Annotated in this window: 57 protein-coding genes (2 of these 57 only partly in view); 30 read left to right on the top strand and 27 right to left on the bottom strand. The window is 71.2% G+C overall.

The genetic code is table 11. From position 1 onward, the window contains the following. From ACIP89_RS17110 to ACIP89_RS17055, 12 genes are all read right to left on the bottom strand, one after another. Positions 1–60, bottom strand: the start of a protein-coding gene (locus ACIP89_RS17110; protein WP_402115494.1) for a beta-ketoacyl synthase N-terminal-like domain-containing protein. The gene continues 1,080 nt to the left of window position 1, outside the view; the window shows 60 of its 1,140 coding nt (coding positions 1–60); its start codon is at positions 58–60; its stop codon lies beyond the left edge, outside the window. Further along, positions 57–1,280, bottom strand: coding sequence for a beta-ketoacyl-[acyl-carrier-protein] synthase family protein (locus ACIP89_RS17105; protein ID WP_401927430.1), 1,224 nt, complete (start codon positions 1,278–1,280; stop codon positions 57–59). The genes ACIP89_RS17110 and ACIP89_RS17105 overlap by 4 nt, the downstream gene beginning before the upstream one ends. Next, positions 1,273–1,539 (bottom strand): phosphopantetheine-binding protein, encoded by a 267-nt coding sequence (locus ACIP89_RS17100; protein ID WP_402115493.1) that lies wholly within the window; start codon positions 1,537–1,539, stop codon positions 1,273–1,275. The genes ACIP89_RS17105 and ACIP89_RS17100 overlap by 8 nt, the downstream gene beginning before the upstream one ends. A gap of 149 nt (positions 1,540–1,688) precedes the next feature. Next, positions 1,689–2,123 (bottom strand): ester cyclase, encoded by a 435-nt coding sequence (locus ACIP89_RS17095; RefSeq protein ID WP_401927427.1) that lies wholly within the window; start codon positions 2,121–2,123, stop codon positions 1,689–1,691. A 113-nt stretch (positions 2,124–2,236) separates the two neighbouring features. After that, on the bottom strand, positions 2,237–2,941 hold the full coding sequence (gene fabG / locus ACIP89_RS17090) for a 3-oxoacyl-ACP reductase FabG (protein ID WP_371772551.1): 705 nt from the start codon (positions 2,939–2,941) through the stop codon (positions 2,237–2,239). Further along, positions 2,938–3,606 (bottom strand): HAD family hydrolase, encoded by a 669-nt coding sequence (locus ACIP89_RS17085; RefSeq protein WP_401927424.1) that lies wholly within the window; start codon positions 3,604–3,606, stop codon positions 2,938–2,940. The genes fabG and ACIP89_RS17085 overlap by 4 nt, the downstream gene beginning before the upstream one ends. A gap of 9 nt (positions 3,607–3,615) precedes the next feature. Further along, complete coding sequence (locus ACIP89_RS17080) at positions 3,616–4,635, bottom strand: AfsA-related hotdog domain-containing protein (protein ID WP_402115491.1); 1,020 nt, start codon at positions 4,633–4,635, stop codon at positions 3,616–3,618. 97 nt (positions 4,636–4,732) lie between these two features. Then, entirely contained in the window at positions 4,733–6,187 is a 1,455-nt protein-coding gene (locus tag ACIP89_RS17075) for an MFS transporter (RefSeq protein ID WP_401927420.1), read from the bottom strand. Beyond that, positions 6,184–7,305, bottom strand: a complete 1,122-nt coding sequence (locus ACIP89_RS17070; protein WP_401927418.1) for an SMP-30/gluconolactonase/LRE family protein — start codon at positions 7,303–7,305, stop codon at positions 6,184–6,186. Before ACIP89_RS17070 ends, ACIP89_RS17075 begins: the two co-directional genes overlap by 4 nt. Positions 7,306–7,875: 570 nt before the next feature. After that, a complete protein-coding gene (locus tag ACIP89_RS17065) occupies positions 7,876–9,375 on the bottom strand; it encodes a DUF2637 domain-containing protein (protein WP_402115489.1) in 1,500 nt (499 codons plus the stop codon). Positions 9,376–9,594: 219 nt separating this feature from the next. Next, positions 9,595–10,401 carry a DUF3558 domain-containing protein gene (locus ACIP89_RS17060; protein WP_402115488.1) on the bottom strand — a complete coding sequence of 269 codons (807 nt, stop codon included), beginning with the start codon at positions 10,399–10,401 and terminating at the stop codon, positions 9,595–9,597. Between the two features lie 171 nt (positions 10,402–10,572). Beyond that, entirely contained in the window at positions 10,573–11,418 is an 846-nt protein-coding gene (locus ACIP89_RS17055) for a DUF3558 domain-containing protein (protein WP_401927598.1), read from the bottom strand. A 170-nt stretch (positions 11,419–11,588) separates the two neighbouring features. Here ACIP89_RS17055 and ACIP89_RS17050 point away from each other — a divergent pair, with 170 nt between their 5' ends. Further along, complete coding sequence (locus ACIP89_RS17050; protein ID WP_401927412.1) at positions 11,589–12,782, top strand: RtcB family protein; 1,194 nt, start codon at positions 11,589–11,591, stop codon at positions 12,780–12,782. Positions 12,783–12,887: 105 nt separating this feature from the next. On the opposite strand, the gene ACIP89_RS17045 is transcribed toward ACIP89_RS17050, so the two are convergent. Together ACIP89_RS17045 and ACIP89_RS17040 are read right to left on the bottom strand one after the other, a co-directional pair. Further along, positions 12,888–13,646 (bottom strand): SDR family NAD(P)-dependent oxidoreductase, encoded by a 759-nt coding sequence (locus tag ACIP89_RS17045; protein ID WP_401927409.1) that lies wholly within the window; start codon positions 13,644–13,646, stop codon positions 12,888–12,890. Positions 13,647–13,744: 98 nt separating this feature from the next. Next, positions 13,745–14,080, bottom strand: a complete 336-nt coding sequence (locus tag ACIP89_RS17040; protein ID WP_401927407.1) for a YnfA family protein — start codon at positions 14,078–14,080, stop codon at positions 13,745–13,747. A gap of 113 nt (positions 14,081–14,193) precedes the next feature. Between ACIP89_RS17040 and ACIP89_RS17035 the strand changes: the two genes are divergently transcribed. After that, the gene (locus ACIP89_RS17035; protein ID WP_402115486.1) at positions 14,194–14,709 is read left to right on the top strand and encodes a hypothetical protein; all 516 of its coding nucleotides are present in this window, start codon (positions 14,194–14,196) and stop codon (positions 14,707–14,709) included. A gap of 63 nt (positions 14,710–14,772) precedes the next feature. Then, positions 14,773–15,267 carry a MarR family winged helix-turn-helix transcriptional regulator gene (locus tag ACIP89_RS17030; protein WP_402115484.1) on the top strand — a complete coding sequence of 165 codons (495 nt, stop codon included), beginning with the start codon at positions 14,773–14,775 and terminating at the stop codon, positions 15,265–15,267. A gap of 28 nt (positions 15,268–15,295) precedes the next feature. Here the strand turns inward: ACIP89_RS17030 and ACIP89_RS17025 are convergent, their stop codons facing one another. The 4 genes from ACIP89_RS17025 to ACIP89_RS17010 all read right to left on the bottom strand — a co-directional run bounded on the left by ACIP89_RS17025 (position 15,296) and on the right by ACIP89_RS17010 (position 18,511). Further along, on the bottom strand, positions 15,296–16,054 hold the full coding sequence (locus ACIP89_RS17025; RefSeq protein WP_401927400.1) for a Mut7-C RNAse domain-containing protein: 759 nt from the start codon (positions 16,052–16,054) through the stop codon (positions 15,296–15,298). Between the two features lie 71 nt (positions 16,055–16,125). Beyond that, entirely contained in the window at positions 16,126–16,965 is an 840-nt protein-coding gene (locus ACIP89_RS17020; RefSeq protein ID WP_401927398.1) for an NAD(P)H-binding protein, read from the bottom strand. 143 nt (positions 16,966–17,108) lie between these two features. Then, positions 17,109–17,660 carry a GNAT family N-acetyltransferase gene (locus tag ACIP89_RS17015; RefSeq protein ID WP_401927395.1) on the bottom strand — a complete coding sequence of 184 codons (552 nt, stop codon included), beginning with the start codon at positions 17,658–17,660 and terminating at the stop codon, positions 17,109–17,111. A 29-nt stretch (positions 17,661–17,689) separates the two neighbouring features. Continuing rightward, positions 17,690–18,511 carry a DUF6597 domain-containing transcriptional factor gene (locus tag ACIP89_RS17010; RefSeq protein ID WP_402115482.1) on the bottom strand — a complete coding sequence of 274 codons (822 nt, stop codon included), beginning with the start codon at positions 18,509–18,511 and terminating at the stop codon, positions 17,690–17,692. A 104-nt stretch (positions 18,512–18,615) separates the two neighbouring features. On the opposite strand from ACIP89_RS17010, the gene ACIP89_RS17005 reads away from it, so the two are divergent. Beyond that, positions 18,616–19,188: a TIGR03086 family metal-binding protein gene (locus tag ACIP89_RS17005; RefSeq protein ID WP_402115480.1), complete on the top strand. Its 573-nt coding sequence runs from the start codon at positions 18,616–18,618 to the stop codon at positions 19,186–19,188. Here the strand turns inward: ACIP89_RS17005 and ACIP89_RS17000 are convergent. Next, a complete protein-coding gene (locus tag ACIP89_RS17000) occupies positions 19,121–19,438 on the bottom strand; it encodes a hypothetical protein (RefSeq protein WP_401927389.1) in 318 nt (105 codons plus the stop codon). The two genes, ACIP89_RS17005 and ACIP89_RS17000, sit on opposite strands and share 68 nt — an antisense overlap. 702 nt (positions 19,439–20,140) lie before the next feature. Then, positions 20,141–20,734, bottom strand: a complete 594-nt coding sequence (locus tag ACIP89_RS16995; protein WP_401927387.1) for a hypothetical protein — start codon at positions 20,732–20,734, stop codon at positions 20,141–20,143. Between the two features lie 130 nt (positions 20,735–20,864). On the opposite strand from ACIP89_RS16995, the gene hemL reads away from it, so the two are divergent. The 7 genes from hemL (at position 20,865) to ccsB (ending at position 28,830) form a co-directional block, all read left to right on the top strand. Beyond that, the gene (gene hemL, locus ACIP89_RS16990; RefSeq protein ID WP_401927385.1) at positions 20,865–22,181 is read left to right on the top strand and encodes a glutamate-1-semialdehyde 2,1-aminomutase; all 1,317 of its coding nucleotides are present in this window, start codon (positions 20,865–20,867) and stop codon (positions 22,179–22,181) included. Continuing rightward, positions 22,178–22,879: a histidine phosphatase family protein gene (locus ACIP89_RS16985; RefSeq protein ID WP_402115478.1), complete on the top strand. Its 702-nt coding sequence runs from the start codon at positions 22,178–22,180 to the stop codon at positions 22,877–22,879. Before hemL ends, ACIP89_RS16985 begins: the two co-directional genes overlap by 4 nt. Before the next feature lie 390 nt (positions 22,880–23,269). After that, positions 23,270–24,523, top strand: coding sequence for a hypothetical protein (locus ACIP89_RS16980; protein ID WP_401927381.1), 1,254 nt, complete (start codon positions 23,270–23,272; stop codon positions 24,521–24,523). Between the two features lie 67 nt (positions 24,524–24,590). Continuing rightward, positions 24,591–25,199, top strand: coding sequence for a TlpA family protein disulfide reductase (locus ACIP89_RS16975; protein ID WP_401927379.1), 609 nt, complete (start codon positions 24,591–24,593; stop codon positions 25,197–25,199). Positions 25,200–25,203: 4 nt separating this feature from the next. After that, positions 25,204–25,962, top strand: a complete 759-nt coding sequence (locus ACIP89_RS16970) for a cytochrome c biogenesis CcdA family protein (RefSeq protein ID WP_401927377.1) — start codon at positions 25,204–25,206, stop codon at positions 25,960–25,962. A 7-nt stretch (positions 25,963–25,969) separates the two neighbouring features. Continuing rightward, complete coding sequence (locus ACIP89_RS16965) at positions 25,970–27,751, top strand: cytochrome c biogenesis protein ResB (RefSeq protein WP_402115476.1); 1,782 nt, start codon at positions 25,970–25,972, stop codon at positions 27,749–27,751. Beyond that, positions 27,748–28,830, top strand: a complete 1,083-nt coding sequence (gene ccsB, locus ACIP89_RS16960) for a c-type cytochrome biogenesis protein CcsB (RefSeq protein ID WP_401927373.1) — start codon at positions 27,748–27,750, stop codon at positions 28,828–28,830. The genes ACIP89_RS16965 and ccsB overlap by 4 nt, the downstream gene beginning before the upstream one ends. Before the next feature lie 68 nt (positions 28,831–28,898). On the opposite strand, the gene ACIP89_RS16955 is transcribed toward ccsB, so the two are convergent. Next, the gene (locus ACIP89_RS16955) at positions 28,899–30,902 is read right to left on the bottom strand and encodes an aldehyde dehydrogenase family protein (RefSeq protein WP_401927370.1); all 2,004 of its coding nucleotides are present in this window, start codon (positions 30,900–30,902) and stop codon (positions 28,899–28,901) included. A 137-nt stretch (positions 30,903–31,039) separates the two neighbouring features. Here ACIP89_RS16955 and ACIP89_RS16950 point away from each other — a divergent pair, with 137 nt between their 5' ends. Beyond that, the gene (locus tag ACIP89_RS16950; RefSeq protein ID WP_401932233.1) at positions 31,040–31,504 is read left to right on the top strand and encodes a MarR family winged helix-turn-helix transcriptional regulator; all 465 of its coding nucleotides are present in this window, start codon (positions 31,040–31,042) and stop codon (positions 31,502–31,504) included. 15 nt (positions 31,505–31,519) lie between these two features. Here ACIP89_RS16950 and ACIP89_RS16945 read toward each other — a convergent pair whose 3' ends face one another. Continuing rightward, the gene (locus tag ACIP89_RS16945) at positions 31,520–31,924 is read right to left on the bottom strand and encodes a PLD nuclease N-terminal domain-containing protein (RefSeq protein ID WP_401927365.1); all 405 of its coding nucleotides are present in this window, start codon (positions 31,922–31,924) and stop codon (positions 31,520–31,522) included. Between the two features lie 73 nt (positions 31,925–31,997). Beyond that, complete coding sequence (locus ACIP89_RS16940; RefSeq protein ID WP_402115473.1) at positions 31,998–32,807, bottom strand: class I SAM-dependent methyltransferase; 810 nt, start codon at positions 32,805–32,807, stop codon at positions 31,998–32,000. An 89-nt stretch (positions 32,808–32,896) separates the two neighbouring features. Here ACIP89_RS16940 and ACIP89_RS16935 point away from each other — a divergent pair, with 89 nt between their 5' ends. From ACIP89_RS16935 to mqnP, 4 genes are all read left to right on the top strand, one after another. Next, a complete protein-coding gene (locus ACIP89_RS16935; RefSeq protein WP_401927361.1) occupies positions 32,897–33,631 on the top strand; it encodes a GntR family transcriptional regulator in 735 nt (244 codons plus the stop codon). A 37-nt stretch (positions 33,632–33,668) separates the two neighbouring features. Beyond that, entirely contained in the window at positions 33,669–34,013 is a 345-nt protein-coding gene (locus ACIP89_RS16930; RefSeq protein ID WP_401927359.1) for a hypothetical protein, read from the top strand. 109 nt (positions 34,014–34,122) lie between these two features. Beyond that, positions 34,123–35,580 carry a menaquinone biosynthesis decarboxylase gene (locus ACIP89_RS16925; RefSeq protein WP_401927356.1) on the top strand — a complete coding sequence of 486 codons (1,458 nt, stop codon included), beginning with the start codon at positions 34,123–34,125 and terminating at the stop codon, positions 35,578–35,580. After that, positions 35,577–36,482: a menaquinone biosynthesis prenyltransferase MqnP gene (gene mqnP / locus ACIP89_RS16920; protein WP_401927354.1), complete on the top strand. Its 906-nt coding sequence runs from the start codon at positions 35,577–35,579 to the stop codon at positions 36,480–36,482. Before ACIP89_RS16925 ends, mqnP begins: the two co-directional genes overlap by 4 nt. Here the strand turns inward: mqnP and ACIP89_RS16915 are convergent. Then, positions 36,418–37,059, bottom strand: a complete 642-nt coding sequence (locus ACIP89_RS16915; RefSeq protein WP_402115472.1) for a rhomboid family intramembrane serine protease — start codon at positions 37,057–37,059, stop codon at positions 36,418–36,420. The two genes, mqnP and ACIP89_RS16915, sit on opposite strands and share 65 nt — an antisense overlap. 117 nt (positions 37,060–37,176) lie before the next feature. Here ACIP89_RS16915 and ACIP89_RS16910 point away from each other — a divergent pair, with 117 nt between their 5' ends. After that, complete coding sequence (locus ACIP89_RS16910; RefSeq protein ID WP_123525385.1) at positions 37,177–37,842, top strand: UbiX family flavin prenyltransferase; 666 nt, start codon at positions 37,177–37,179, stop codon at positions 37,840–37,842. Positions 37,843–37,853: 11 nt separating this feature from the next. On the opposite strand, the gene ACIP89_RS16905 is transcribed toward ACIP89_RS16910, so the two are convergent. Further along, positions 37,854–37,988, bottom strand: coding sequence for a hypothetical protein (locus ACIP89_RS16905; protein ID WP_401927350.1), 135 nt, complete (start codon positions 37,986–37,988; stop codon positions 37,854–37,856). Positions 37,989–38,120: 132 nt separating this feature from the next. Between ACIP89_RS16905 and ACIP89_RS16900 the strand changes: the two genes are divergently transcribed. The 6 genes from ACIP89_RS16900 to ACIP89_RS16875 all read left to right on the top strand — a co-directional run bounded on the left by ACIP89_RS16900 (position 38,121) and on the right by ACIP89_RS16875 (position 43,479). Next, positions 38,121–38,576, top strand: a complete 456-nt coding sequence (locus ACIP89_RS16900) for an Lrp/AsnC family transcriptional regulator (RefSeq protein WP_073737182.1) — start codon at positions 38,121–38,123, stop codon at positions 38,574–38,576. A gap of 78 nt (positions 38,577–38,654) precedes the next feature. Further along, positions 38,655–39,818 (top strand): aminofutalosine synthase MqnE, encoded by a 1,164-nt coding sequence (gene mqnE / locus ACIP89_RS16895; RefSeq protein ID WP_073737183.1) that lies wholly within the window; start codon positions 38,655–38,657, stop codon positions 39,816–39,818. A 131-nt stretch (positions 39,819–39,949) separates the two neighbouring features. After that, on the top strand, positions 39,950–40,474 hold the full coding sequence (locus tag ACIP89_RS16890) for a GNAT family N-acetyltransferase (RefSeq protein ID WP_401927348.1): 525 nt from the start codon (positions 39,950–39,952) through the stop codon (positions 40,472–40,474). Between the two features lie 152 nt (positions 40,475–40,626). Beyond that, on the top strand, positions 40,627–40,881 hold the full coding sequence (locus tag ACIP89_RS16885; RefSeq protein WP_401927346.1) for a DUF4229 domain-containing protein: 255 nt from the start codon (positions 40,627–40,629) through the stop codon (positions 40,879–40,881). A gap of 472 nt (positions 40,882–41,353) precedes the next feature. Then, positions 41,354–42,712, top strand: a complete 1,359-nt coding sequence (locus ACIP89_RS16880) for a dicarboxylate/amino acid:cation symporter (RefSeq protein WP_401927344.1) — start codon at positions 41,354–41,356, stop codon at positions 42,710–42,712. A 122-nt stretch (positions 42,713–42,834) separates the two neighbouring features. Beyond that, complete coding sequence (locus tag ACIP89_RS16875) at positions 42,835–43,479, top strand: TetR/AcrR family transcriptional regulator (RefSeq protein ID WP_402115471.1); 645 nt, start codon at positions 42,835–42,837, stop codon at positions 43,477–43,479. Here ACIP89_RS16875 and ACIP89_RS16870 read toward each other — a convergent pair. Both ACIP89_RS16870 and ACIP89_RS16865 read right to left on the bottom strand, forming a co-directional pair. Beyond that, positions 43,442–44,281, bottom strand: a complete 840-nt coding sequence (locus tag ACIP89_RS16870; protein WP_402115469.1) for a MaoC/PaaZ C-terminal domain-containing protein — start codon at positions 44,279–44,281, stop codon at positions 43,442–43,444. The genes ACIP89_RS16875 and ACIP89_RS16870 overlap by 38 nt on opposite strands. A gap of 4 nt (positions 44,282–44,285) precedes the next feature. After that, entirely contained in the window at positions 44,286–45,605 is a 1,320-nt protein-coding gene (locus tag ACIP89_RS16865) for a 3-oxoacyl-ACP reductase (protein WP_402115467.1), read from the bottom strand. A gap of 76 nt (positions 45,606–45,681) precedes the next feature. On the opposite strand from ACIP89_RS16865, the gene ACIP89_RS16860 reads away from it, so the two are divergent. The 7 genes from ACIP89_RS16860 to ACIP89_RS16830 form a co-directional block, all read left to right on the top strand. Then, positions 45,682–46,959 carry an acetyl-CoA C-acetyltransferase gene (locus tag ACIP89_RS16860; RefSeq protein ID WP_402115465.1) on the top strand — a complete coding sequence of 426 codons (1,278 nt, stop codon included), beginning with the start codon at positions 45,682–45,684 and terminating at the stop codon, positions 46,957–46,959. 57 nt (positions 46,960–47,016) lie between these two features. Next, complete coding sequence (locus tag ACIP89_RS16855; protein WP_401927243.1) at positions 47,017–48,939, top strand: AMP-dependent synthetase/ligase; 1,923 nt, start codon at positions 47,017–47,019, stop codon at positions 48,937–48,939. A gap of 380 nt (positions 48,940–49,319) precedes the next feature. Further along, positions 49,320–50,372 (top strand): hypothetical protein, encoded by a 1,053-nt coding sequence (locus tag ACIP89_RS16850; RefSeq protein ID WP_402115464.1) that lies wholly within the window; start codon positions 49,320–49,322, stop codon positions 50,370–50,372. Positions 50,373–50,411: 39 nt separating this feature from the next. Next, positions 50,412–51,356: an LLM class F420-dependent oxidoreductase gene (locus ACIP89_RS16845; protein ID WP_402115462.1), complete on the top strand. Its 945-nt coding sequence runs from the start codon at positions 50,412–50,414 to the stop codon at positions 51,354–51,356. Between the two features lie 10 nt (positions 51,357–51,366). Further along, complete coding sequence (locus ACIP89_RS16840) at positions 51,367–52,152, top strand: SDR family NAD(P)-dependent oxidoreductase (RefSeq protein ID WP_402115461.1); 786 nt, start codon at positions 51,367–51,369, stop codon at positions 52,150–52,152. Between the two features lie 123 nt (positions 52,153–52,275). Beyond that, complete coding sequence (locus ACIP89_RS16835; protein WP_402115460.1) at positions 52,276–53,397, top strand: LLM class flavin-dependent oxidoreductase; 1,122 nt, start codon at positions 52,276–52,278, stop codon at positions 53,395–53,397. Between the two features lie 189 nt (positions 53,398–53,586). Beyond that, positions 53,587–55,011, top strand: the 5' portion of a protein-coding gene (locus ACIP89_RS16830; RefSeq protein WP_401927231.1) for an amidohydrolase family protein. It continues 315 nt past the right edge of the window; the window shows 1,425 of its 1,740 coding nt (coding positions 1–1,425); the start codon lies at positions 53,587–53,589; its stop codon lies beyond the right edge, outside the window.

The following is a 55,011-nucleotide window of genomic DNA, read 5'->3' as shown; positions in this document are numbered from 1 at the left end:
GCTGGAGACCACTCCGGCGCCGACGACCGGCAGGGGCTGCACGGGCGCGGCCGTGGTCACAGGTACCTCCCGAGGATGGTGATGACGTTGTTCCCGCCGAAGGCGAAACCGTGGTTCTGGACGATCTCCACCCGGGCGTCCCGGCCCTTTCCCGGCACGCAGTCCACGCCGGGCCCCAGCTCCGGGTCGGTCTCGACCAGGTTCGCGGTGGGCGGCAGGAACCCCTGCTCCAGGGCGGCGCAGCAGGCGATCGCGCCGAATCCGCTGGCCGCGCCCATGGTGTGGCCGAGCATCGACTTGATCGAGCTGATCGGCGGCAGCCGGTCCCCGAAGACCTGGCGGACCGCCCGCACCTCGGTCGCGTCGTTGGTCGGTGTGCCGGTGCCGTGGGCGCAGATGTAGTCGATCTGCTCCGGTACGACGCCGGCGTTGAGGTGGGCGGCCCTGATGCAGTCCGCGATGCTGGTGGCATCCGGGTGCACCATGTGGGACGCGTCGCAGTTGGCGGCGTACCCGAGCACCTCCGCGTAGATCCGGGCGCCGCGCTCCAGTGCGTGGTCGAGCGGTTCGAGCAGCAGCGCCGCCCCGCCCTCGCCGGTGATGATGCCCGAGCGGTTGGCGTCGAACGGCTGCGGCAGGTCCTCCGCCATGGCGCCCAGCGCGTAGAACCCGGCATGGGTCAGCCGGTTCACCGAGTCGGCGCCGCCGGCCAGCATGAAGTCGGCCTCGCCCAGGCGCACCATGTCGTAGGCGTACCCCAGCGCGTAGTTGCTGGCCGAGCAGGCGGTCGGGATGGTCTGGGCGTCGCCGCTCAGGCCGAGTTCGGCGTTGACGGCGCCGGCGATCTGACCGGCCGGCAACTGGCCGACCAGCCGGGGTTCCAGGCCCTTGAGGCCCTGGGTGACCCACTGGCCGCCCAGGCTCTGGGCGACCGCGGACTCGCCGCTGGTGGTGCCCATGATCGAGCCGGACCGGGCGGCGGAGAGCCGGCCGGGGTCGATACCGGAGTCCTCGACCGCCAGCCGGGAGGCGGCGGCCGCGAGGAGGGCGCTGCGGCCCCACCGCTCGGGGTCGAGGTGGTTCAGGAGGGCGGCCGGTTCGAAGTCCTCGACCTCTGCGGCCTTTCGGCTGGGGAACGGGGTGGCGTCGAAGCTGCGGGCCGGCCCGATGCCGACCCGGCCCGCCCGGAGGGAATCAGCGAAGAGCTCGACGCCGATTCCCACCGGGCTGACCGCTCCGAGTCCCGTGATGACGACTCGGCGCAAGGTCGACTCAGGCATTCCGTGCGCATCCCTCGACGGCGAGCAGCAGCGCCCTGAGCGTGGTGAGCGACTCCAGGTCCCCCTTGGGGAGGACGAAGCCGAGCTCCTTCTCTATGCGGGAGACGACGGTTATCAGCGTGAGCGAGTCACTGTCGTAGTCCTCGATGAAGTGGCCGTCCTCGGTGAGCTCGTCGTCGTCCAGCTCCAGTTCCTCGTTGACGATGTCGATGACACGGATCCGCAGCTCGGCATCCAGTTCCACGGTCTGCACGGTCATGATGGGTCCTTTCGTGAAGAGAAAACGTGAGTGGTTCGCGTCCACTGGTGGTGGGGGGTGCGGGTAGGGGCGCGGCTGTTGTGGGGGCGTGGGGCTGAGGGGGGAGTGGGGGTGAGGGTGAGGGTGAGGGGGGATCGGGGCGGGACGGGTCAGACAGCGGCCGGGGTCGGCGGCTTGAGGGTGATCGCGCCGATCTGGGTCAGCAGCAGGAGGTCCTGGCGGAAGCCCCAGTGCTCGACGACCTTGCCGTCCTCGATCCGGTAGATGTGGGTCTGCTCGACGTCCACGTCGGCGCCGGACGGCTCGAAGCCGAGGAAGTCACCGGTGTGCTTGCCGGTGAAGCGCAGCCGCAGGACCGCGCGGTCGCCCTCGGTGAAGCTGTCCAGCTCCTCCCACTTGGCGCCCGCGAAGGCACTGTGGACCCAACGGGCGGTACCGAGGTAGCCGTACGGGCCGCCCGGGACGCCGGGCTGCGCCTCGTGGTCGACGAAGGAGTCGGCGACGTACTTGAGGGCGGCCTCCTCGTTCAGGTCGTTGAAGATCAGGCCCATGTTGATGGAGAGTTCGAGTGCTTCGCTGCTCATCTGCTTGCTCCTCAATGGTGGGGAAAGATCCGGGGGTTCACCCCCCCGGAGGTCTGTGGGTGGCGGGGCCCGCGCGGGGCCCGCGCCTCAGCGGCCGGCGTCCGGGCCCTGGCTCAGTGGCCGGCGCCCAGGCCGCCGGTGACCGGGATGACTCCGGCGGTCACGTACGAGGCGTCCTCGCCGGCGAGGAAGCGCGCGGCGGCGGCGACTTCCTCGGGGGTCCCGGTACGGGCCAGCGCCGTCCTGGCGAGCGCGGCCTTCCGGCGCGCGTCGGTGACGTTCTCGACCATGTCGGTCTCGATCATTCCGGGAGCCACCACGTTGACCGTGATGTTGCGCCGGCCCAGCTCGATCGCGAGCGACCTGGCGAAACCGATCAACGCCGCTTTGGAGGACGCGTAGTTGGTCTGTCCCGGGGCGCCGGACATGCTGTTGATGGACGACATGTAGATCAGCCGGCCCCAGCGGGCCTTGATCATCGCGGGGACGACCGCCCGGGTGACGCTGACGGCCCCCTGGAAGTTGGTCTCCATCACGGCGCGGAAGTCGTCCTCCGGCATGCCGATCAGCAACTGGTCCCGGGTGATGCCCGCGTTGGAGACCAGGATCTCGATGTCACCCTGCTGGATCGACACCGCCTCGACCGCGGCCTTGACCTGCGCCGGGTCGGTCACGTCGCACCGTACGGCGAAGAAACCGGGCGGGGGCTCACCGTTGCGGTAGGTGATGGCCACCTTGTGGCCCTCGGCCGCCAGGGCGCGGGCGGTGGCGAGACCGATGCCCCGGTTTCCGCCGGTGACGAGTACGGAGCGGCTCATATGGACTTCCTCCTGGTGTCGTCCCACAGGGACGCGAGCTGGTCGCCGGCGCTCTCGGCGTCGGTGAAGAGCACCGCGTGCCAGCCGAGCGCCTCGGCACCGGCACAGTTCTGCGGGAGGTCGTCCACGAGCACACAGCGCTCCGGGGGTACGCCCGCCCGCCGCGCGGCGAGTTCGAACATGCCGGGGGACGGCTTGCGGTGACCCACCTCGAAGGAGAGGAGCACGTCGTCCCAGAGCCCGTCGGGCTCGATCATGCGGCGCCAGTACGGGTCCCAGGCGGGCACCATGTTGGAGAGCATCCCGACGAACGCGCCCCGCTCCCGCATCTTGCGCAGCTGGGCCAGCCAGGCGTGGTTGGTCTCCCGCCCGTCGAACCAGGCGTCCGCCATCGTGGTGAGCCGGAGGTGGACGCCGTGCTCGGCCTCCAGCACGTCACCGACCTCCTGGAGCCACTCCTCCTCGGTCACCAGCGGGGTGTCGATCGGCAGCATGATGTCGGTGGTGCCGTACCGGGCGGTGACCGTGGCCAGCGCCCGGCCCAGGACCACCTGGTCGAGGCCCATCGAGGCGCAGAACGTCTTCATGGTGTGGCCGAGCGGAGGGGTGAGCACCCCGCCGAAGTCCGACCAGACGGCCAGTGGGGGCGATGTGGTGTCAGACATGCCGGGTCCTCAGAATCCGTGGAGGTGGGAGACGTCGACGACGGTGACGGTGAGTTCGGCGATCTCCTGGTCGTCCTGGCGGAAGCCGACCCGCACCGTGTGGGTGCCCTCGCTCGCGGGAGTCCGCTCGGCGGTCGCGGTCAGGGGCACGTCCAGCTCCGCGAACCGCTGGAACCCGCCCTCGTAACCGGCGGCGAAGAAGCTCCCGGAGCCGGAGCCGGAGCCGGACGCGGCGCCCGCCGTCAGCAGCGCCAGCTGACGGGCCGCCTCGACCAGGGCCATGGCCGGCAGGTGGTCGTAGGAGTGGTCGAACAGCGCCGGGTTGTCGAAGCGCGGTACGACCTGGGCCGTCACCGACCCCTCGGTGAACTCCGGCTCCGTGAGCACGACGTTCAGCGGGTTGTCGCGGCCCACCAGCTCCGGGGCCACCCGCCGGACCACGCCCGGCCACTCGGTGAACTCCGTACTGAGCGGCGCGGGGGTGCCGCGCTGGGCGTGCCGCAGGATCTCGTTCTCGTCCCCCTTGAGGAAGAGCACGTCCATGGAGTGGTCGCCGACGTGCACGTCACCCATGAAGATCCGCTGCTCAAGACGGCCCTTGCGGAACCGGCCGCTGTGCCGGGCGGTCTTGCCGAAGAAGTCGGTGTCGATCCGGGGCGGCCCCGGCTCGCCGCCCACCCGCAGCGCGGACAGGTTCCGCAGCGAGAACTGGAAGGCGTGCACGATGGCGACGGTTCCGGCCGGCACCCCGGCGTTGGTGTGGCCACCCGCGATCGAGGCCTGCCGCCCGGCCTCCAGCAGCAGCAGGGAGTCGTGCAGCTTCGGCCTCGGCCGGTGGTCGCTGTAGTAGAGGTGGGTCAGCGGCAGGTGGATGCCCGCGGTCACCGCCATCGGACGTACGTTCTGGACGTCCGTGACGAAGACCTCGGATATCGCGGACCGGTGCGCGAGGGAGCGCTCGATGGTGCGCCCGTATTCGAGGGCGGGCGACACGCTCTGCGTGGCGTCTTCCAGCACCTGGGTGGTCATCGGGTTTCCTCCAGACCTGTTCTCGGGGTGGATCTGCGGGGCGGCGGGGCGGGGCGGGACCGGTCGGCCGGCCCCGCCCCACCCGGGGCGATTCCGGTCAGGCGACCGTGACCGCCGCCGAGCTGTCCTCGGCGGCCGCGGTCTCCTGCGCCGCCTTGTCGCCGGCCAGCTCCGAGCTCCGCCGGATGAGCAGTCCGCTCACCGCGCCGAGCAGCACCACGATCACGCCGACCCACAGCGCGGCCTCCAGGCCGTCGGTGAACGCCGAGGCCGGGTCGCCCGAGGTGTTGTCGGCGAACTGGCGGCTGAACACGGTGGTGAGCGCGGCCACACCGAGCGCGCCACCGAACTCGCGGCTGGTGTTGTTGGCACCGGACGCCTTGTTCTGCTCGTTCTCCGGCACCGCCGAGATCACCGTGGCGGGGTTGCCCGCGAAGACCAGCCCCATCCCGATGCCGGCCAGGGCCAGCGCGGGCACCATGGCGCCGTAACCGACGTCCGGCGTGATGACCAGGGCGATCCAGCCGAGGCCGATGCCCTGGAGCGCGCAGCCCGCGGCCTGCAGCACACCGCCGCCGATCCGGTCCACGAACTGGCTGGCGACGGGCACCACGAACATCGGCGCCAGGGTCCACGGAATGGTGCGCAGGCCCGCCTCGAAGGGGGTGTAGCCCATCGGGCCCTGGAGGAACTGGGTGAGGTAGAAGATCGACCCGAAGACACCGAAGTACATCGTGATCGACACCACGTTGCTCAGCACGAACGCCCGCGCCCGGTACAGGTGCGAGGGAATCAGCGGCTGGCTGCTGGACCGCTCGGACACGATGAACGCCACGGCGAGGACCACCGTGAGGGACAGCCCGATGATCGTGCTGGTGCTGGTCCAGCCGTGGTCGGCGGCGGAGACGATGCCCCAGACGGCCGACACGACGGAGCCGGTCACCAGGACCATGCTCGGGACGTTCAGGCTGCGCTCCCTGCCCCGGCTCTCCTTGACCGCCCAGAGGGCCAACGGCAGGGCGATGAGACCGACGGGCACGTTGATCCAGAAGATCCAGCTCCACGAGATCTTCTCGGTGACCAGACCGCCCGCGAGCGGACCGGCCGCGATGCCGAGGCCGTTGACCCCGCCCCAGACCCCGACGGCCAGGTTCCGCTGCGCCCGGGAGACGGCGCCGACGGCCAGCGTGAGCGAGACCGGAAGGATGGCGGCCGCGCCCGCGCCCTGGAACACCCGGGCGATGACCAGCGTGACGACCGAACCGGCCATCGCACAGGCCACGGACGACACGGTGAACAGGGCGATGCCACCGAGGAACACCCGACGGCGGCCGAAGCGGTCACCCAGTGCCGCGCCGGCCAGCAGCAGACCCGCGAAGGCCAGCACGTAGCCGTTCATCACCCACTGCAGTTCGGACTGCCTGACCTCGAAGTCCTTGCCGATCTCCGCCAGCGCGTTGGTGACGACGAGGTTGTCCAGCGAGACCATGAACATGGGCAGTGACGTGGCGATCAACGCCCAGAGAACGCCGTTGCGTTTGGCTGCGGTCATCGGTGGTTCCCCCTGTTGCTCGTGGAGTGCCGGCTCACGGAGTGGTGGCCGGTGGCGTGGTGCTTCGTGCCGGCGCGGGCAACGCGGCGCAGCGTGATCCGGTCCGAGGTCTCCCCGGCCAGAACCACACCGACCTCGCCGCTGAGCACGTAGTCGCCGTACGGCGTGACGGCCACCGTCGTGGGGCCGGAGACCGGCCACGGCTCCTCGCGCGAGCGGACGGTGGCGCTGTGCCAGCCGTCCTTCGAGTCCACGACCGTGACGGCGTCCACTCCGCCCGGCGCGCCGACGGCCTCGCCGATGGAGTTGGTCACCACGACCAGGGAGCCGTCCGGGCGCAGCGCGAGGCCGTCCGTGCCCACCAGCGGCCGGGAGAGCTTCACCTCGGCCACCTTGCGGTGGGCCGGGGCGTTCGGGCTGATCCGGAACATGGCGCCGTTGTCGTAGCGAAGGGCCAGCAGATAGCCGTCCGGGTGCCAGGTGATCCCGTTCAGGCCGACGATGTCAGCGGCGAAACGGGGGTCGGTCACCACCGGGTGGACGTGGCCGGCCAGGTCGATCCGCTGGAGCGTGGCCGACACGGAGTCCGTGACGTAGATGTTGCCCCGGGGGTCGAAGGTCAGGTCGTTGGCGAAGGTGCGTGAGAGCCCCTTGGCGACGTCGATACGGCGCTGCAGCTTGCCGGTGTCCAGGGCGTAGACGGCCACGCCCGAGGTGGGCGGCTGGTCACCGACGTCCAGGCGCTGGCGGATCCAGAAGTCGCTGTAGGCGACCAGGATGCGGTTGCGCGCGGTGTCCACCCGGACCCCGAGTGTGGACACCATGCCGATGCTGGGTGCCAGCTCGGTGACGGTGCCGTCCAGCCGGACCACCGAGAGGGTGCCCTTCAGGGCGGAGCCGACCAGGAAGGCGCGGCGGGTGGGGTCCCAGGCGACGCCCTCCGGGTAGACGTCGGCCGCCCGGGTGTTGATCACGTCCGGCCCGGTGTGACGGCCGGCCGCAGCCGCGGTGTGGGAGGACGAATTCGCCATGGCGGGGGCCGGGAGGGCTATCGGCGCGATCGCCGTGAGGACGGCCGCGGAGGCGAGCACGGCTCTTAGCGGAATTGCGCGGGACACGGTGTTCCTCTCATGGTGGGGTCGGCTGGAATCCGGAGTACGCGTGCGGTGAGGGGAGTACGGGACCGCGGAAATGCGGGACTTCGGGAAAGCGGGACTGCGGAAATGCAGGCACGGAGAACTACGGATTCCGGCTTCGCGGTGGGTCATGCGAATGGTCGGTTCGACGGATGGTTCAGCGGGCGGCTGTCACGGGCCGGCTCTCTCGGGCGTCGTCGCTGTGGGGAACCGGGAAGGGTGGTGCCGTAACTCGCCATGGTGCGCATGCACTGATGCGCATTCACTGGTGCGTCTTCACTGATGCGTATTCACTTGCGGTACACGAATGAATCTAGGCCGGTGGCCGCGCGATATGTAGACGACCTAGGGCGTACCGGCACTGTCTCCTTCGAGACATCCGGGAGCGCGGCGGCGGGGGCGGCGCCGGTGGCATACGCGGGCGCGCACAGCGGCGAGGGCCGCCACCCGGTGATGCGGGTGACGGCCCTCGGCGCCGTGCGCGTCGTGCTGGGCAGAGCCTCAGGAGGAGCTCAGGAGCTCAGGAGCTCAGGAGCTCAGGAGCTCAGCGGCTCACGCGATGTGGTCGGCCTCCAGCTCCGCGTGGTAGCGGTTCTTGAAGCCCTGGATCAGCTGGCGGAGCAGCGCCGCGCTGCGCGGGTGCCGCACGTTGTGGCCGTCCGACAGGTGTATGTCGAGGACCTCGATGCTGGGGTACGTGCTGTGCTGCCTCACGAAGGCGGCGAAGACCTCGTAGGCGATCTCGCTGAACTCCGCGTCCTCCTGCGCCCACTCCTCGGCCCATTCCTCGGCCGCCTCCGCGACGGGCTTCTGCTCCTCCGGGCCCCGGTCGGCCTCGGCCGAAGGCGCACCGGACGCCACGGGCGCCTCGTGGACCGGCTGGGGCTGGGGCTGCTGCTGTTGTGGCTGCTGCTCGGCGCGGGGGCCGGGCACGCCGCCGATGGTGCCGACGTTGCCGAGCGGTCGGGTGCGGCCGGGGCCCGTCGGGATCATGACCGGGCCGGGCTCCTCGACGTCGAGGTACGTCGGGTTGTACGAGCCCTCGTACGCGCCGTCCGGCGACTGAGCCGCGAACCACGGGCTCTCGTGCGAGTCGGGGGCGGGGGTGAGGACCGGGGTGTGCGGCTGGAAGGCGCTCCGCGGCTGGGGCTGAGCCTGGGGCTGGGACTGGAAGGCGCTCTGGGGCTGGGGCTGGAAGGCGCTCTGGTTCTGCTGGTTCTGCTGCTGGTCCTGGTCCTGCTGCTGGTGCTGCGGCCCGGCGTACTGCTCCTGGTCCGGGGCGCCGACGAGCTCGGGCTGCTGGGAGCGGGCCGTCTCGACGGCGGCGACAGCCCCGGCAGCGGCCGGGGCCGGAGCCGACGGCAGCAGCACCGGCTCGATGCCCGAGGCGGCGAGCCCGGCCGGCCCGGTCTCGGCCAGCGGAACGCCGAACTTCGCGAGGCGCAGCGGCATCAGGGACTCGACGGGGGCCTTGCGGCGCCAGCCGCGGCCGAACCGGGCCTGGAGACGGGCCTGATAGATCAGCCGGTCCTGTTCGAGCTTGATGACCTGCTCGTAACTGCGCAGCTCCCACAGCTTCATCCGCCGCCACAGCCGGAACGTCGGCACCGGGGAGAGCAGCCAGCGGGTGAGGCGGACCCCCTCCATGTGCTTGTCGGCCGTGATGTCGGCGATCCGGCCCACGGCGTGCCGGGCGGCCTCGACGGCGACCACGAACAGCACCGGGATCACGGCGTGCATGCCGACGCCCAGCGGGTCCGGCCACGCGGCCGCGCCGTTGAACGCGATCGTCGCGGCGGTCAGCATCCAGGCGGTCTGGCGCAGCAGCGGGAACGGGATGCGCAGCCAGGTCAGCAGCAGGTCCAGCGAGAGCAGGACGCAGATGCCCGCGTCGATGCCGATCGGGAAGACCAGCGAGAAGTTCCCGAAGCCCTTCTCCAGGGCGAGCTCGCGTACCGCGGCGTACGAACCCGCGAAGCCGATCGCCGCGATGAGCACCGCACCGGCCACCACGAGCCCGATGAGTATGCGGTGCGTGCGTGTGAGCTGCATCGCGGCCACCCGCGATCCCCTTCCCGCTTCTTCGTCTCCGACGCCCGGACCGTAGGGACGATGTGAGTTCTGGCGGGCACAGCCTGGCACATGCGGGTGAGCCGCGTTGCGCGGGGAGGGGTGGAGCCCGGTTCCCCGAGGAGGACCGGGCTCCACAACTCCGCTTCTGATCTGGGGAGTTGGCGCTCCTGGAGGTCTCAGGGGGCGCCGGGAAGGAGGCTACTCGGCAGCCTTGTCCGATGCTTTGTCCGTGGGCTTGGCCGAGGGCTTGCCGGATCCCTTGGGGGCGTCGGGCGACGCGCTCGTCTTCGGGCTCTCGTTGGCGGCGGCGACCGCGGCGACCGCGTCGCGTGCGCCCGACTTGGCGCCCGCGGTGATCTTCTCGGCCGAGGGGGTCTTCGACCCCGCGTAACCCGCGCCGTTGTAGGTGAGGGTCACGACGACGTTCCCGGTGCGGGCGACGACCGTCGCGTAGCGGAAGTCCTCGCTCGTCTTTTCGAGGTCGTAGGTGATCAGGGTGGCCTGCTCGCCGATCCCGCTGACGGGTGCCGTGACGAGCTTCTTGGCGCCCTCGGTCGCCTCGACCTTGGCGATCTGCTTCTTCAGATCGTCCCCGGCCCGGTCCGCGCCGCTGCCCAGGGCCTGGTCGGAGGCGAAGCGGGTGAATCCGGTGTCGAGCCAGCGGTACTGGGAGCCCTTGACGCCGTTGTCGTCCAGGCCGTTCCAGGAGCAGCTGCCGCGGGCGGCGGTGTCGCTGGACCTGCCCTGCGTGCCCTTCTTGTCCTTGGCCGCGGGGACCAGGGACTTGACCGTCTTCGCGGTGATCGACTTGCACGGGTCGGGCAGCGCGGCGAACCTGGCGTCCGCCACCTTGGCTTCCGTCTTCGTGGCCTCCGGCGCGGGGGACGAGGCCGAGGCCTCGTCCTTCCCGCTGTCGGAGTCCGACGAGCAGCCGGCGACGACGAGCATCACCGGAACGGCGGCGCAGGCGAGTATGCGGGTGAGTCGCGGGGCTGATCGGTGCATGGTTCCTTCACTCGGGTGGCGCGGCGTTCGGGCGGCCGGACGGTCGGTGGACAGGGGACGCGGACGGTGGTTCCGGAAGGGCCACGGTACGACGGACGGCGGCCGGATGCCGCCTCGGCCGGACGGCTCACGGACCCGCCGCGGGCCGGGGAGGACCGTCCGGGGAGGGGGTCACTCGCTGAAGCTGTCGACCAGTCTCCGGCCCAGTGCCTGGGCCTTCTCCTGCAGTTCCTTGCTGTCGGGGATCTCCGAGGAGAGGGCCGGCTGCGCGGTGTACTGGATGGTCACGATGACATTCGATGTGCGGAATACCACGCTCACCGTGCGGTGCTGTGCGGCAGAACCTGCCCGGGTGAGCAGATCGTCCAGAAATGCGCTGTCACCGAGCGAATCGAGGACCCGGGGCTGGAGGTTCTCGGCGGCACTGCCGTCTCCGGAGCCGCCCGTGTCCGAGCCGGTCTTCCCGCCCGCGTCCGTGTCCGGGTCCGAGCTCTTGCCCCCGTCCTTGCCGGCCGCCTTGCCCGGCTTTCCGCTCGCGGTCGCGGACGGGGAGCCCGGGGTGCCGCTGTCCGTGCTGCCGGGCACTGCGGAGGGCAGGTCGGCGGCCTCCTCCTTCTTCGCGTACACCTCGCGGGCGCGGTCGTCGTCGCTCACGGACGTGTCGTACGAGACGACCCGCTCGAAGTCGACGTAGAGGCTGCGGGCCCCGTCGGGCGCCTCGGTCTTCCAACGGCAGCCGACCCGGCGGTCGGTGTCGTACGTGACGGCGGGCGAACCGTCGAACACCTTCTCCTGCTGGGCCTCCGGCAGCTCGGCGGAGCCCGGCAGCAGGTCCTTCAGAGTCGCGGGCGAGACCGAGCGGCAGGCCTCGGGAAGCGTGCGGTACCTGCCCGGAGGCGCGGTGGAGGAGGCCAGGGCGCCGGGTTTGCTGTCGGTGGCGGAATCGCCGGTTCCGGTGCCGCTGCTGCAGCCGACCGCGAGCGCTGCGATGAGCACGGCGCCGGGCGCGTACGCCATTCGTCGCACGTTCCTGGGCTCCCTTCGTGCGAAAAACGGTTGCCGCTCGTCGGCGGCCGGTGGACACAATGTGTATCGCACGCGCCGCCGTGGTTGCCGGTCGGCCGATACTTTTGCCGACCTTGGCACCGGTTTTGCGCTTTCAGGCTTTTCGGGGGAATCGAGGAATTATGTCGTACGTAGAGGTGCCGGGTGCGAAGGTCCCCATCCGCATGTGGGCCGACCCCGCCGAGGTCGAGGACGTCGCGATGCAGCAGCTGCGCAACGTCGCCACCCTGCCGTGGATCAAGGGCCTGGCCGTCATGCCGGACGTCCACTTCGGCAAGGGCGCCACCGTCGGCTCCGTCATCGCGATGCACGGCGCGGTCTGTCCGGCCGCGGTGGGCGTGGACATCGGCTGCGGGATGTCCGCGGTCAAGACCTCGCTGACCGCGAACGACCTGCCCGGGGACCTCACCCGGCTCCGGTCGAGGATCGAGCAGGCCATTCCGGTGGGCCGCGGGATGCACGACGATCCGGTGGACCCGGGCCGGCTGCACGGGCTCGCGGCGACCGACTGGGACGACTTCTGGGGGCGGTTCGACGGAGTGGCCGAAGCGGTCAAATTCCGTCGGGAACGTGCCACGAAGCAGATGGGGACGCTCGGAGCGGGAAACCACTTCGCCGAGTTCTGTCTCGATGAGTCGGGTTCGGTCTGGTTGATGCTGCACTCCGGCTCCCGGAACGTCGGCAACGAACTGGCCGCATTCCACATCGGCGAGGCGCAGAAGCTGCCGCACAACCAGGACCTGATCGACCGCGACCTCGCGGTCTTCATCGCGGACACCCCGCCGATGGCGGCCTACCGCAACGACCTGTTCTGGGCGCAGGAGTACGCGAAGCACAACCGCGCGATCATGATGGCGCTCTTCCAGGACGTGGTCCGCAAGGAGTTCAAGAAGGCCGAGGTGGCCTTCGAACCGGTCATCTCCTGCCACCACAACTACGTGGCGGAGGAGCGGTACGACGGTATGGACCTGCTGGTCACCCGTAAGGGAGCCATCCGCGCCGGCACCGGTGACTTCGGGATCATTCCGGGCTCCATGGGCACCGGCTCGTACATCGTGAAAGGCCTCGGCAACGAGAAGTCCTTCAACTCGGCCTCCCACGGCGCGGGCCGGAAGATGAGCCGGAACGCCGCCAGGCGCCGCTTCTCCACCAAGGATCTGGAGGAGCAGACGCGGGGCGTGGAGTGCCGCAAGGACTCCGGAGTCGTGGACGAGATCCCCGGTGCTTACAAGCCGATCGAGAAGGTCATCGACCAGCAGCGGGACCTGGTGGAGGTCGTCGCGAAGCTGAAGCAGGTCATCTGCGTGAAGGGCTGAGCGCGCCGGGGCGCGGTGCCGACGGATACGGCCGGGACGAGACCCACGGGGGTGATCTCGTCCCGGCCGTGTCCGTCAGGCGCGCGTGCGCCGGGCGGGGCCGCGTCAGCCCGTGCGGTGCACCTTGGAGTTGGAGGCCTGGGCGCGGGGGCGGACCACCAGGAGGTCGATGTTGACGTGGCTGGGGCGGGTGACGGCCCAGGTGATGGTGTCGGCCACGTCGTCCGCGCTGAGGGGGGCGTCGACGCCCGCGTAGACCTTGGCGGCCTTCTCGGTGTCGCCGCGGAAGCGGGTGGTCGCGAACTCCTCCGTCTTGACCATGCCGGGGGCGACCTCGATGACCCGGACCGGGGTGCCGACGATCTCCAGCCGGAGGGTCTCGGCCAGGACGTGCTCGCCGTGCTTCGCGGCCACGTAACCGCCGCCGCCCTCGTAGGCGGACAGGCCCGCGGTCGAGGAGAGGATGACCACCGTGCCGTCGCCGCTCGCGGTGAGCGCGGGGAGCAGGGCCTGGGTCACGTTGAGGGTGCCGATGACGTTCGTCTCGTACATCTGGCGCCAGTCCGCCGGGTCGCCGGTGGCGACGGGGTCGGCCCCGAGCGCACCGCCCGCGTTGTTCACCAGGACGGCGAGGGAGCGGAACGCGGTGGCGAACTCGTCGACCGCGGCCCGGTCCGTGACGTCCAGGGCGTACGCCGTGGCCTCGTGGCCCGCCGCGGTGATCTCGGCGGCGAGCGCCTCGATGCGGTCCTTGCGGCGGGCGGTGACGACGACGCGGTAACCGGCGGCCGCCAGCTGCCGGGCGGTCGCGGCTCCGATGCCGCTGCTCGCTCCGGTGATGACGGCGATGGGGGATGCGGCCATGGCGGGCTCCTCGGACAGCTGATCGGTTACGGGGCCAGGATAAGGGCTGCCCCGTAACCCCTGGTGGGCGTTACGGGGCAGCCCTGGCAGGGGCGCGGTCAGTGGTTGCGGGGGGCGTACATGATCACGGCCATGCCGGCCAGGCAGACCAGCGCGCCGGTGACGTCCCAGCGGTCGGGCCGGTAGCCGTCCGCGACCATGCCCCAGACGATCGAGCCCGCGACGAAGACGCCGCCGTACGCCGCGAGCACGCGCCCGAACTCGCCGTCCGGCTGGAGCGTGGCGACGAAGCCGTACGTGGCCAGCGCGACGGCCCCCGCGCCGATCCAGGCCCAGCCGCGGTGTTCCCGGACGCCCTGCCAGACCAGCCAGGCGCCGCCGATCTCGAAGAGCGCGGCGAGGACGAACAGGGCGATGGAGCGGACCACGGACATGTGATCAGCGTGTCATGAGCTGGGCGGCGGAGGGCGGGAGGGGGCGGGACACGGGGACGCGCCGAACCGGTCGCAATATATGGATATTTCGTGCAGATATGTATCTTCAGGGCATGGTAGTGACGCGTAAGGCCCTGCTGGTGGTGTCCGCTGCGGTGGCCGTGGCATCGGCTCCGGCGCTGGGCGCGGGAGGGACGGCCGCGGCCGTTCCGACGGTTGCGCCGGGTGTGCGGAGCGTCGCGCCCGAGGCTGACGTGTCGCACCACGGGCACGTCTCGCTGTGGGGCTCCGGGCTCGGCGTCTGGCTGATCAGCCGGAACAGCGGCCCCTCCGATCTCACGGGCGCCACCGTCCGGCTGCGGGTGTCGGTGCCGCTCTCCGGCCGCCAGGTGCTGCCCGCGCAGTGCCTCCAGTCCGACGCGCAGACCGTGCTGTGCCGTACCGGCCCACTGAGCGCGGACGGCACGCGGCAGCGGCAGCTCGCCCTCGAACTCCAGCTCCAGGGGCGGCCGGCGGAGGTGGTCGTCCGGATCGACACCGTGTGGAACGGCGGGGCGACGGACCGGGACACGAAGAACAGCGAGCACGAGGTGCTGGCGCCGGCCACCGGCGACGAGTACGTCTTCTAGCCCGGCCGCCCCGGGCCCGTCCGAGCGGACGGGCATCCGGTCTCTGCTTCGTACACTCTCTGTATGCCGCAGAAGTCCCGCCCTCCCCGCCGTACCGCGATGCTCGCTGAGCTGTCCGTCGTGTCGCGCCGCTACATGGCCGCGTACGCCCTGTTCAACCAGGCCGTCGCGGACCGGCTGCGGCTCCACCCGACCGACCTCCAGTGCCTCAACCTGCTCAGCCTGGAGGCGGCTCCCGTCACCACGGGGCGGATCGCCGAACTGACCGGGCTCACCACGGGCTCCGCGACCCGGCTGGTCGACCGGCTGGAGCGGGCCGGCTACGTCACCCGGGCACGGGACACGGTGGACCGGCGGCGGGTCCTCGTCACGACGGTGCCGGAACGGATGGCGGAGTTCGGGAAGGTCTGGGAGCAGCTGAACGGCGGCTGGGCGGCCATGTTCGAGAGTTACGGCGACGACGAGGTCGCGCTGCTCATCGCCCATATGCGGCGGACGGTGGAGCTGAGCGCGGCGCAGATCGCCGGGTTGCGGGAGGGCGGCGGCGGGGAGCGGTGAACCCCGGGCCGGTGGCGCCGGGCCGCGCTCAGCCGCCTGAGCGGTCCGGCCGTGCGGCGGGCGAGCCGCCGAAGTCGCGGACCGCCTCGGTGACGATCGCCTCCAGCCGGGCGTGGTGGGCGCCGCGCCAGTACACCCGCTCGCACTCCGTGCACTGCGCGAAGACGTCGTACGAGCGTTGCGTGCCGCTCTCCAGCCGGGTGCCCACGCTGTCCTTGTCGGCCGCCGCCAGCCGTCCGTTGCACGCGGTGCACCGGCTCCACGGATCGAGCGCGGGCGCGAACCGCCCCAGCACGTCCCGCAGCTGCTCCTCCGGCCGGTCGCTGTAGACGTACGCCCCCGCCCAGATCTCCCGCCGGTGGAGCAGCCCGCGGTCCCGGGAGAGCAGGACGCGCCGCTCCCGCGCCGAGCGGGTGGCCAGTGCGGGGTCGCCGATGTCCTCGTACTCGTAGGCGGCGTCGACGCCGAGCAGCCGCAGCCGCCGCGCGAGGGTGCCGAGGTGGACGTCGAGGAGGAAGCGCAGGGGTGCGCCCGGCACCTGCTGCGGGCGCTGTACGGCGTGTACGTCGACCACCTCGCCCGCGGCGGGGATGTGCGAGAACGGGACGGGGCGGCCGTCCACCAGGAGTTGTCCGGCCTCGGTGAGCGGGACCCCGAGCGATTCGACGACATGGCCGAGGGTGGACGAGCCGTCGGTGGTCACGGCCGTCCGTCCCCCGCGGCGGTGGTGCGCTACGAAGACGCCGAGTTCGGGGGCGACTTCGAGGTGGATCTCTGGTCCGTTCACCTGGTCAGGATGTCATTGGGCCGGGTGTGCCTGCCAGGGATTTCGGGCGGGGCGGCCGGGGCGGTGCGGGCTCAGGGGCGGAAGGCGGCGGCGTGCGCGGCGGCCCAGGAGGCGAACGTGCGCGCCGGGCGCCCGATGAGCCTCTCCGTGTCGCGGGTGACCTCGGCCGGTGAACCGTCGGTGGCGGCCCAGTGGCTGAGCAGCGCCTCGGCGAACTCCGCGGGCAGGAAGGGGGAGACGGACTCCTTCCAGGCCTCCCGGCTCACGGCGTTGACGGTCGTGGCGCTGCCGGAGGCCGCGGCCAGCAGCTCGACCTGTTCGGTCGCGGTGAGGGATTCGGGGCCGGTCAGGTGATACGAGGCGCCCTGTAGCCGGGTGTCGGTGAGTACGGCGAGGGCCGCCTCCGCGATGGAGGTCTCGTCGATCGGACTGGTCTGGCTGAAGGGGTAGGGGAGGTCGACGGGGCGCCCGCTGCGGAAGGCGCCCGCCCACTGGTGGGCGTTGCTCGCGAAGTCACCGGGGCGCAGGAGCGTCGAGCGGAGGGGCGAGGCGGTCAGGGCCTCCTCGACCGCGTGGTGGGAGGCGGCGACGGGGTTGGCGGCGGGGTCGGGGGCCAGCACCGAACTGGAGGAGAGCAGCACGATGTGCCCGACCCCGGCGGCCTGCGCGGCGGCGAGGAAGTCGTCGATGTGGGACGGCTCCGCGTACAGGAACACGGAGTCGACGCCATCCAGCGCGGCCGCGAAGGTTCCGGGGTCGCCGAGGTCGCAGGCCACGGCCGGGACGCCGGCCGGCGGCGAGAGCTCGGCGGGGTTGCGGGAGGCGGCGCGCACGGGGTGGCCCCGGTCGTGCAGGAGTGCGGCGAGCGTGGAGCCGACGCGGCCGCGGCTGCCGGTGACGAGAGTGAGCATGGCGGGTGGGTCTCCTCGGGGTGTCCGGGCTGTCCGGGGTATCCAGTGAATGTGTCACGCATAAGCTGCGCAACGCAGGTGAATATCCCGGAGGCGGGCCCGGCCGTCAAACGGATTCGGCGGAGTCCGGCCTCCGGCGGTCCTCAAGGGGCCGGGTGGACGTCCAGCCGGCCCGGGTGGAGGTCCAGCCGCCAGTCGTTCGTCAGCAGCGGATGGCCGGGCGGGTACTCGATCTCGCACTCACCGAGCAGGCGGAACCCCGCCTTGCGGCACACCCCGTTCGACGCGCCGTTGGCCACGGACGGATAGGCGTGCAGATAGCGGTGCTTGCGCTCGGCGCGCGCCTGCCCGGCCACCGCCGCCGTCGCGGCCGACGCGATGCCCCGCCCCTGGAACCCCGCGAGAACGGCCCACCCCGTCTCGTACACCTCCTGGCCCCGCCAGCTGCGCTCCCAGAAGCCGATGGTGCCCACGGCCTCGTCCTCGCCGGTCAGCGCGATGCGGAACATCCGGCCCCGGCCGGTGCGGTCCGCGCTCAGTGCCACGTACCGGGCATGGCGTCCGACGAGCTGCTCCTCGGACTCGGGGCCGCCCAGATGGCCCATCAGCTCCGGGGCGTTGGCACGCCGGAGCAGCTCCAGATCGCTGTCCGACCAGGGCTCGATCCGTACGGCTGGTGCTTCGGTGCGCTCCATGCCGAAACTGTAGGACGCGGCACTGACAGTCAGCGGGCGCTCAGCGCGGTCGGCGGCACGCCCACCGTCGCCGTGAAGTCCCTGACCAGGTGCGCCTGGTCGCTGTAGCCGAGATCCGCCGCGAGCGCCGCCCAGTCCACCTCCGGCTCCGATCCGGCGCGTTCCAGCGCCTCGTGGATGCGGTACCGGAGGATGACCCACTTCGGGCCGACGCCGACGTACGTGGCGAACAGCCGCTGGAGCGAGCGGACCGACACCCCCTCGGCGCGGGCGAGTCCGCCGACCCGGCGGACCGTGCGGTCGGTGCGCACCAGCTCGGCCAGGGCCATCGCCCGGTCGGCCTGCGGATCCGGTGCGGGGCCGAGTGCCATCAGGTACGCGTCGAGCGCCGCGACCCGTTCGTCCTCCCCGGCGGGGTCCAGGACCGAGGCCGGTTCGGCGGGCGGCGTGAACACCTCGGGCGCCGGGACCCGTCGTCCCGTCCACTCGGACACCGGCCGGTCCGGTGCGAACGGGTGGAAGCCGCCGGGCCGGAACTGCACCCCGCAGACCCGGCCCCGCCCCTCCAGCTTCTGCGTGAACAGCTCCAGGCCGATGCCGGAGACCTCCGCGTAGCCGGCCCCGTCGTCACCGCAGCCCGGATACCGCTCGAAGACCAGGTTGACGCTGGGGTGCGGGACCAGGTGGGAGAGGTAGGGCTCCGGCAGATCCCAGTCGATCAGCCAGTAGTGCTCCAGGTAGGGGCGCAGCGCGGGAGCGGGCTCGCGGCGCCGGAACGTCACGTGCGTGAACAGTCCGGGGGCGTCGACGATGCCGCGGGTGTCGCGCCGGGGACCCGTGTGACCAGCCATGACGGCCGATCCTAAGGCTGGGGCCGGTCCGGTGTCCCGGGTGTCGCGCCCCGGCTGTCGTGTTTCTTCAAGACCCGGACCGCCGCCGCGCGCATGGTCGGAGCATGAAGAAGATCAGCGAACTGATGGAGGCGGCGGCCGGCGGGGCGCTGCCCGTGGTCCGGGGGATCGACGACAGCCGGCTGGGCGGTCCCACCCCCTGCGCGGAGTACGACGTCCGCGCCCTGATCAGCCACCTCAGCCAGGTGGTCGTCAACTTCACGGCCCTGGCGGCCCGGGAGGAGGCGGAGTTCGGTGAGACGCCGGACGCGGTCACCGGGGACTGGCGCGACCGCTTCGGGGAGCAGACGGCCGCTCTGGTCGACGCGTGGGCGCGGCCCGGCGCGGAGGAGGGGACCGCGGGTGCCATGGGGTTCCCGGCCCGGACCGTCGGCCACATGGTGCTCGGTGACCTGACCGTCCACGCGTGGGATCTGGCCCGCGCGACCGGCCAGGAATTCGTGCCGGACGCGGACGTGGTGGACGAGCTGGCCCCGGCGATGGCCGCGATGGCGCCGAAGGCCCGGGAGGCCAAGGTGTTCGGTGAGCCGTTCCCGGTACCTGAGGGGGCTAGCCCCTTCGCGCGGGTGCTGGCGCTGACCGGCCGCGACCCGGACTGGCGGCCGGCCCGGGGGTGACGCCCGTGGCCGAAACATGTGCGCCCGGCGCATTCGGCATCTCGTAGAGCGCCCCGACGTTCGCGTACGCGCCGTCCACGATCCTTTCGGCGTCCACCAGCATCGCGCGCTCGGCCAGCCGGGCCGCCTGGTGGGTGTACGGGGACGGCGGCGCCGGGTGCCGACGCCGCCACCAGCTCGCACCTGCGGCGTAGATGCCGGAGGCGAAGACCAGCGCGGGGATGGACAGGACCGGCAGAATGTCGCCCATGGCAGGCCTCCCTCAGTTTCTGTGCCTCCTGCATCGGCAGGTTCGGCAGGTCAGCTGAAGATCATTCTTCGGCCAATGAATGGCCGGATACGGCTGGCCGACGGATGCCCGCCGTGCAGGTGGCAGCCGGGGAGCGAACGGGCTGGGCCGTGTGTTCGGCGGCGGCCGGCGGGCGGGGCGCGCGTTCGGCGGGCAGGTGTTCAGGGGCGGCGCCCCCCTGTCGCGCGGCGGCGCCCACCCGCTTCGTGTCCGTGCTCTCCGCGGTCCCGCCGCACCGGTGGCCCTGGATGACCGGGGTCTGGGCGCCCGGCAGATCCGGGGTCGCGAAGAGCGGGGGAAGATCTCGGCCGAGCGGTCGCCGGCTCGGTGTCATGGTGCTCACCCGCTGTGCGGGGCGTGCCCGCCGGGAGCTGTCGTGGTGACGTGCCGTGGCGGGAGTGGCTGTCATGGTGACGTGCCGTCGCGGGAGTGGCTGTCGTGGTGACGTGCCGTCGCGGGAGTGCGTCGGCCCACGTGGATGGTTCGGCACGGACGGCCCGCCGGACTGGTCCGGCAGCACCTGCGCCACTCGGGCCGCGGCCGGCGCACGCGTCGGCCCGACCCGCGGTCCCGGCCCCGTCCCGGCACCGGAGAACCCCGGCCCGCCTCCCGGAACACGCAGCCAGGCCCCGGAAAACCCGCCCGTCTCCCGGGAACCTCAGCTCAGGGCCACACCAGGCAGTACGCCTGGTGCCCGGCGTCATGCAGCCGGTGCGAGAAGTCCTGCCACTCGTGCAGCAGTTGGTAGACGTTGTACGCGTCGCGCGGGCCGCCGCGGTCCGGGACCGTGGACCAGATGAAGGCAGCGGCACCCACCGACTCCTCGCCGACTCCGCGCAGCGGGTCCACGACCGTCATCGGGAGCCGGACCACCGCGTAGTCGGGGTGCAGGACGACCAGCTCCAGCGGCGGGACCTTGTGCAGGGGTATGCCCTGTATGCCGGTCAGGACCATCGCGGCCACCGTCTCCGGCTTGATCTTGCTGAACATGCCGCCCATGCCCAGCTCGTCGCCGCCGAGCTGCTCCGGGCGCATGGAAATGGGCACGCGTGCGGCAGTGGCCCCGTCGGGGGCCCCGAAGTACTTGTAGGTCACCCCCACCCGGCCACTACTCCTGCTTCCGGCTCCGCCGCCCACCTGCGCACCACCGGCCTGTATGCCCTGCCTGCGCTCAGCCTCGCGCCGGTGCCGACCCCGCCGGGCAGGCTCGGGCCCCAGGTCGTCGGTCCCTTCGCCCACTCCGCCACCGCGATGCATATCTCATCCACCCGACTACTAACTAGGAGACACAGCCCCCGCCGCGCAACCCGATCATCGTGTCAGTGACCTCCCCCACGGGCGTGCGGTGAAACACCTGTCCGCAAATACCGTCCGTGGCTCTGACACCATGGCATGTGTGAGCTTTCCCTATGACGCCCCAGTTTCGCAGACGCTTTTCGACCGCGCGTCCCTTGTGACGCCCGGCGGCGTGAACTCTCCGGTACGTGCCTTCCGGGCCGTGGGCGGTACACCCCGCTTCATGGTGTCCGGCGCCGGCCCGTACCTCACCGATGCCGACGGCCGTGAGTACGTCGACCTCGTGTGCTCGTGGGGGCCGATGATCCTCGGCCACTCCCACCCGGAGGTCATCGCCGCAGTCCAGGAGGCTGTCGCCCGCGGCACCTCGTTCGGTACGCCCGGTGAGGGCGAGGTCGCGCTCGCCGAGGAGATCGTCGCCCGGGTCGAACCGGTGGAGCAGGTACGGCTCGTGTCGTCCGGCACAGAGGCGACCATGTCCGCGATCCGCCTCGCCCGCGGTTTCACCGGCCGGGCCAAGATCGTGAAGTTCGCCGGCTGCTACCACGGCCACGTCGACGCGCTGCTCGCCGCCGCCGGGTCCGGGGTCGCGACCTTCGGGCTGCCGGACACGCCGGGGGTCACCGGCGCCCAGGCCGGCGACACGATCGTGGTGCCGTACAACGACCTGGAGGCCGTGCGGGCCGTGTTCGCCGCGCACCCCGGCGAGATCGCCTGTGTGATCACCGAGGCGTCGCCGGGCAACATGGGCGTCGTGCCCCCGCTGGACGGTTTCAACGCCGGGCTCAAGCAGCTCTGCGCGGCCGACGGCGCGCTGTACATCTCCGACGAGGTCATGACCGGGTTCCGTACGTCGAAGGCCGGCTGGTTCGGCATCGACGGGGTGCGGCCCGACCTGATGACCTTCGGCAAGGTGATGGGCGGCGGCTTCCCGGCCGCGGCCTTCGGCGGCCGCGCGGACGTGATGGCGCACCTGGCCCCGGCCGGCCCGGTCTACCAGGCGGGCACCCTCTCCGGGAACCCGGTCGCGACCGCCGCCGGGCTCGCCCAGCTCCGACTGCTGGACGACGCCGCCTACGCGAAGGTCGACGCGGTCTCCGCGGAGATCCGGGGGCTGGTGAGCGAGGCCCTCGCCAAGGAGGGCGTCGCGCACACCGTGCAGGTGGCGGGCAACATGTTCTCCGTCTTCTTCACGGACCGGCCGGTCCGTGACTACGAGGACGCCAAGCGGCAGGAAGCGTTCCGCTTCACCCCGTTCTTCCACTCGATGCTGGCGCAGGGCGTCTATCTGCCGCCGTCGGCGTTCGAGTCGTGGTTCGTCTCCACCGCCCACGACACCCGGGCCGTCGAGCGGATCGCCGCCGCGCTGCCCGCCGCAGCCCGCGCCGCATCGGAGGCCACCGCATGAGCGAGACCAGCAGCGACACCGGACGCGAGGACATCACCGTCGTCCACCTGATGCGCCACGGAGAGGTGCACAACCCGGACGGCGTGCTGTACGGGCGCCGTCCCGGCTACCACCTCTCCGAGCTCGGCCGCCAGATGGCCGACCGGGTCGCCGAGTACCTGGAGAAGCGCGACATCACGCATGTCGTCGCCTCCCCGCTGGAGCGCGCACAGGAGACGGCGACGCCGGTCGCCAAGGCCCACGGACTGGACCTCGCCACCGACGGGCGGCTCATCGAGGCCGCCAACGTCTTCGAGGGCAAGACCTTCGGCGTCGGTGACGGGGCGCTGCGCAAGCCGGACAACTGGAAGCACCTGACGAACCCGTTCCGGCCGTCGTGGGGTGAGCCGTACATCGAGCAGGTCGTCCGGATGATGGGCGCCCTGGACGCGGCGCGTGACGCGGCCCGCGGGCACGAGGCGGTGTGCGTCAGCCACCAGCTGCCGATCTGGATCGTGCGGAGCTTCGTGGAGCGGCGGCGGCTGTGGCACGACCCGCGCAAGCGGCAGTGCACGCTCGCCTCGCTGACCAGCTTCACCTACCGGGGCGACAAGATCGTGTCGGTCGGGTACTCGGAACCGGCGCGGGATCTCGTACCGGCCCACCTCCTCGCGGGCGCGAAGCCGGTGAAGGGGGCGTCCAAGGGGTTCGGCGCGTAGCCGCCCCTCGGGCCGGGGCCTCCGGGTCCGCCCGGGTCCGCCCGCCTTCGGACCCGGGCGGACCGGCGCGGACCCGGTAGCCGCTCCCGCCTAGGGCCTGTCCGGCGGATCAGGGCCTGGGCGCCGGACGGTCCTGTGCAGGCTGCCGCGGTCCCGGGCAAGGCGGGCTCGCCGGCTCCTCATAAGCCGACCGGGTGGAGTTCCCCCACCCGGGGTTTCGGTATGCCCTTTTTGAGACGATTCCAGGATCGATCTTGTGTTCGGTCGCGTCGGGGTCTGGTTCCGTAAAGAATTGTGTGCTATTTCGGGGAACCCTCGTGTTGCTTCGCCCATCTAAGCCTTTGGCAGTTTGTATGGACTTAAGGTAAAACGACCGCAGATGGGAACCGCATGCGTGACATCAGCCGAAGGGGTTTGCTCGGAGCCGGACTTGGGGCCGCGGCCGCCATCGGGGTGGCGGGCTGCAGTTCGTCCGACTCCGCGGACACCGGCCGCGCGGGGCCGGGCAAGGGCGAGAAGGGTGCCGACGGGACCGCCAAGGGGACCGGGCCCGCGAAGAAGGACGTGAGGTCCATCGGGGACGGTTCCACCGCCGACACCGGAAAGCAGCCGCACCAGCCGGCCGCGCCGGTCCCGCTCGAACCGGGCCAGAAGCCGCCGCAGTTCGTGATCTTCTCCTGGGACGGGGCGGGCGAGGTCGGCAACGGGCTCTTCCCGCGCTTTCTGAAACTCGCCAAGGAACACGACGCGGCGATGACCTTCTTCCTCTCCGGGCTGTATCTGCTGCCCGAATCGAAGAAATCGCTCTACCGCCCGCCCAACAACCCCGTCGGCGCCTCCGACATCGGTTATCTCACCGACGAGCACCTCAAGGCGACGCTGACGAACGTCCGCCAGGCCTGGTACGACGGCCACGAGATCGGCACCCATTTCAACGGGCATTTCTGCAGCGGCTCCGGATCCGTCGAGAACTGGTCCGCCTCCCAGTGGCAGAGCGAAATCGACCAGGCGATCTCCTTCGTCACCGAATGGCGCACCAACACCGGCTGGACCGACGAGGATCCACTGCCCTTCGACTACCGCAAGGAACTCATCGGCGGCCGCGCCCCCTGTCTGCTCGGACAGGAGAATCTGCTTCCCACGGCGAAGAAGCTCGGCTGGCGCTACGACGCCAGTTCGCCCGGCGGCACCCAGGTCTGGCCCAAGAAGCGCATGGACGTCTGGGACCTGCCGCTCCAGGGCATGCCGTTCCCCGGCCACACCTTCGAGGTCCTCTCGATGGACTACAACATCCTGGCCAACCAGTCGCAGAATTCGACCAAGGGAATGCCGTCCCGGTATCCGGGCTGGCGCGAACAGGCCACCCAGTCGTATCTCAGCGGTTTCAAGCGCGCGTACGAGACGAACCGAGCCCCGTTCTACATCGGAAACCACTTCGAGGAGTGGAACGGCGGCATCTACATGGACGCCGTGGAGGAGACCCTCAAGCACATCGCGGGGAAGCCGGATGTGCGCCTCGTCTCATTCCGGCAGTTCGTCGACTGGCTCGATGCCCAGGACCCGGCGGTGCTCGCGAAGCTCCGCACGCTTGAGGTCGGACAGGCGCCTGAGGGCGGCTGGAACACCTTCTTTAAACAGGCCTGACAACGGGCTTTACGGGCACCGAGGGGGGTGCCCAAGATCCCCGAAACCGCCATGCGAAACTTTTCACATGAGCCATGGCCGCGCACCCCGACGCCGCTTCACCCTGCTCGCCGCCCCCGCGGTGGCCGCCGCGCTCGCACTGACGCTGAGCGCGTGCGACTCCGGCAACAAGACCAGTGGCGGCGGCGACACGAACTTCGTCACGGGCAACAGCGGAATCTCCACCGCGGCCAAGGGGGAGCGCGCCGAGGCCCCGAAGCTCGACGGCAAGAGCCTGGACGGCAAGCAGCTCGACCTCGCGGACTACAAGGGCAAGATCGTCGTCCTCAACGCCTGGGGCTCGTGGTGCGCCCCCTGCCGACTCGAAGCGAAGTACTTCACCAAGGTGGCCAAGGCCACCGAGGAGCAGGGCGTCCAGTTCGTCGGGGTCAACACCCGCGACCCGGAACCGGCCCAGGCGGTCAGCTTCGAGAAGGACTTCGGCGTCACCTACCCGAGCTTCTACGACCCGACCGGCAAGCTCCTGCTGCGGTTCCCCAAGGGCACGTTCAAGCTCCAGTCCATCCCGTCGACCGTCATCATCGACCGGGACGGGAAGCTGGCCGCCCGGTACGTGGGCCCGCTCGACGACGTCCAGCTGCGCAAGATGCTCGACCCGCTGATCGCGGAGAAGTGATCAGGTGACCGCCCTCGCCGCCACCCAGAACGAGACGGTCCTGAGCGGGGCCCTTCTGGTCTCCCTGCCCATCGCCCTGCTCGGCGGGCTCGTCTCCTTCTTCTCGCCCTGCGTCCTGCCGCTCGTCCCCGGTTACCTCAGTTACGTGACCGGGGTCAGCGGCGCCGATCTGGCCGAGGCCAGACGCGGGCGGATGGTCGCGGGCGCCTCGCTCTTCGTGGCCGGATTCACCGCCGTGTTCGTCTCCGGCGGCGCGCTCTTCGGCTACTTCGGCGACACGCTCCAGGCGAACAGCGGCCCGCTCACCAGGGTCCTCGGCGTCCTGATGATCCTCATGGGGGTCTTCTTCATGGGCCTGATGCCGTGGATGACCCAGCGCGAGTTCCGCATCCACAAGAAGCCGGTGACCGGCCTGGTGGGCGCCCCGCTGCTCGGCGCGCTCTTCGGGATCGGCTGGACGCCCTGCCTCGGCCCGACACTCAGCTCGGTGAGCATCCTCGCGATGAACGAGGGCACCGCTGGACGCGGGGCGATACTGACCGTCGCCTACTGCCTCGGCCTCGGCATCCCGTTCGTGCTCGCCGCCGTCGCCTTCCGCAAGGCACTCGGCGCGTTCGGCTGGGTCAAGCGCCACTACGTCTGGGTGATGCGCATCGGCGGCGGGATGATGATCGTGACCGGGCTGCTCCTGCTGACCGGAGCGTGGGGCAGCATGATGCAGGAACTGCAGGGCTGGTCCGCCGGCTTCCAGGTGGGGATCTGAGTACCGAATGAGTAACACCAAGTCCAACCCGTCCCAGGAGCGCGAGCGTCCCGACGAGCGGGAGGTGCGCGCGGAGCGGGACCGGGAGACCGCCCGGGAGCTCGGCGCCGCCGGCTCCCAGCTCTCCACCGCCCCGCGCGAGGAAGCCCTGGCGAACCTGCCCGCCATGGGGATCATCGGCTGGGTCCGCTGGTTCTGGCGGCAGCTGACCTCCATGCGGGTCGCCCTGATCCTGCTCTTCCTGCTGTCGCTCGGCGCCATCCCCGGCTCGCTGATCCCGCAGAACAGCGTCGACGAACTCAAGGTGCAGACCTTCAAGGGCCTCCACACCACCGTCACGCCGATCTACGAGAAGCTCCAGTTCTTCGACGTCTACAGCTCGGTGTGGTTCTCCGCGATCTACATCCTGCTGTTCATCTCGCTCATCGGCTGCATCGTGCCGCGCACCGGCACCTTCATCGGCCAGCTGCGCAGCCGCGCGCCCGGCGCGCCCAAGCGGCTGACCCGGCTGCCCGCGTACACCACCTGGCGGACCGAGGCCGCACCGGAGGACGTCCGCGAGGCCGCGCGCGTGATGCTGCGCAAGCGCCGCTACCGGGCCCATGCCGACGGGGACGCGGTAGCCGCGGAGAAGGGCTATCTGCGCGAGGCCGGGAACCTGATGTTCCACATCGCGCTCATCGTGATGCTGGTGGCCTTCGCCTGGGGGCAGCTCTTCAAGTCCGAGGGCGCCAAGCTGGTCGTCGAGGGCGACGGGTTCTCCAACACGATCACCCAGTACGACGACTTCAAGTCCGGCTCCCTCTTCGACGAGGACTCGCTGGCCCCGTTCAGCTTCACCCTCGACAACTTCGTCGGCACGTACGAGCGCAGCGGCCCGCAGATCGGCACCCCCCGGACGTACGAGGCGCACGTGACGTACGCCGACGGCGCCTACGGCAAGCCGAAGAAGACCGTGATCAAGGTCAACGATCCGCTCGTCGTCGACGGTACGAAGGTCTATCTCAACGCCCACGGCTACGCGCCCGTCGTCTCCGTCAGGGACGGCCGGGGCAAGGAGGTCTACAAGGCCGCCGTGCCGCTGCTGCCCCTCGACAACAACGTCACCTCGTCCGGCGCGATCAAGGTGATGGACGGCTACCGCGACAAGAGCGGCAAGAAGGACCAGCTGGGCTTCCAGGCCTTCTTCGTGCCGACCTTCGCGGGCAACGGCAAGGGCACGATGTTCTCGCAGTTCCCGGCCGCCGACATGCCGGTGCTCGCGCTCAACGGCTACCACGGCTCGCTCGGCGTCGACTCGGGCCTGGCGCAGAACGTGTACCAGCTCGACAAGTCCAAGATGAAGGAGTTCAAGGACTCCAAGGGCAAGCAGCTCAAGCAGCGCCTCCTGGTCGGCGAGACGATGAAGCTGCCCGACGGGGCCGGCTCCATCAAGTTCGAGGGCATCCAGGAGTGGGCCAGCTTCCAGATCTCGGAGCAGCCCGCCAGCGGCTGGGCGCTCGTCGGAGCCATCGGCGCGATCGCCGGTCTGGCCGGCTCGCTGTTCATCCAGCGGCGCCGGATCTGGGTCCGTGCCGTGCGCGGCGCCGACGGCGTCACCGTCGTCGAGATGGCGGGGCTCGGCCGCAGCGAGTCCGCGAAGCTTCCAGAGGAGCTGGCCGATCTCGCGGTCACGCTCAACGCCGCGGCGCCCATGGCGCCCGGCCCCGACAACGACCCCGACACCGATCCGGACCCCGACGTCGTCGACGCGTCCTCCGCAGAACCTTCCGAAGGGGCTGAGAAGTGAATCTCGCCGCCGCAACCAACGAGAATCTGGCACACACCAGCAATGTGCTGATCTATTCGTCGATGGCCGTCTACACGCTGGCCTTCTTCGCGCACATCGCGGAATGGGTGTTCGGCAGCCGCAGCAAGGTGGGCCGCACCGCCGCCGCGCTGACCGCGCAGGAGGCCGCCGCCGCGACGGTGAAGGTCGAGGTCGCGCAGAAGTCCGGCGGTACCGCCGTACTGGACCGGCCGAAGATCGTCACCCGTTCCGCAGCCGGCTCCCGCGACGTCCCGGACGGGCCCGGCGCGGCCGGCGGCACGTTCAAGGGCGACCTGTACGGGCGGATCGCGGTCTCCCTGACCGTGCTGGCGTTCCTCGTCCAGGCCGGCGGGGTCATCGCCCGCGCGATGTCCGTGCAGCGTGCCCCCTGGGGCAACATGTACGAGTTCTCCATCACGTTCTCCGTGGTGGTGGTGGCCGCGTACCTGGTGCTGCTCGCGCTGAAGAAGAACGTCCGCTGGATGGGGCTGCTGCTGGTCACGGCCGTGCTGCTGGACCTCGGCATCGCGACCACCCTGCTGTACACCTCCAGCGACCAGCTGGTGCCCGCGCTGCACTCGTACTGGCTGTGGATCCACGTCTCCACCGCGATCATCTGCGGTGCGGTGTTCTTCATCGGCGGGGCCGGCACCCTGATGTACCTCTTCCGCGACAGCTACGAGAGCAAGCTCGCCAACGGCGGCCGGCCGGGCGCGTTCGCGGAGTCCGTGCTCTCCCGGCTGCCCGCCGCGTCGAGCCTCGACAAGTTCTCGTACCGGATCAACGCGGCCGTCTTCCCGCTGTGGACGTTCACGATCATCGCGGGCGCGATCTGGGCGGGCGACGCCTGGGGCCGCTACTGGGGCTGGGACCCCAAGGAGGTCTGGTCCTTCATCACCTGGGTGGCGTACGCCTGCTACCTGCACGCCCGCGCCACCGCCGGCTGGAAGGGCCGCAAGGCCGCCTACCTGGCGCTGATCGCCTTCGCCTGCTGGATCTTCAACTACTACGGCGTGAACATCTTCGTGACCGGCAAGCACTCCTACGCCGGAGTCTGACCGCCGGGCACCACGGCGACGGCCCGCACCCCCTTCCGCTCGGGGTGCGGGCCGTCGCGTTCGTCGCCTCAGGGCATCGGGGTGTCCAGGACCGCCTTGCGGTGGCTGAACGTCTCCAGCGAGTAGCGGCCGTGGTAGCTGCCCATGCCGCTCTCACCGACGCCGCCGAACGGCAGGTCCGAGACGGTCAGATGGGCCAGCGGCAGCCCGATGCCGACGGCGCCGGAGGACGTCTCCGCGACCAGCCGTCCGCGGACGGCGTCCGATCCGGTGAACGCGTACAGCGCCAGCGGCTTGTCCCGGTCGTTGATGAACGCGATGGCCTCGTCGAGGCCGTCCACCGTGACGATGGGCAGTACCGGCCCGAAGATCTCCTCCCGCATCACGGGCGCGTCCGGCGCCACGTCGGCCAGCACGGTCGGGGCGATGTACTTCGCGTCCCGGTCGTAGGTGCCGCCGGTCACGGTGCGGCCCGAGCCGAGGAGTCCGGTCAGCCGGTCGAAGTGGCGCCGGTTCACGATCCGGCCGTACTCCGGGTCCGTCGAGGCGTCCGCCCCGTAGAGCCCCTCGACGGCGGCGGCGAGCGCGTCCGCGAGGGCGGGGGCGGTCTCCGGGTCGGTCAGTACGTAGTCGGGGGCGACGCAGGTCTGGCCCGCGTTCAGGAACTTCCCGGCCGCCAGCCGTCCCGCGACCGCCTTCAGGTCCGTGTCCCGGTCGACGAAGACCGGCGACTTGCCGCCCAGTTCGAGGGTCACCGGGGTGAGGTTCTTCGCCGCCGCGGTCATCACGATCCGGCCCACCGTGCCGTTGCCGGTGTAGAAGATGTGGTCGAAGTGCTCACTGAGCAGCGCGGTGGTCTCGGGGACGGCGCCCTCGACGACGGCGACCGCGTCCTCGTCCAGATAGCGCGGCAGCAGCCGGGCCACGGCGGCGGAGGTCGCGGGCGCCAGCTCGCTCGGCTTGGCCACCACGGTGTTTCCGGCGGCCAGCGCGCCGACGACCGGGGCGAGCAGCAGCTGCACCGGGTAGTTCCAGGGCGCGATGACCAGGACGACGCCGAGCGGGTCCTGCACGGTGCGGGCCGTCGCCCCGCCCAGCCGGGCCGGTACGGGGGCGGGCTCGGGCCGCAGCCACTCGGCCAGGTGCTCCAGCGTGTGGTCGATCTCGCGGACCGTGAAGTCGATCTCGGTGCGGTAGGCCTCCTTGCGGCTCTTGCCGAGGTCGGCGTGGAGCGCGTCGGCCAGCTCGTCACCGCGTTCGGTGAGCAGCGCGCGGAGCTGCCGGAGCTGGCCGGTGCGCCAGTCGAGGCTCTTGGTGCGGCCGGTACGGAAGGTGGCACGGAGGCGGTCGACGGTCTCGGCCGGGGTCTCGGCGGGGGCGAGCGCGGCGACGATCTCCCGGGCGAGCTGCTCGGAGGAGGCCGGGTTCTGGCCGGTGTGCAGGGTGCGGTCGGTGACGGTGTGCGGGGCGAAGGCGGAGGCGGCGGTGTAGTCGGCGCCCAGCTGGACGAGCCGGTCCTCCAGCAGCCAGGGCGCCTTGTCGGCGAGCCCGCCGATGGACTCCTCGGCGTTGCTGAACCCGGTCATGCGGTAGCCGGCGAAGGGCCAGGAGCCGTCCTCGCGGCGGGCGGCGAGCAGTGCGGCCGGTGCGTGGCAGAGCACGCCGAGGTGCGTGCCGGCGTCGAGCGCGGCGGTCAGCAGCCGCCCGGAGAGCTCGCTCACGGCCAGGTCCTCCATGGGCCCGTGGCCGCCGGGGTAGAAGACGGCGTCGTACCGGTCGGGGCGGATGTCCTCCAGCCGGGCCGGGGCGCGCAGCTCGGGGCCGATCGAGCCGAGGTACGCGGCGACGGCGTCGGCCTGCGGCTGCCCGCCGTTGGCGGCGGCGGTCAGGCTGCCCGCGTCGGCGGTGGGGGTGACGCCGCCGGGGGTGGCGAGGGTGACGGCGTATCCGGCCTCGGTGAAGACCCGGTGCGGCGCGGCCAGCTCCTCGGCCCAGAACCCGGTGGGGTGGGTGGTGCCGTCGTTGAGGGTCCAGTGGTCGGCGCCGGTGAGAACGAACAGTACGGAGGGCATGGGGGGTACTCCCTGCAAAGCTGGCGAGCGGGTCTGGCTCAGAACTTGATATGCTCAAGCAATCCATTTCATGTAACTGCCAAATATTGAGCATGTCAAATAAATGCCGGCGGATGCCGATCGAAGGATGGCCGACCATGACCACCGAACCGACGCCCCGCGCCGACGCTGCTCCGGACGATCGGGCCGCCCCGGCCCCGGAAGACCTCCTGGAGCCACTGGCCCTCGTCGTGCGCGGCCACCACGACGACCTCACCGCCGTCGCCGCCCGCCACGGACTGTCCACCTCGCAGGCCCGCGCGCTGATCGCGCTCAACGAGCCGATGCCGATGAGCGCCCTGGCGGCTCATCTCGTCTGCGACGCGTCCAACGCCACCGGCCTCATCGGCCGCATGGAGACCCGGGGCCTGGTCGTCCGCGCCCCCGCCCCCGGCGACCGGCGCTCCAAGGTCGCGAGCCGCACCCCGGAGGGCACCGCGCTCGCCCACGCCATCCGCGCCGAGATGCGCGCCGTGCACGGCGCGCTCGAAGCGCTCACGCCGGAGGAGCGCACAGCACTGCTGCCCCTGCTCAACCGGCTGGGGCAGCTGCTGTACGCCTGATGATCCCGGAGCGCGTTACGGAGCGGGCGGCGCCGACTCCTCCGGACCCGCCCCGCTCTCCCGCCGCTTGAGCTCGTCCTCGCGGCGGCGCAGGTCCGCCTCCCAGTCCTTGAGGACCGCCTCGTCCCGCTTGTTCTCGTCCTTCAGCGACTTCAGGAAGTCGGGATTGTCGTCCGGCGCCACCCACCGGGAACGCCCGTTGCGGTGCCACTCGGAGGGCGTACGGCCGCCGGCCGGCACCTCGCGCACCTTGCCCGCGGCCAGCCACACGATCGGCCCGACGATCCAGAACAGCAGGATGATGAAGACCCAGGCGATCTTCGGCAGGTGCTTGGCCTCGTCCTCCGGGGTGTTCAGGCAGTCGATGAACGCGAAGATCGTCAGCGCCAGCGGCAGGAGGTAGATCAGGGCCCGGAGCATGGTGGAAGTTTCCCCCCGAGGAGAGTTGGCGGGGCAAAGCCCCGCCCCGGTGACGGGCCCAGGGTAACCGGTGTCAGTTACGCCCCACGGCGAGCAGGTGGGAACTGGCTGCGAGCAGGTCCGGGTACGGTTCGGCCATGCGGGCGGCCGCCAGCGCGGAGGCGAACATGCGCGATCCGGTGAGGGATTCCCGGGTGTGGCGCTCGGTCGCTTTCAGCAGCGCCCAGGTGGGGCCTTCGACGCCGTACACCCGGGTCCCGGTGAAGCCGGCTTCGCGCATCTCGGCCTCCAGCTCGGCACCTGTGTGGAAGTGCGCCTCGGTGAAGCCCTTCTTCCCGTCGTGCGAGCCGGTCGCGAGGATCTTGGTGATGCCCTCCTGGAGCGAGGCGCCGTCGAGGTGGGCGAGGGCGGTGTGCTCGAAGAGCGAGGCGTAGCGGTTGATGCCGGCCGCGGCGACCAGGCCCCCGGGCCGGACCACGCGACGGGCCTCCGCGAGAGCGGTCCTGCGGTCGGCGGCCTCGACGAGGTGGTAGAGGGGGCCGAGGAGCAGGACCACGTCGTACGAGTCGTCGGGCGCGCTCAGATCGCGGGCGTCACCCAGCTCGACGCTGCAACCGGATTCCCCGGCCTCGGTGACGTGGCGCTGGACGGGGTCCACGAGGTGCACGTGGTAGCCGTCCTCCGAGAGCCACCGTGCATGGGCTCCGGGACCGCCGCCGACGTCGAGCACGGATGCCGGGGCGGGCGGGAGGTGGCGGCGCAGGAGTTCCTGGGTCCGGACCATTTCCAGTACACCGTCGGCCGGGACGGAGAGCCGGTCGGCCTCGTTGATGGTGGAGGTGTAGAACTCGATGATTCCCGGCGGGACTTGGTGAGCCGTCATGAGGCGGTCCTGTTCCGGCAGAAGAACGTGGCGCGTGCATCCCTCGGCTAACCTAGCCGGTTGACCTGTCCAGTCACCAGGAGGCCGCTGTGCCGCAGTTGAAGTACGAGCAGATCGCCGAGTCCCTGCGCGTCAGGATCTCGGACGGCGACTTCGGGCCGGGAGACCTGCTTCCCTCCGGGCGGGATCTGTGCGAGCAGTGGTCGGTGTCGCGTGCCACCGTCATCAAGGCGATGGACGTACTGCGCGGGGACGGGCTGGTCGTCGCCCGGCAGGGGTCGGGTTTCACGGTGGTGGAGGTTCCCGTGGCCCGCATGGCGGGGCGACGGTCCGCCGGTTCGCCTCGCGTCTCCGGTGGGGGTCCGTTCCGGCGGCTGGGTGCGCCGGGGAAGGAGGAGCCGTCCGGCCGGGTGGCCGATGCGATGGGGATGGGCGCCGGGGTGCCCGCTCTCCGTCGCGACCGGCTGATGCTGCTCGACGACGGGTCTCCGCTGTCGCTGGTCACGGCGTGGTTTCCGGAAGAGATCGCGGACGCCTGCCCGAAGCTCTCCCAGAAGGGACCGATCCCGGAAGGGACGACCCACTACGTCGCGCGGACGCTCGGGAGGTCTCCGGCCCATGGAACGGACGTGACCTCGGTACGCCTCGCGTCCGCCGCTGAGGCCGAATGCCTGGGCCTCGGAACGCCGGCCGCGGTCGTGGTCGTCCTCCATGCGGCGAGCGACAGCGCCGGTGAGGTCCTGGTGTGCGAGGAGGGGGTAACCCCGGCGCACCTCTGGGAGCAGGTGGACAGCTACCCGATGGGTGGAAGAAGCGGCGAATAACTTGATTGGACCGGTCCACCGGTCCAATCTCGGTTTCATGAGCCCCTCAGAGCAACACGACGCCCTCCACGCCCGGTTACTGCCCTGGACCCGCCCCGACGGCGGACCTTGCTACCTGCGTACCGACGGCCATGGATACCTGTCGCGCGTGGCGGACCAGATGGAGGCCGTGCAGTTGGGGACGGGGGCCGAGGTCCTCGACTGCGCCCGGCCGATCATCGCCGCACCCGGAGCGGCTGTGGCGGAGCTCCGCTTCACCGCGTCACGGCTGGCCGAGTGCCTGACTGACGCCTTGCGGATTGCTGAGAGCAGGGGCGGACGGCTTCAGCGTGACCACGGCGACGGATGCTGCGCCGGGCCCAGCGAGGCGAGCGGGGCGTGAGTGCCGGGCCGGTCCGGCAGCCCGGCCGGTCCGGCAGCCGGGTCGTGGCAGGGCCCGAGGTGGGGGAGCCGTGGCGGGCGGCGGCGGGGAGGATGTCAAACTGGACAGCATGGCTTACGACGATCTTCGATCCCTCCTCCGGGCTCTGGAGCGCGAGGGCGAGCTCAAGCGCATCAAGGCCGAGGTCGACCCCTACCTGGAGGTCGGTGAGATCGTCGACCGGGTGAACAAGGCCGGCGGGCCCGCGCTGCTCTTCGAGAACGTCAAGGGCTCCTCGATGCCCCTGGCCATGAACGTGTTCGGCACCGACAAGCGGCTCCTCAAGGCCCTCGGGCTGAAGTCCTACTCCGAGATCAGCGACAAGATCGGCGGGCTGCTCAAGCCCGAGCTGCCGCACGGCTTCGTCGGCGTCCGGGAGGCCTTCGGCAAGCTCGGCACGATGGTCCACGTACCGCCGAAGAAGGTGAAGGCGGAGAACGCCCCCGTCCAGGAGGTCGTCCTCACCGGCGACGACGTGGACCTGGACCGGCTGCCCGCGCTCTTCACCTGGCCCAAGGACGGCGGATCGTTCTTCAACCTCGGGCTCACCCACACCAAGCACCCCGAGACCGGCGTGCGGAACCTGGGGCTCTACCGGCTCCAGCGCCACGACCGCCGCACCATCGGGATGCACTGGCAGATCCACAAGGACAGCCGCAACCACTACCAGGTCGCCGCCAGGCGCGGGGAGCGGCTGCCGGTCGCCATCGCGTTCGGGGCGCCGCCCGCGGTGACGTACGCCTCCACCGCGCCGCTGCCCGGGGACATCGACGAGTACCTGTTCGCCGGGTTCATCCAGGGCAAGCGCATCGAGATGGTCGACTGCAAGACCGTCCCGCTCCAGGTACCGGCCAACGCCGAGGTCGTCATCGAGGGCTGGCTGGAGCCCGGTGAGACGCTGCCCGAGGGGCCGTTCGGCGACCACACCGGCTTCTACACGCCGCAGGAACCGTTCCCCGCGCTGACCATCGACTGCGTGACCATGCGGAAGCGTCCGCTGCTCCAGTCGATCGTGGTGGGCCGGCCGCCTACGGAGGACGGGCCGCTGGCCCGGGCCACCGAGCGGTTCTTCCTGCCGCTGCTCAAGATCATCGTGCCGGACATCGTGGACTACCACCTGCCCGAGTCCGGCGGATTCCACAACTGTGCGATCGTCTCGATCGACAAGAAGTACCCGAAGCACGCCCAGAAGGTGATGAGTGCCATCTGGGGCGCGCACATGATGTCGCTCACCAAACTGATCGTCGTGGTGGACTCGGACTGCGACGTCCACGATCTGCACGAGGTGTCCTGGCGGGCGCTCGGGAACACCGACTACGCGCGGGACCTGACCGTGGCCGAGGGGCCCGTCGACCACCTCGACCACGCCTCCTACCAGCAGTTCTGGGGCGGCAAGGCCGGGATCGACGCGACGAGGAAGTGGCCCGAGGAGGGCTACACCCGGGACGGGGGCTGGCCGGACATGGTCGAGTCCGACCCGGAGACCTCCGACCGGGTCACGCGACGCTGGAAGGAATACGGACTGTGAGTGCCTCCGCCGCTGCCGTGCCGCAGCCCCGCAGCAAGCCCCGCGCGTTCCTGCGGCTCGTCATGATCGAGCACTCCGTCTTCGCGCTGCCCTTCGCCTACATCGCCGCCCTCACCGCGATGTTCCACGACGACGAGTCGATCCACTGGGTCACCCTGCTGCTCGTCACCGTCGCCATGGTCGGGCTGCGCACCTTCGCGATGGCCGCGAACCGGATCATCGACCGGGAGATCGACGCCCGCAACCCCCGCACCGCCGGCCGTGAGCTGGTGACCGGCGCGGTCTCCGTGCGCTCCGCGTGGACGGGGGCGCTCATCGCCGTGGCCGTCTTCCTCGGTGCGGCGGCGCTGCTCAACCCGCTCTGCCTGGCGCTGGCGCCGCTCGCGGTGATCCCGATGGTCGTCTACCCGTACGGGAAGCGGTTCACGAACTACCCGCACGCGATCCTGGGTCTCGCCCAGGCCATCGGGCCGGTCGGCGCCTGGCTGGCGGTGACCGGGAGCTGGTCGTGGGACGCGGTGATCCTGGGGCTCGCCGTCGGCATCTGGATCGGCGGCTTCGACCTGATCTTCGCCTGCCAGGACGTGCAGGCGGACCGGGCGCACGGGGTGTTCTCGGTCCCGGCCCGGTTCGGCGTGCCGGCCGCGCTGTGGGGCGCGCGGGTCTGCCACGTGGTGACGACCGGGCTGCTGGTCTGGTTCGGACTGGCCACGGGGGCGGGGCTCTTCTACTGGATCGGCATGGCCGTCGTCGCCGTCGCCTTCGTGTACGAGCACCGGGTGGTGCGGCCGCACGATCTGTCGCGGCTGAACCGGGCGTTCTTCTCGGTGAACGGGTTCATCGGAATCGCCCTGTTCGCGTGTGCCCTGCTGGATCTGCTGGTGCGGGGCCTGACGGTCTGAGCGGCCGGGCGCCCCGGCGCAGGACGAACGCGGCGAGCGCGCCGCCGGCCAGTCCGAAGAGGTGGCCCTGCCAGCTGACGCCCGGATCGGTCGGCAGGACGCCCTGGAGCAACGAGCCGTACACCGCGGCGACGAGCACGCCGATGACCACGTCCAGCGGGCGGCGGTCCACGAAGCCGCGCACCAGCAGGTAGCCGAAGAGGCCGAAGACCACGCCCGACGCGCCGAGCGTGACCGTGTGCGCCGGGGCGGTGAGCCATACACCGAGGCCGCCGGCCAGGATCACGGTGAGCACCACGCCCGCGAAGCGGCGCAGACCGCTCAGCGCGGCGATGAAGCCGAGGACCAGCAGCGGGACGCTGTTCGACGCGACGTGCGCCCAGCCGCTGTGCAGGAAGGCGGCGGGCACGATGTCGAGCAGCTCGCCCGGCTCGCGCGGGCTGATCCCGTGACCGTCCAGGCTGTGGCCGGTCGCGAGGTCGATGCCCTCCAGCACCCAGAGCAGCCCGACCCAGCCCAGCATGACCGTGCCCGCCGCGAGGGCACGGGCTCCGGCCGTCATGCGCGTGCCGGTCATGGAACGCCCCCCTTCATACGTCGCGACGTATTCACACCTCGCAACGCACGGAGCCCCTGGCTCGGTTCCGAGTGGTGCGTGCCGGATAGGCTCGGTTCTGTGGATTCCGGGATTTCAGTGAGTCAGCAGCAGCGACAGCCTTGGATTGTCGGGGTTTCGGGCGCTTCGGGCACACCATTCGCCGCCGCGGTGCTGCGTGGTCTGCTGGCCGCGGGGGAGAGCGTCGATCTGGTGGTGAGCAGGGCGTCGCGCCTGACCCTGCTGGACGAGACCGGGATCGCGTTCCGCGACGCGCACTGGCAGGAGGACCTGCGCGGCTGGCTGGCGCGGGGCGCGGACGGCAAGCCGCACACCTTCGACGTGGACGTGTCCGGCGTACGGCACTGGGCGGCGGGCGATCTGGCGGCCGGGCCGTCCTCGGGGTCCTATCCGGCGAAGGGGATGCTGATCGTCCCGGCCTCGACGGCGTGCGTGGCCGGGGTGGCGCTCGGGCTCTCGAAGGACCTGCTGCAGCGGGCCGCGAGCGTGACGCTCAAGGAGCGGCGGAAGCTGGTCGTCGCGGTGCGCGAGACCCCGCTCAGCGGCCAGACGCTCAAGGCGCTGGTGGCCCTGGACGAGGCGGGCGCGGTCGTGCTGCCCGCCTCTCCGGCGTTCTACGCGGGTGCGACGCACATCCAGGATCTGGTGGATTTCGTCGCGGGGCGGGTGCTGGACGCGGCAGGGGTGCCGCACCAGCTGTACCGCCGCTGGGAGGGAGAGCTCGGTGGAGGCTCCCGTGGCTGATCCGGGCGGGGTCAGCGCTTCTTGGACGCGCGCGGGGTGCGGGTCCGGTCGACCCGGTGGGCGGCGGCGGGCTGATGGGCACGCGAGCGGTTGGCCAGGTCCTGCAGCTCGCGCATCCGGGCGTAGGCCATCTCGATCGTGTACACGGTGTTTTCACTCCTGAAGATTCGAAAGCGTTTTTTGGATGTTCGGGAAGATTTGCAGGCTCCGAAGCCTGCGTGCCTTAGATTCTACACATAGACTCGCGATACTGCTGATTAATGGAAGGTTCCATTCACATGGACGCGGTGGACAGGCAGCTCATCCAGGCCCTCAGGGAGAACGGCAGGGCCTCGTACGCCGAGCTGGGCCGGCTCGTCGGGCTCTCCGGGCCCAGCGTCACCGACCGCATCAACCGGCTGGAGTCCGCCGGAGTCATCACCGGCTACCGCGCCACCGTCGACGCGGCCTCGCTGGGGCTCGGCGTCACGGCCCTGATCGGCATCTCGCTCTCCGACGCCGCGGACCACGAGGACGTCGCGCACCGGCTGAAGGACCTCGCCGAGATCGAGGACGCCTGGTTCATCGCGGGGGACGACTCCTACATGCTCAAGGTGCGCGTCGGTGACGTGGACGGTCTGGAGAAGACCATCCGCCGGCTCAGCGGCACCCGGGGCGTCTCGCGCACCCGCACCACGATCGTGCTGTCCACCAAGTGGGAGAACCGGGTCGGCGAGCTGCCGGAAGAGGGCTGACGGGGGGTCCGCGGGGCGCGCCCGGCGGGGGAGTACGGTGAGCGAAGTCTGTTACGTAGAGAAATGGGAGGCGCCCTAGTGGACGCGGGACTCAAGCGCGAGCTGGAGCAGAAGGTCCGGGCCGGCGAGCGGCTGACCCGCGAGGACGGGATCGCGCTCTATGAGTCCGACGACCTCGCCTGGCTCGGCGGTCTGGCCCATGAGGTGCGTACGCGCAAGAACGGCGACGTCGTCCACTTCAACGTCAACCGCCACCTCAACATGACGAACGTGTGCACCGCGTCCTGCGCGTACTGCTCGTTCCAGCGCAAGCCGGGCGAGAAGGACGCGTACACGATGCGCATCGAGGAGGCCGTCCGCCTCGCGAAGGCGATGCAGGGCGAGAACCTCACCGAGCTGCACATCGTCAACGGGCTGCACCCCACCCTGCCGTGGCGCTACTACCCGCGTTCGCTGAGCGCGCTGAAGGAAGCGCTGCCGGAGGTCTCCCTCAAGGCGTTCACCGCCACCGAGATCCACCACTTCGAGACCATCTCCGGGCTCTCCGCCTCCGAGATCCTCGACGAGCTGATCGACGCCGGTCTGGAATCGCTGACCGGCGGCGGCGCGGAGATCTTCGACTGGGAGGTCCGGCAGCACATCGTGGACCACGCCACCCACTGGGAGGACTGGTCGCGGATCCACCGGCTCGCGCACGAGAAGGGTCTCAAGACCCCGGCGACGATGCTGTACGGGCACATCGAGGAGCCCCGGCACCGCGTCGACCACGTGCTGCGGCTGCGTGAGCTCCAGGACGAGACCGGCGGCTTCCAGGTCTTCATCCCGCTGCGCTACCAGCACGACTTCGTGGACATGAAGGACGGCAAGGTCCGCAACAAGCTCCAGGCGCGGACGACGATGGCGACCGGCGCGGAGGCGCTCAAGACCTTCGCGGTCTCCCGGCTGCTCTTCGACAACGTCCCGCACGTCAAGGTCTTCTGGGTGATGCACGGCGTGCAGACCGCCCAGCTCGCGCTCCAGCACGGCGCGGACGACATGGACGGCTCGGTCGTCGAGTACAAGATCACGCACGACGCGGACAACTACGGCACGCCCAACAAGCTCGGCCGCGAGGACCTGCTCGACCTGATCCGTGACGCCGGCTTCCGTCCCGTCGAGCGCAACACCCGGTACGAGATCCTCCGCGAGTACCCGGGCCCGGACGCGGACCGGCGCGAGTCGCCGCAGCCGATGCGGGTCTGACCCGGCGCGCGCCCCGGGCGCGCGCAGGGCTGTACTGCTCCACGAAAGCTCCGGCCGCCGTCCCCGGCCGGAGCTTTCTCGCGTTTCGGACGGGGATTGAGCGCAGCATCCGTAATGGTTAATCTGCGTGTATGACGCTTACCTTCGAGCTGGACCCTTCCTTCGACAGGCCCCTGCGGGACGGCATCACCGCGCTCTGGGCCGATGTGTCCAACGCCGGCGGCGCGGTGGGCTTCGTGCCGCCGGTCACGGCCGAGGACGTCCGGCCCGAACTGGTCAAGCACCTCACCGCCATCACCGAGGGGCGCACCCGGCTCCTCGTCGGTTACGACGAGGAGGGCGCCGTCGCCGCCACCGCGTTCCTGACCCGCAACACGCACCGGCTGATGTCGCACTGGGTCTGGCTCTACACGGTGATGGTCCACCCCCGCCACCAGGGCCGGGGCTTCGGCCGCGACCTGATGGCCGCGGCCGCCGACGCCGCGCGCTCCATCGAGGGCATCGAGGCCATCCGGCTCACCTGCCGGGGCGGCACGGGCGCCGACCGCTTCTACGCCGCCTGCGGCTACAAGGAGGTCGGGCGGGTGCCGGGGGCGATCCGGGTGGCCGACGGGGACGACCGCGACGACATCATCATGCTGCTGCCGCTCGGCTGAGAGCGGCGGCGGCCCGCCGGGCGGCCTCTTGGCGGAGCCCTCCGAACCGCTCGATTACGGGGCATGCTTCACTGGACCGGCAGGACTGTCACGTAGAGAGAAGGCGAGCTGTGTCCGCTGCAAAGCCGAGCGCAATGATCCGGTACACCGCGATGCGCCTCAGTATCTTCGTCGGCTGCTTCGCGCTCGCCGCCGTGGCCGTCAACTACGGACTGCTGCCCTCCGGAGCGGGGGGCTCGAACGTCATCTGGGTCATCCTGCTCGCCCTCGTGCTCTCCGCGCCGCTCAGCTACGTGCTGCTGCGCAAGCAGCGCGACGAGATGTCCGAGCAGATCGTCTCCAAGGTCGACCGGACCAAGGCCCGCCTTGAGGCGAACCGGACCCGCGAGGACAGCGTCACCCAATAAGGGACAGGCAGAGACAGGCAGGCGCAGGCGGGGACAGCAAGGGACAGTAAGGGAAATGTAAGCTCCCTCACACCCGTACCAAATCTTCCCGAAGCCCCAGCGCCGGAGCGAACGCTCCGGTACTGGGGCTTTCGCTTTGCCCCAGGGCCGGTTGGGGATTTCGCGGGCCGCTCGCGGGCTCCGCCGGGGGTGTGCGGGGCGCAGTCTCATACCAAAGAAGACCTTTGAGGTTCTCAAAGTTCAAGTGTTAACGTGTTCGGCATGAAGACAGCTGTGCGCCTCCGACCTGCCGCGAGCATCCCGCTCGTGGCGCGCCTGCATGTCGATCTCTGCCGCTGTATGTCCGCGGTCTGTTGCCGCAACGTCTGAACGGCATCATGCAGCGGCGCCGCCTCTGACGCGGGCGCCGCACCCCCGTCCCCTCCGCACACCGTCCCCGTGCGTCCCGATGCGTCACATCTGGAGTGTGTCCGTGTCCGCGAACCCCGCGTCCGCCACCACCGATGAGCCCTCCGGCTCCGGTTTCCGCATACCCAAGGTCCCGTTCTGGGCCCAGATCGTCGCCGGTCTCGTCCTCGGCGTACTGCTCGGCTGGCTCGCCCGCAGCCAGGACATCGACTGGCTCTACACCACGCTCGACAAGGTCGGCCACATCTTCGTCCAGCTGCTGAAGCTGGCCGTCGCGCCCCTCGTCTTCTTCGCGATCCTGGTGTCGATCACCAACCTGCGCAAAGTCAACAACGCCGCCAGGCTGGCGGGCCGCACCGTCCTCTGGTTCATGATCACCTCGCTGATCGCGGTCGCCATCGGCCTCGCGATCGGCCTGATCACCAACCCGGGCTCCGGCACCGGCCTCACGCCGAAGGACGGCAAGGCCCCGGAGCACGCGGGCTCCTGGCTCGACTTCCTGACGGGCATCATCCCGGAGAACGTGATCACTCCGTTCACCGACCTGAACGTCCTTCAGATCGTCTTCATGGCCGCCGTCGCCGGTATCGCCGCCCTGCAGCTCGGCGAGAAGGCCCAGCCGATCCTCAACCTCAGCGAAGCCGTCCTGGAGCTCCTCCAGAAGGCCCTGTGGTGGGTCATCCGCCTCGCCCCGATCGGCACCATCGGCCTCATCGGCTACGCCATCGCGGACTACGGCTGGGACCTGATCGGCAAGTACGCCACGTTCACCGCCGACGTCTACATCGGCTGCGCACTGGTGATGTTCGGCGTCTACCCGCTGCTCCTGGCCACCGTGGCCAAGGTCAGCCCGCTCCAGTTCTTCAAGGGCGCCTGGCCCGCGATCCAGCTCGGCTTCGTCTCGCGCTCCTCGGTCGGCACCATGCCGGTCACCCAGCAGGTCACCGAGCGCCTCGGCGTCCCGAAGGAGTACGCCTCCTTCTCGGTCCCGTTCGGCGCGACGACCAAGATGGACGGCTGCGCCGCGATCTACCCGGCGCTGGCCGCGATCTTCATCGCGCAGATCTTCGACGTCCAGCTGGGTGTCGGTGACTACATCCTCATCGCGTTCGTCTCGGTGATCGGCTCCGCGGCCACCGCCGGTCTCACCGGCGCCACGGTCATGCTGACCCTGACGCTGTCGACGCTGGGCCTCCCGCTGGAGGGCGTCGGCCTGCTGATGGCCATCGACCCGATCCTGGACATGATGCGGACCGCGACGAACGTGGCGGGCCAGGCGCTGGTCCCGGTGCTCGTCTCGGCGCGCGAGAAGATCCTCGACCACGACCTGTACAACTCGGCCTCCGCCTCCCCGGTGGACGAGGCCGAGACCGAGGCCGAGGTCCAGGACAGCGAGCCGGCGAAGGTGCCCGTCCCCGCCTGATCCACGCTGTCCCCGACGGCGGTGCCCCGTACCCTCACAGCCTGGGTACGGGGCACCGCCGTTTTGCGAACGCGCCGTACTCTTACCGGGGAGTAGTGCAGCGGGGGCGGGAGGAGTCCGGCATGGGTGCTGTGAAGGGCAAGCGGATGCCGCGCGCCGTGCGCGAGCAGCAGATGATGGACGCCGCGGTGCGGACGTTCGGGCGGCGCGGCTACCGGGCCGCCTCCATGGACGAGATCGCCGAGCTGGCCGGGGTGTCCAAGCCACTGGTGTACCTCTACCTGAATTCGAAGGACGAGCTGTTCACCGCGTGCATCCGGCGCGAGGCCCGGGAACTGCTCGCGGCCGTCCAGGCGGGGGCGGAGCCGGGGCTGCCCGCCGACCGGCAACTGTGGTCCGGGCTCCAGGCGTTCTTCACGCACACCGCGCGGAACCCGGACGGCTGGGCGGTGCTGTACCGGCAGGCGCGTACGCACGGGGAGCCGTTCGCCACCGAGGTGAGCGTGATGCGCGACGAGATCGTTGCGTTCGTGACGGGTCTGATCGGCGCGGCGGCCCGCGAGGCCCATCACGACCCGGCGCTCCCCGACCGGGACGTGGCGGGGCTCGCGCAGGCGCTGGTGGGCGCCGCGGAGTCGCTCGCCGGCTGGGCGAACGAGACCCCGGGCGTCTCGGCGAAGGAGGCGGCGGCCACCTTGATGAACTTCTCCTGGGCGGGCCTGGAGAACCTCATGAACGGGCGCTCCTGGCAGTCGCCGTCCCGGTGAGGTGGACGCGGGTCTCGTCGCCCTCGCCGTCGCGGAGCTGGAAGCCGGTGCCGTCGGAGGCGTAGGTGACGGTGCCGGGGAGCAGGACGGGTGCCCTGAAGTCGGCCCGTACCGTGTGAATCAGGTGTGGCCGCGGGGTCTGTGCGAGGCAGCGGGCCACGGTCCACATGCCGTGCGCGATGGCGCGCGGGAAGCCGAACAGCCGTGCCGTCAGCGGGTACAGGTGGATGGGGTTGCGGTCGCCGGAGGCTGCTCCGTAGCGCCGCCCCAGGTCTGCGGGGAGCCGCCACTCGGCGACGGCGGGGAGCGCCGGGCCGGGGGTGGCGGGGGCCGGGGACGTGCCCGTACGTGTCGGGTGCCGGGACAGGTAGCCGCTGCGGGACTCCCACACCAGCTCGCCCGAGAGCCGGGCCTCGGTGACCACGGTGACCTCCGTGCCCCGTCGGTGCGGGGTCAGCCCGGCCGCGTACACGGTCAGTTCGAGTGCGTCCGCGGGGTGCAGGGTCCGGTGTGCGGTGATCTCGATCCAGGTGTGGACGAGTCCGGTGACCGGCAGCGGGAAGCGGCGCCGGGTCATCAGCCGCATCGCGAGCGGGAAGGCCAGGACGTGCGGGTAGGTGACCGGCAGGGCGTCCGGCTCCGTGAAGCCGCAGATCGCGCGGTAGGCGGCCAGCGGACCGGCCGCGGGACGGGCGGCGGGGGCGGTCGCGCGGTCGGGCGGCAGTACGGCGCCCGACCGGCCGGGCCGTTTGAACGGGGACGTGGCGGCGCCGCGCGCCAGCGAGAGGAGCAGGCTCGGCACCGGGTCACGCCCCCAGCAGGCTCTGGCCGCAGACCCGGACGACCTGGCCGTTGACGGCGCTGGAGGCGGGCTGGGCGAACCAGGCGGTCGTCTCGGCGACATCGACCGGGAGCCCGCCCTGCGAGAGCGAGTTCATCCGGCGGCCGGCCTCGCGGATGAAGAGCGGCACGGCCGCGGTCATCTTCGTCTCGATGAAGCCGGGGGCGACCGCGTTGACGGTGACGCCGTGCTCTGCCTCCGCACGCGGGGCGAGCGAACGGACCAGCCCGATGACGCCGGCCTTGCTCGCCGCGTAGTTGGTCTGGCCGTTGTTGCCGGCGATGCCCGCGATGGAGGCGGTGGCGATGATCCGGCCGCCCCGGTTGACGGTGCCGGTCTTCAGCAGCGCGTCCGTGGTGCGCAGGACGCTGTCGAGGTTGACGTCGATGACCGGGGCCCAGCGGTCGGCGGGCATGTTGGCGAGCCGCCGGTCGCGGGTGATGCCGGCGTTGTGGACGAGGACGTCGAGGCCGTCCGGGGCGGCGGCGGTGATCCTGGCCGCCGCGTCGGCCGCGGTGATGTCCAGCGGCAGGGCGGTCGCGCCGAGCCGGGCGGCGGTGCGCTCCAGGTCCTCGCGTGCCTGCGGGACGTCCAGGCAGACGACGTGGGCGCCGTCCCGGGCGAGCACGGAGGCGACCGAGGCGCCGATGCCGCGCGCCGCCCCGGTGACCAGCGCGGTGCGCCCGGCGAGCGGGGCGGCCCAGTCGTCGACCGGGGCCGGTGCGGCCGAGGTCACCTCGATGACCTGGCCGCTGATGTACGCGGACCGGGGCGACAGCAGGAAGCGCAGGGTGGATTCGGCGCCGGCGACCGCGCCGGGCACGACGCGGACCAGCTGCGCGGTCGAGCCCTTGCCGATCTCCTTGCCGAGGGAGCGCACGAAGCCTTCGAGGGCCTGCTGCGCGGCGGCCTGGTGGTGGTCGTCCGGGGACGGCCGCACGCCGAGGACGACGACGCGGCCGCCCGGTGCCAGGGAGCGGACGACGGGGTGCAGCGCGCCGTGCACGGCCCCGAGCCCGGCGGCGGTGCCGACGGCCGTGGCGTCCAGCACGAGCGCGGCGGGCCGCTCCGCGCTCGCCCTCACCTCCAGTCCGGTCGCGGCGAGGACCGCGCCGAGCTCGTCGGTCACGGTGGAGTCCCCGGCCGTGAGGTGGAGGACGGGACCGGTCAGTGCCGGGGTCTCCAGGGACCAGCGGCGCAGCGGGGCGGGCTGCGGCAGGCCGATCCGCCGGGTCAGGAACCGGCCGGTCGCTGTGCCGGTGAAGTGCAGATAGCGGTCGGCCATTGTCCAGACTCCCTGCTCGGTCTTAGATTTACTCCAGAGTAAGGTTACTCAAGGGTCAGGAGTTGGTCGAGATGAGTTGGTCGAGTTGATTCCCCTCGCACTTCCGCGGCCCCGCAGGGTCGCGGTCATCGGGGGCAGCCGTATCCCCTTCGCCCGCTCCGACGGGCCGTACGCGCAGGCGTCCAACCAGCAGATGCTCACCGCCGCGCTGGACGGACTGGTCGAGCGGTTCGGGCTCCAGGGGCAGCGGGTCGGGGAGTTCACGGCCGGCGCGGTCCTCAAGCACAGCCGGGACTTCAACCTGGCCCGGGAGACCGTGCTCGGCTCCCGGCTCGACCCGCGCACCCCCGCGTACGACATCCAGCAAGCCTGCGGCACCGGCCTCCAGGCCGTCATCGCCGCCGCCAACAAGATCATGCTCGGGGCGCTCGACTCGGCGGTCGCGGGCGGCGCGGACACCACGAGCGACGCGCCCCTCGGCGTCAACGACGAGCTGCGCAGGCTGCTGCTGTCGGCGCGCCGCGCGAAGTCGGCGGGCGGCCGGGCGAAGGCCCTCGCGGGCGTACGCCCCCGCCACCTCGTCCCGGACATCCCGCGCAACGCGGAGCCCCGCACCGGTCTCTCGATGGGCGACCACGCGGCGGTCACCGCCCGGCAGTGGGACATCGCCCGCGCGGACCAGGACCTGCTCGCCGCCACCAGTCACCAGCGCCTCGCCGCCGCCTACGAGCGGGGGTTCCTGGACGACCTGGTCGTCCCGTACCTCGGTCTGGACCGGGACCAGAACCTGCGCCCCGGCTCGACCGTGGAGAAACTCGCCACCCTGAAGCCGGTGTTCGGCGCCGACCACCCGGACGCGACGATGACCGCGGGCAACTCCACCCCGCTCACGGACGGCGCGGCGACGGTGCTGCTGGCGAGCGAGGAGTGGGCCGAGCGGCACGGGCACGAACCGCTCGCCTACCTCTCGCTGTACGAGACGGCCGCGGTCGACTACGTGGGCGGCGAGGACGGACTGCTGATGGCGCCCGCGTACGCCGTACCGAGGCTGCTGGAGCGGGCCGGGCTCGGCGTCGGGGACTTCGACCTCTTCGAGGTCCATGAGGCCTTCGCCTCCCAGGTGCTCGCCACGCTGGCCGCCTGGGAGAAGGCGGGACTGGCCCCCGTCGACCGGGAGAAGCTCAACGTGGCCGGCTCCTCGCTCGCCACCGGGCACCCGTTCGCCGCGACGGGCGCCCGGATCGTCGCCACCCTCGCCAAGCTCCTCGCGGAGCGGGACGCCCCGGGACGCGGGCTGATCTCGATCTGCGCGGCCGGCGGCCAGGGCGTCACGGCGATCCTCGAACGCCCCTGACCCGAAACCCCGCACACGGAGGCACGGCCCGACCCGTTCCGCCCCCGCCCGACCCCGATGCCCGAGGAGCCGCACGTGTCCACGCCACCCGCCACCACCACCGCGCCCGTCCTGGTCGAGCCCGCCAAGGTCAGGGCCGCCGACGGCACCGTCCAGCAGGTCTCCGTACCGGCGTTCGCCCCGCCCGTCCGGCGCGGCTCGCTCGCGGAGATCCCGTTCGAGAACGCCCGCGAGGCACCGGCCGACGCCGTCCTCAGCCGCAAGCAGCCGGACGGCGGCTGGCAGGACGTGACGGCGGCGGAGTTCGCGGGCGAGGTGCTCGCCGTCGCCAAGGGCCTGATCGCGGAAGGGCTGCGGGGCGGGGACCGCATCGCGATCATGGCCCGGACGACGTACGAGTGGACGCTGCTGGACTTCGCGGCGTGGGCCGCCGGACTGGTCACCGTCCCCATCTACCCGACCTCCTCCGCCTTCCAGGCCCGCTGGATACTCCAGGACTCGGGCGCCGCCGCCTGCGCGGTCGAGACGGCGGAGCAGGGCCGCCTCATCAGCCAGGAACGCAAGCAGCTCGGCGGCCTCACCCACCTCTGGCAGTTCGACACGGGCATGCTGGGGCGGCTGAAGACGGCCGGCCGGGACGTTCCCGACGACGCCGTCGCGGCCCGTCGCGCCACCCTGGAACCCGAGACTCCCGCCACCCTCATCTACACCTCCGGCACCACCGGCCGCCCCAAGGGCTGTGTGCTGACCCACGGCAACTTCTACGCCGAGGTCGACAACGCCATCGAGCTGCTGCACCCGGTGTTCACATCGGTCAGCAAGTACCCCGCGTCCACCCTGCTGTTCCTGCCGCTGTCGCACGTCTTCGGCCGGATGGTCGCGATCGGCTGCCTGCGCGCCAGGGTCCGGCTCGGCCACGCCCCGTCCATCCAGACCGACGACCTGCTCGCGGACCTGGCCGGTTTCAGACCGTCGTTCCTGCTGGCCATCCCGTACGTCCTGGAAAAGGTCTACAACACCGGCCGGGCCACCGCCGAGAAGATGGGCCGCGCCTCGTCCTTCGACCGGGCCGCCCGGATCGCCCAGCGCTACGGCCAGGCCGTCGAAGCCGCGGAACACGGCACCGGACCCGGTCCCGGACTCGGTCTGCGGGCGGCCCGCGCGCTCTACGACCCGCTGGTCTACCGCCGGATCAGGGCCGCACTCGGCGGCCAGGTCCGGTACGCGATCTGCGGCGGCTCCCCGCTGGGCAGCCGGCTCGCCGCCTTCTACGCGGGCGCCGGCATCGAGATCTTCGAGGGCTACGGGCTGACGGAGACCACCGCCGCCGCCACCGTGACCCCGCCGCTGAGACCGCGTCTGGGCACGGTCGGCTGGCCGCTGCCGGGCACCGCCGTCCGCATCGCGCCGGACGGTGAGGTGCTGCTCAGCGGGGGCCAGGTGTTCCAGGGCTACTGGGACGCGGAGCGCGGCCAGGCCGTTCCCGCGCTCGACGGCGGCTGGTTCGCCACCGGGGACCTGGGCGCGCTCGACGAGGACGGCTACCTCACGATCACCGGCCGCAAGAAGGACATCATCATCACCTCGGGCGGCAAGAACGTCACCCCGGCCCCGCTGGAGGACTGGCTGCGCGCCCACCCGCTGGTCAGCCAGTGCATGGTGGTCGGCGACAACCGCTCGTTCATCACCGCCCTGATCACCCTGGAGCCGGACGGGCTCTCCCACTGGCGCCGGATGCGGAAGAAGGAGGGCGTCCCGGTGCGCGAACTGATCCACGACGAGGAACTGCACGCCACGCTGCAACGCGCGGTCGACGAGGCCAACCGGCTCGTCTCCCGCGCCGAGTCGATCCGGAAGTTCAGCGTGCTGCCGGTGGACTTCACCGAGGAGCGCGGCCATCTGACGCCGTCGCTGAAGCTGAAGCGGGACGCGATCACCCGGGACTTCGCGGCGGAGATCGAGGAGCTCTACCGCAAGTGAGGCGGCCTTGGTGCGGGGTCGCCGGGTGCGGGGTTCCAGGGTGCGGGGTGCGGGGTCGCCGGGTGCGGGGTTCCAGGGTGCGGGGTTCCGTCCTCAATCGCCGGACGGGCTTGATTGTGCGGGTGCGCCTGCCCGGTGGGTGGGGTTCGGGGTCCCTCCGGGGCGTCTCCTCGGGCGACGAACGTGCGGGGGGTCCGGACAGGCAACCGGGTCTGTGTTCGTCGTCCTGCGGGGACTCCCCCGCACGCCCCCGAACCCGGCCGTCGCGCGTCTGCGGCAGTCGTTTCGCGACTTTCGTCTCCCGTCCGGATACTTTCGTCCGGGGGTCCTGGCCCCTCGGCCGATGACCGCCGTCGGGTGTCCGGACCAGCATCGGTTCCATGGCCTCCGCACGCGCACACCGCCTCCGCTCCGCGCTCGGCCTCTTCCTGCTGGCCCCGCTGATCGGGGAGTTCCTGCTGGGCAACCAGCCGATCACGGCGCTGCCCTCGGTGTTCCTGCTCGCGCCCCTGTATGGCGGCGGCGCGCTGCTGGTCCGGGAGACGGCCCGCCGGGCCGGGCGCGGCTGGCCCACCATGATCCTGCTCGGGGCGGCCTACGCGCTGGTCGAGGAGGGCCCGGTCGACCAGATGCTGTGGAATCCGCACTACGGCGGCTTCGACCTGGGGGCCGCGTACGCGGGAGCCCGGGTGCCGCTGCTGGACACCAGCGTTCAGCTGCTCCAGGACGTGCTGACGCTGCACACCGTGTGGAGCGTCTGCGTGCCCATCGCCCTCGTCGAGGCCTTCGCCCGCGACGGTGACCGCAGCCGTCCCTGGCTCGGCCTCCCCGGCCTCTCGGCGGCCGCCCTCGTGTTCACCGCCGGTTCGGGATTCCTCGCCCTGGCCCAGGTGGAGTCCGAGGACTTCGTGGCCACGCCCGCGCAGTTCGCCGCGGCGGGCGTGCTCATCGCCGCACTGATCACCGCGGCCTTCCTCTGCCGTCGGCCGGGAGCGCGGCACCCGGCCGGGCGCACGCCGCCCGCGCCCCGGGTGGTCGGTGTGCTGTCCTTCGCCGCCACGAGCGCGTACTGGGGGCGGGAGTACCTGCCGGACGGGGTGCCGGCGGCGGTGCCCGTGCTCGGCTGGGCGCTCCTGGTGGCCGTGGTGCTGGTGCCGTGCGTCCGCTGGGCGCGCGGTGAGGGGTGGACCGGAGCGCACCGGCTCGGGCTCGCCGGGGGCGCGCTGCTCACCTATGCCTGGGTGGGCTTCGAGCAGGTGCGGTACCTGGACGTGTCCCGCGCCACCGGTCTCCTCGGCAACGCGGTGTTCGCGACGGGCGCCCTGGTGCTGCTGGCCGCGGCGGCGCGGGCGGGCGCCTGCGGCCGGGTTCACCCCCGCCCCTTGTCTGATGCAGCGTCAGGTACGACGATGGCCCCGCGCGTCGTTAAGTGACGGTGCGTCAGATCTGGTCCAGGGGAAGGAGGCCGGACGGTGCCGATACTGCCCGCCGGGCCGCTGTCGTACGGGATGCAGCTCCCGATCCAGTCGCAGAGTGCCATCTACGCAGAACCGTGGGAGGCCGGGGCCACGCCCTTCGACCTCGTCGAGATCGCCCGCACCGCCGACCGCACCGGGTTCGCGTACCTCGCGAGCTGTGACCACGTGGCCATTCCGCGCCGGCTCGCGGAGGGGATGAGCACGGTCTGGTACGACCCGGTGGCCACGCTCGGGTTCCTCGCCGGGGTCACCGAGCGCGTGCTGCTGATGAGCCATGTCGCGGTCGTCGGGCTGCGCCATCCGCTGGCCACCGCCAAGCAGTACGCGACCCTCGACCACCTCAGCGGGGGCCGGCTGATCCTCGGGGTCGGCGCCGGGCACGTGCGCGAGGAGTTCGAGGCGCTCGGGGCGGACTTCGACGGGCGCGGCGGCGTGCTCGACGAGACCGTCGACGCGCTGAGGGCCGCGCTCGGGCCCGAGGAGTACCCGGAGTTCGCGGGGGAGCGGTTCTCCTTCAGCGGGCTCGGCCAGCTGCCCAGGCCCGCCCAGGAGCGGGTGCCGATCTGGGTGGGCGGGTCCTCGCCCGCCGCGGTGCGCAGGGCGGCCGTGCGGGGGGACGGCTGGCTGCCGCAGGGCGATCCGCGCGGGAAGCTGCCGGAGCAGATCGGCCGGCTGCACGCGCTGCGGGAGGCCGCCGGGGTGGCGGAGCCGATCGTCGTCGGGGCCATCACGGAGCCGCTGTACGTGGGCGAGCCGGACTGGTCCGTGGGGCGGCGCACCCTCAGCGGGAAACCGGAGGCGCTGGCGGAGTCGCTGCGGGAGTACGCCGCGATGGGCGTGCACCAGATACAGGTGCGCTTCCGCAGTCGCAGCAGGGCCGAACTGACCGATCAGATGGCGGCGTTCGCCGCCGATGTCGCACCTCACCTCGACAGGTAGGAGTCAGGTCATGGGGAAGCTGGACGGGCGGACCGTGCTGATCAGCGGCGCGGCGCGCGGGCAGGGCGAGCAGGAGGCGCGGCTCTTCGCCGCGGAGGGCGCCCGGGTGGTGATCGCCGATGTGCTCGACGAGCAGGGCGAGGCGCTCGCGAAGGAGCTGGGGGAGGGGACCGCGCTCTTCGTCCACCTCGACGTGAGCCAGGAGGCAGACTGGCAGGCGGCGGTCGCCGCGGCGAAGGGCGCCTTCGGGCGGATCGACGGGCTGGTCAACAACGCGGGGATCCTGCGGTTCAACGAGCTGGTGACCACGCCGCTGGAGGAGTTCCAGCAGGTGGTGCAGGTCAACCAGGTGGGCGCCTTCCTGGGGATCAGGACCGTCGCGCCCGAGATCGTGGCGGCGGGCGGCGGGACGATCGTCAACACCTCCTCGTACACCGGGCTCACCGGCATGGCGTTCGTCGGCGCGTACGCCGCGACCAAGCACGCCGTGCTGGGCCTGACCAAGGTGGCGGCGGTGGAGTTGGCGGCGAAGGGGGTCAGGGTCAACGCCGTCTGCCCCGGGGCCGTGGACACCGCGATGTCCAATCCGGCGATGCTGGACCCGGACGCCGACCAGGAGGAGTCGAAGGGGGCGGTGGACGCGCTCTACCGCAAGCTCGTCCCGCTCGGCCGGATCGGCCGCCCGGAGGAGGTGGCCGCCCTGGCGCTGTTCCTGACCTCGGACGACTCCTCGTACATCACCGGGCAGCCGTTCGTCATCGACGGCGGATGGCTGGCCGGGGTCAGCCTCTTCTGACCGCCGCCAACTCCACCTCACCTGACGAAGCGTCAGGTATTGACGGGTCCGGATGTCGGTGGAACAGTCGGACGCATCAGAATCTGACGGAGTGTCAGAAACGATTGAGGACGGTGAACCCCCTTGGAATTCGGGCTCTTTGTACAGGGGTATGTGCCCGCCGCGCGGGCCAAGGCGGACCCCGGGGCAGAGCACAAGGCGCTGATCGAGGAGACCGAGTACGTCATCCAGGCGGACAAGTCCGGCTTCAAGTACGCCTGGGCCTCCGAGCACCACTTCCTGGAGGAGTACTCGCACATCTCGGCCAACGACGTGTACCTGGGCTACCTCGCCCACGCCACGGACCGCATCCACCTCGGATCCGGCATCTTCAACCCGCTCGCCCCGGTCAACCACCCGGTGAAGGTGGCCGAGAAGGTCGCCATGATGGACCACCTCTCCGAGGGGCGCTTCGAATTCGGCTCCGGGCGCGGGGCGGGCAGCCACGAGATCCTCGGGTTCATGCCGGGCATCACCGACATGAACCACACCAAGGACCTCTGGGAGGAGACCATCGGGGAGTTCCCCAAGATGTGGCTCCAGGACGAGTACGTCGGCTTCCAGGGCAAGAGCTGGTCGCTGCCGCCGCGCAAGATCCTGCCCAAGCCGTACGGGAAGTCGCACCCGGCGATGTGGTACGCGGCCGGCTCGCCGTCCTCGTACGCCATGGCGGGCAGGAAGGGGCTCGGCGTGCTGGGCTTCAGCGTGCAGAAGGTCTCCGACATGGAGTGGGTCGTCGAGTCCTACAAGACCGCCGTCAAGGACGCCGAGCCGATCGGTGACTTCGTCAACGACAACGTGATGGTCACCTCGACGGCGATCTGTGCCGAGACCCACAAGAAGGCCGTCGAGATCGCGGTGGGCGGCGGGCTGAACTACCTCCAGTCGCTGCTGTTCCGCTACCACGACACGTTCCCGCGCCCGGAGGGCATCCCGGAGTGGCCGGAGCTGCTGCCGGAGTACTCGGAGGAGATCATCGAACTCCTCATCGCCGAGGAGCTGATGATCTGCGGCGATCCGGACGAGGTGCTGGCGCAGTGCCGGCGGTGGGAGCGGGCGGGGGCGGACCAGCTGAGCTTCGGCCTGCCGATCGGGATCAGTCCCGAGTCCACGCTGAACTCGATCAAGCTGATCGGCGAGCACGTGATCCCGAAGATCGACACGGACCCGGTCCACCGGACGACGCGGTTCCGCGACGCGGCGTGACCGGCCCCGCCGGCGTCTGAGGCGCGGGTTCCCGGGGGCGCTGCCCCGCCCCCCCCAGGAGGCTTGATTCCGCCGGCCCCACACACGGGCGGCGTCTTCCCGGACCGCCGTTCCGCCGGCCGGGGTGCGTACCGCGGCCGTACGCACCCCGGCACACATTCGGTTCTGTACACACGGAAGGGACCCCTCATGCTCGACCACCTCATCCGCGGAGCGACCGTCGTGGACGGCACCGGCGGGCCCTCCTACCTCGCGGACATCGGCATCCGTGACGGCCGTATCGCCGTCGTCGCGGAACCCGGTAAGGCCCCCGGGCCCGCCGCGACCACAGAGGACGCCACCGGTCTGGTCCTCGCGCCCGGGTTCGTCGACCCGCACACCCACTACGACGCCCAGCTCTTCTGGGACCCGTACGCCACCCCGTCGATGAACCACGGAGTGACCACCGTCGCCGGGGGCAACTGCGGATTCACCCTCGCCCCGCTCCACCCGGACCGGCCGGAGGACGCCGACTACACCCGGCGCATGATGTCGCGGGTCGAGGGCATGGCGCTCAAGGCGCTGGAGGAGGGGGTCGACTGGACCTGGTCCAGCTTCCGCGAGTACCTCGACGCGCTCGACGGGCGGATCGCCGTCAACGCCGGATTCATGGTCGGGCACTGCGCGCTGCGCCGGCACGTCATGGGGGCGGAGGCGGTCGGCGGGCAGCCGACGCCCGCTCAGCTCGACGCCATGCTGGCGCTGTTCCACGACGCGATGGACGCCGGGGCGTGGGGCCTGTCCACCACCCAGTCCTCCACCCACGCCGACGGCGACGGGCAGCCGGTCGCCTCCCGGCACGCGCTGCCCGAGGAACTCCTCGCGCTCTCCCGCGCGGTCGGCGAGCACGAGGGCACCCAGATCGAGGCGATCGTGGCGGGCTGCCTCGACCAGTTCTCCGACGAGGAGATCGAACTGTTCGTCGACATGACGGCGGCCGCCGGACGCCCGCTCAACTGGAACGTCCTGACCATCGACGCCGCCGTCCCGGAACGCGTACCGCGCCAGCTGGTCCCCAGCGAACGCGCCCGCCGCGCGGGCGGCCGGATCGTCGCGCTCACGATGCCGATCCTGACCCCGATGAACATGTCGCTCGGCACGTTCTGCGCCCTCAACCTGATCCCCGGCTGGGGCGACATCCTGTCCCTGCCCGTCCCCGAGCGCATCGAGCGGCTGCGGGACGCGGACACCCGCACGGAGATGCTGCGCCGCGCCAACAGCAAGGAGGCCGGTGTCTTCCGCCGCCTCGCGAACTTCGGCCGGTACGTCATCGGGGACACCTACAGCGCCGCCAACGAGGGCCTCAGCGGCCGGGTCGTCAACGACATCGCCGCAGAGCGCGGCCAGGACCCCTTCCAGTGCCTCGTCGAGATCTGCGCCGCCGACGAACTGCGCACGGTCCTGTGGCCGATGCCCACCGACAACGACCCGGACTCCTGGGCGCTGCGCCGGCGGACCTGGGAGCACGAGGACGTCATGCTCGGCGGCTCCGACGCGGGCGCCCACCTGGACCGGATGTGCGGGGCCCCGTACACCACCCGGTTCATCGGGGACTGCCTGCGCGGCCGCAAGCTC

Origin of the sequence: Streptomyces sp. NPDC088730 (genome assembly GCF_044751215.1) — a bacterium.
In the GTDB taxonomy this organism is placed as follows: domain Bacteria; phylum Actinomycetota; class Actinomycetes; order Streptomycetales; family Streptomycetaceae; genus Streptomyces.
Note: the sequence above shows the minus strand (reverse complement) of the source record. Positions and strands in the feature narration are given on the sequence as shown.

Bases quoted from the DNA above. Each gene is read 5' to 3' on its own strand.
- ACIP89_RS17100 (WP_402115493.1), bottom strand. From the start codon at position 1,539: ATGACCGTGCAGACCGTGGAACTGGATGCCGAGCTGCGGATCCGTGTC.
- hemL (WP_401927385.1), top strand. From the start codon at position 20,865: ATGGCATGTGTGAGCTTTCCCTATGACGCCCCAGTTTCGCAGACGCTT.
- ACIP89_RS17045 (WP_401927409.1), bottom strand. From the start codon at position 13,646: ATGGCCGCATCCCCCATCGCCGTCATCACCGGAGCGAGCAGCGGCATC.
- ACIP89_RS16890 (WP_401927348.1), top strand. From the start codon at position 39,950: ATGACGCTTACCTTCGAGCTGGACCCTTCCTTCGACAGGCCCCTGCGG.
- ACIP89_RS16945 (WP_401927365.1), bottom strand. From the start codon at position 31,924: ATGCTCCGGGCCCTGATCTACCTCCTGCCGCTGGCGCTGACGATCTTC.
- ACIP89_RS17050 (WP_401927412.1), top strand. From the start codon at position 11,589: ATGTCGTACGTAGAGGTGCCGGGTGCGAAGGTCCCCATCCGCATGTGG.
- ACIP89_RS17040 (WP_401927407.1), bottom strand. From the start codon at position 14,080: ATGTCCGTGGTCCGCTCCATCGCCCTGTTCGTCCTCGCCGCGCTCTTC.
- ACIP89_RS17095 (WP_401927427.1), bottom strand. From the start codon at position 2,123: ATGAGCAGCGAAGCACTCGAACTCTCCATCAACATGGGCCTGATCTTC.
- ACIP89_RS16950 (WP_401932233.1), top strand. From the start codon at position 31,040: ATGACCACCGAACCGACGCCCCGCGCCGACGCTGCTCCGGACGATCGG.
- ACIP89_RS17060 (WP_402115488.1), bottom strand. From the start codon at position 10,401: ATGCACCGATCAGCCCCGCGACTCACCCGCATACTCGCCTGCGCCGCC.
- ACIP89_RS16875 (WP_402115471.1), top strand. From the start codon at position 42,835: ATGGGTGCTGTGAAGGGCAAGCGGATGCCGCGCGCCGTGCGCGAGCAG.
- ACIP89_RS16940 (WP_402115473.1), bottom strand. From the start codon at position 32,807: ATGACGGCTCACCAAGTCCCGCCGGGAATCATCGAGTTCTACACCTCC.
- ACIP89_RS17065 (WP_402115489.1), bottom strand. From the start codon at position 9,375: ATGCAGCTCACACGCACGCACCGCATACTCATCGGGCTCGTGGTGGCC.
- ACIP89_RS17030 (WP_402115484.1), top strand. From the start codon at position 14,773: ATGCCGCAGAAGTCCCGCCCTCCCCGCCGTACCGCGATGCTCGCTGAG.
- ACIP89_RS17010 (WP_402115482.1), bottom strand. From the start codon at position 18,511: ATGGCTGGTCACACGGGTCCCCGGCGCGACACCCGCGGCATCGTCGAC.
- ACIP89_RS17015 (WP_401927395.1), bottom strand. From the start codon at position 17,660: ATGGAGCGCACCGAAGCACCAGCCGTACGGATCGAGCCCTGGTCGGAC.
- ACIP89_RS17035 (WP_402115486.1), top strand. From the start codon at position 14,194: ATGGTAGTGACGCGTAAGGCCCTGCTGGTGGTGTCCGCTGCGGTGGCC.
- ACIP89_RS17085 (WP_401927424.1), bottom strand. From the start codon at position 3,606: ATGTCTGACACCACATCGCCCCCACTGGCCGTCTGGTCGGACTTCGGC.
- ACIP89_RS17020 (WP_401927398.1), bottom strand. From the start codon at position 16,965: ATGCTCACTCTCGTCACCGGCAGCCGCGGCCGCGTCGGCTCCACGCTC.
- ACIP89_RS16840 (WP_402115461.1), top strand. From the start codon at position 51,367: ATGGGGAAGCTGGACGGGCGGACCGTGCTGATCAGCGGCGCGGCGCGC.
- ACIP89_RS16855 (WP_401927243.1), top strand. From the start codon at position 47,017: ATGCCCGAGGAGCCGCACGTGTCCACGCCACCCGCCACCACCACCGCG.
- ACIP89_RS17055 (WP_401927598.1), bottom strand. From the start codon at position 11,418: ATGGCGTACGCGCCCGGCGCCGTGCTCATCGCAGCGCTCGCGGTCGGC.
- ACIP89_RS16900 (WP_073737182.1), top strand. From the start codon at position 38,121: ATGGACGCGGTGGACAGGCAGCTCATCCAGGCCCTCAGGGAGAACGGC.
- ACIP89_RS16995 (WP_401927387.1), bottom strand. From the start codon at position 20,734: ATGCATCGCGGTGGCGGAGTGGGCGAAGGGACCGACGACCTGGGGCCC.
- ACIP89_RS16975 (WP_401927379.1), top strand. From the start codon at position 24,591: ATGAGCCATGGCCGCGCACCCCGACGCCGCTTCACCCTGCTCGCCGCC.
- ACIP89_RS17000 (WP_401927389.1), bottom strand. From the start codon at position 19,438: ATGGGCGACATTCTGCCGGTCCTGTCCATCCCCGCGCTGGTCTTCGCC.
- ACIP89_RS16865 (WP_402115467.1), bottom strand. From the start codon at position 45,605: ATGGCCGACCGCTATCTGCACTTCACCGGCACAGCGACCGGCCGGTTC.
- ACIP89_RS16955 (WP_401927370.1), bottom strand. From the start codon at position 30,902: ATGCCCTCCGTACTGTTCGTTCTCACCGGCGCCGACCACTGGACCCTC.
- ACIP89_RS17080 (WP_402115491.1), bottom strand. From the start codon at position 4,635: ATGACCACCCAGGTGCTGGAAGACGCCACGCAGAGCGTGTCGCCCGCC.
- ACIP89_RS16930 (WP_401927359.1), top strand. From the start codon at position 33,669: ATGAGCCCCTCAGAGCAACACGACGCCCTCCACGCCCGGTTACTGCCC.
- ACIP89_RS16965 (WP_402115476.1), top strand. From the start codon at position 25,970: ATGAGTAACACCAAGTCCAACCCGTCCCAGGAGCGCGAGCGTCCCGAC.
- ACIP89_RS16985 (WP_402115478.1), top strand. From the start codon at position 22,178: ATGAGCGAGACCAGCAGCGACACCGGACGCGAGGACATCACCGTCGTC.
- fabG (WP_371772551.1), bottom strand. From the start codon at position 2,941: ATGAGCCGCTCCGTACTCGTCACCGGCGGAAACCGGGGCATCGGTCTC.
- ACIP89_RS16850 (WP_402115464.1), top strand. From the start codon at position 49,320: ATGGCCTCCGCACGCGCACACCGCCTCCGCTCCGCGCTCGGCCTCTTC.
- ACIP89_RS17105 (WP_401927430.1), bottom strand. From the start codon at position 1,280: ATGCCTGAGTCGACCTTGCGCCGAGTCGTCATCACGGGACTCGGAGCG.
- ACIP89_RS16885 (WP_401927346.1), top strand. From the start codon at position 40,627: ATGCGCCTCAGTATCTTCGTCGGCTGCTTCGCGCTCGCCGCCGTGGCC.
- ACIP89_RS16915 (WP_402115472.1), bottom strand. From the start codon at position 37,059: ATGACCGGCACGCGCATGACGGCCGGAGCCCGTGCCCTCGCGGCGGGC.
- ACIP89_RS17075 (WP_401927420.1), bottom strand. From the start codon at position 6,187: ATGACCGCAGCCAAACGCAACGGCGTTCTCTGGGCGTTGATCGCCACG.
- ACIP89_RS17005 (WP_402115480.1), top strand. From the start codon at position 18,616: ATGAAGAAGATCAGCGAACTGATGGAGGCGGCGGCCGGCGGGGCGCTG.
- ACIP89_RS16980 (WP_401927381.1), top strand. From the start codon at position 23,270: ATGCGTGACATCAGCCGAAGGGGTTTGCTCGGAGCCGGACTTGGGGCC.
- ACIP89_RS16925 (WP_401927356.1), top strand. From the start codon at position 34,123: ATGGCTTACGACGATCTTCGATCCCTCCTCCGGGCTCTGGAGCGCGAG.